Below are 42,052 nucleotides of genomic sequence, written 5' to 3'. Positions count from 1 at the left end.
AAACGATTTCCATTTTATACCTCCATTAGTTGTTTGGAGGCATCTTAGCATGACGTCACTTATTTGTTAATACCCTCCCTTAAAAAGCGATGTAGTTGTTGATAATTTTATTTATCATCTAAAACAATATTCTCTTATTACAAATGAATCAAAAGTTTATGACATACCTAGCATATCTGTGCATAGAAGCACACAAGCAATAAGTTTAAAGTATCTAATCAAAACCATGAATATTAAAAGAGAAGATGAAATTCTAGGAAAAATTGGGATTGCCTTAGAAAATTATTTGGCCAAAGCAATAGATGAAGATGAGCTTTTAAAAATGAAAAGTCATTGTGAGGTGTTTTTAACACACTCTGAATTGTTACCAATTTCTTCTCAGGCAGCAGCCCGGTGTGCATTAGGAGCTTTATATTTCTATTTAGGCAACTATGCAAAAGCAAAAACTTTTCTCGAACAAAACCTTGCAATTCTCAACAAAAGTGCTGTTGAAAACTTTTCTGTTATTGCAAGAACTTTGGGGTATTTAGGCACTACATACAGAATCCTAGGTAACTATGAAAAAGCAAGGCTATCACTCGAAGAAAGTCTCTCTATCTACCAAGAGCATTTATCTGAGAACCATATTAAGGTTGCTTGGATATTGGCTCAAATTGGAATTGTTTACAGAGACCTCGGTAATTATGGAAAGGCAAAGGATTTAATTGAACAAAGCCTTGAACTATATAAACAGCATCTACCAGCAGAGCATACTAAAATTTCTTGGGCTTTGGCAACTTTGGCAACTGTCCACATAGAGCTTGGAGATTACCTTAAGGCAAAAGACATGCTGGAAAAGAGTCTTACCTCTTATCGAAATTACTGCTCTGATAATCACATTAGGATTGCATGGGTTTCTGCACATTTAGGTATTATCTATCATGAACTTGGAGACCAAATAAAAGCTAAAGATCTCCTTGAAAAAAGTCTAACTGTTTATAAGGAATACTTTTTTGATAAGCACATTGAGCTTGCGCGTGCGTTAAGACACCTCGGAGGGGTTTATAAGGCCCTTAAAGAGTATGAAAAGGCCAAGAGCGTTATTGAAAGAAGCATAGAAATTTGCAAAAAGAACTATGGATCTGAGCACTTTGATATAGCATGGGGCTTAACCAATCTCGCTGAGGTGAACCTACTTGAAGGAGATGTGGTTTTAGCAGAAGAGCACTTAAAAAATGCTTCGTTGATACTCCAATCAAAAAGCCATCCTGAGTATTATACCACCTTAGAAAGGCTTTCAGACCTACATGTAAAAAAAGCTCAAAATGATAAAACAGAGGGTAAAAACCAAAATTCTCAAAATAACATTAAAGAAGCTATAAATTTTTTACGCCAATCCCTTCAAATCCTAAAAACTCACTATTCTAAGGAATCTAGACATCTGGTAAGGTTTCAGTCTAAGTTAGAAAAGTTAGAACACGAAATTCAACGTTAGAAGAAATTTATTTCTCTGACAATTTTTCAACTACATCTAGGGCAGACTTAATAGCACCTTGAATCCAACCTGAATCTAGAGAACAGTGCTCCCCGGCAAAGAATAAATTACCTTCACGTTGCTTAGAAATATGATGATATTCTCTCATATCATTGGCACGCATACCACAAAATGCTCCCCGACTCCAACGATATGAATCCCAAAACATTGCCATGTGGGGTTCTCTTGGATGAATGTGCTGACGAATTTCTGGATGAATTTTTTCGAGTTCCTTTATGACGACTTCTGCACGTTCATCGGGTGGAAGAGCACCGAGTCTAATAGCATCTTGTCCCCAATTATAGCTCCCTAATAGGACTCCTGGGTTAGACGCCTTGAAATTTCGATCATGTTTATGAGTTATGTTTAAAGGTTCTGAGACTGTGTAGATGCTGTTGTGTGCTCTTGATCTTTTTTTTGTTGATGTCTGCACAGCATGGTCTGAAGGATAATAGGTGCAGCGAGTAATCTGATCACTCATTGAGGCTCCACCAAGAATACGCTCTTCTGCAGACCCATCCTCCCAAAATCTATGCTGAAAATGGAGGAGTACTTTTGATGAAGATGCATAACTAAGATTGCGTATAGCTTCCATTTTCATGGGACTTAAACCCTTAATATCCATCATTCTAAGAACACTAAAGGGGATAGTACAAATAACATAATCAGCCGTCTCTTCCGTTACTTTCTCATTTGTCGGAGGAGAATCCCATTTTGTTGGGTTTGTGGGTCGAGTTCTTATTAATACTTTATGTTTAGGATCAGCTAGTAATTCAAGTGAGACTACTTCTGTATTTAACCGCATATTCACCTTACTTCTTAGCAAGTCAGAAAGGGCATTTGGCAATCTGCTAAACCCACCCACAATTTCTTGTAGTCCATCGCCTGTTTCAGTAATTCCCTCACGAAGAAACATAGATACAGCTTTGTCCCACCACAACTCTAATCCAGTTGTAACCCCAACTAACTCTTTTGCACTTGGACTTTCCATACGACGTTTTAAAAACTCTCCAAGAGAGAGCCCCTCAAGTTCAAGTGCATGGTCACTCAAAAAAGTTGTTCCTAATAATCCCCCCCAATTTTCCTCACTTTCGGGGTCACCATTAGTATTCTTTCCCGCAGTTTTGACTAATTGAATGGCGCTTGATATATGCTGACGCAAAATCTCCGGCGGAGGAAATTTGGACAAAAGCTCTTGCTCATATGGTGATAAATGATATGTTTCATTTATAAAGCTTGTTGCATCTCGCATTCGGCATGCTTTTCCTCTTAAATGATAGAAACAATTTGTATTTTGATGAGCTGTAATAAAGGGCCGAAGACTGTCTATAAGACCCGCAACGCCAATATAATGCAGTGCATAATCATGACTTGCAGGAATCCGCATGGCACCCAACTCCCCATATTGCCCCGTTGATTCGAAAGCATGAGTCCAAATTCTTCCTCCCACGCGTCTTGAAGCTTCGATAATTTCTACCTTATGACCGAGTTTGTTTAACTCATAGGCAGCTGTAAGCCCTGCTATACCTCCACCAATAACTTTTATGTGTTTTATTTCTCTTTTATGAAGTTGATCCTTATGAGCAATTCTCGTGAGTTGTCTTAATACTGGGGTTTGTCTAATTAAATGCTTTGTAACAATTCCTTCCATAGCACATGTATCTGAACAATTCACAAAATGATACGAAAATAACAATCCCCAAAAGAATATACTCAGCAATCTTTTTTTCATTTATAAATCCTTATTTCATAAGATTTTTTTTAAAACCATTCTTGAAAGTGGCAAAGTAGGCTTTTCCTTACCAGATATTGAAACTGGCCAAACCGGTACTCCTTTTAACTTAGAGTTTACAGTTTTTAGTTGTACGGTAATGATTTGTTTTGCCGTGTTAGCCCCAGTGTTAAAATCAAATGTAATTGGACCATAAAATGTCATTAGATCTAGTGGGCGGATAGCTCCCAGTAAAATTTGTCCGGAAAAGTCGACTACTCCCTTATGGGTCTTACATTTTTTGAGGCCCTCTTCTACAACAATACCTGAAGCTGCAAATCCAGCAACAAGTTCTGAGGGGTCTTCGCTATATCTTTCATAGAACAATCTTTGAAAGTCTGTGGAACCAACAAAACGATCCTTGGCAAACTCGAAACAACCATCTGACCAACAAACACTTCCGAGTATATTTTCAACGGCAGAGGGAACTTGAACAAGAAAATGATGACTTGTTATTCCTACATTGAGAGCGAGCGTTCCATAAGTAAATTCTAGTTTGTTGCAGGCGTCAATAATAGCTGCTGATTCTTTTCTATGCCCAGAAACGAAAAGAAGATCGGGGTAATATTGGCAATTTTGCTGCGCTTCTTTGTTAAGGCTCTCCATTAATTCACTTAGCTCCTTTAGTTCTCTTGACTCCTGATAGGCCAAGCAATGTGTAAAAGAAATAATTGGGGGCTCCTCGAGTGTGCCTAAGTTGAAAGGAGAAAGTACTTTAACACCGTTTCTCGAAATATATTTTGCGAGTGCCTTAGCTTCTTCTTGAGAATCACACTCTTTACACGCTAAAATCATAGCTGTAATAGGTTTAGGGTGTGTATGGCGATAGATTGTTTGGAATGTGCCTGTTAAATCAGCTATGTGCTTTACTGGTGAAATTCCAAAAAGATTTTGTAGCCCAGCATTAAAAAGAGCTGGATCCCTTCCTGTAGAAGTAATCAATGGGATATCCCATTGATTCAAAGTTCTTGCGATAGGCAAATTTGCATATGAAGGGTAAGTCCCAAACATCGCCACAATACCTTGATTTGTCTGTAAACTTGAATTTCTTCTTACAAAATCTCTAATGAGCTGTTCTAGAGTCTTTTCGTCGATACTTGAGGCCGTATCTTCGTGACATATTTCTACTTGATATCTGTCTTTCCCAACGACAATCCCACCAGCATTATTGATCGTTTCTTGCCAAAATTGGATTCCTAAAAAACATTCTCTTCCTTCTGCAGCATATTGGCCTGTAAAAGGTAAACACACCCCAATTTTAATCGGATGCGCTGGGGGACTTGGAAGGTAATTTGAAAAAGCTATACCATTTGCTCCCCCTTTTGTAGGGATTCTCTTAGAACTCAGCTGCATCCCCTCCAAATCGATTTCAGATACCCAGGAGCTATCTGCATTAGTTACAAAGGCTTTCTGTTCATCCAAAAACGGTGATATCATTACTTGAAGAGGATCTACACCCGTTATAAATCGTTTCACAACCCGTTTCTCATCACTGATTTGAGGACTTATATCTATAACTAGGACCTGACTCTCTCGTGCTGCAGGAGCTAAAACTAGGTTTTTACCAGGAACGAACTTTGAATAAAATAGCTGTCCAACTCCTAAATTTCCAATTTGTTGGATTATCTCACCATAAGTATTGCTCCCGACTTTAACGTCGATAATTGAAATTTCGTTTTTTGCAGATACTAACAATCGTGTCCCCTCTGCATTAAACGATAGGCCTCTCACTGCGCCATTAAAAGTTGTTCCTTTATGTTTTGTATTTTGTGCATTTGTGGGATAATGTCTTATTAATGCGCCTGTTTCTGAGTTGATACGTGAAACACCGTTAGAACCAGAATAATACCATATTTCCCTATAATCAGTGTTCTGGTAATCAGTTCCATGTGGAGCAAATAGAAAATTGTGTGTTCCAGGCATTACTTGATATGAAACTACTTTGGAGTCTGAGTCGAGAGGTGGGGGCAACAACCCTTGTGCCACATTCTCATCTAAATTAAAAATAAGAATCATTGATTCTTGTGGGGCATTTGAAGTAGGATAGCGACCATTTACGCACTCAACATTTACAAATATGCGCTTGCCATCTGGATGCAATTTCAAACCATGGGGGCCCCAATAATTTCTCCCATTAAGAGTTGTATAGAACCGGCCAATTTCACAAAATTTTTCAAGATCTATTATAGATACACTATTGCCAGGGTATCCTATTTTGGCATCATAATCTCTAATGCCAAAGTTAGAAACATAAGCCCGTTTCATATCATCTGATACTTCTATCTCATGGGGATAAAAGTTGAGTTTTATACGTCCGATCTCTTTTCTTGTCTCTGAGTTATAAATTCCTAAGCTATTTTCACCTTCTTCAATTAAGAGAATTGAATAGGGTTTTGTTAAAGGAGCGAATGAAGGAGGAGAGCCAGAAAGGGATTTTGAATCACCTTCAAATTCAGCCGATAATGCGATATTTGAGAGACAAAGCAAAGAAATAACCATTAAACTCTTACAAAAACCCATCAAACTCTCCATATTTCCGGTAATGTTGCAATTGGTCTAATTCCTAAGCCAATCGATAAATGATAATTATACCCCTATCTTTGTAGATACAAGCCTCTTACTTAAACTTGCGACAACATGTCTAAAAGATACTAGTGACGACTATCAACCCAGTGTTTCCTAGTGCTTAAGCATGCTTTCTAAGATAGGCAAGGCTCCTTTCCACCTCTTCCTCCTGATCCATATTATGGATTCTACATTCAGCTGGATGAGTCAAAATATACGATATTTCTTGAAAGGATAACGACAGCAGGATGTCTGACAGACTGTTACAATCACATTTTTTAATTAAATTTCCATGATACAACTCCAGATGTAAAATCTGAATTTGTGCAACTTGAGAGGATCCCTTTATGAACATCAACTTTTAGATTTAAAGGCACTTCTCTCAACCTTTACTCCCACAACCACAACAAAAGAAGCAGAAAGCCAAATTCGGAAAATATGGACACGGAAAGAGTCATCAAAAGTAAAGAGAGGTGGGTAGTTGGAAATGTGCTTGTCTGTTTGGCACTTTCCTGACTACCCTTCCCTACCCCACGTTGCCATTTTGGATACTACCTAGGCAACATTCAAATGATTGTTATTTATAAAAATCCTTTAAATATTCAACTACTTTGTCTATATCATCCGTAATTTGCACCAACTTTTCATACGGCCTGGCAAGATCTTTTAAGGTTTTATACACATCTGTGCCGACGGTACGATAATTAGCAGGAACGTTCACTCGCGTATTCTGCCAATAGTTCTGTCCAAAAAATATCATAGGACTGGCGAACTTATTTCTAGGATTGGATGATTTAGCATAATAATTTTGACCCGCATCTTGAAAGATTTCTTGTATCGTCCCAGCACTTCCCGGAGCATAAACAATTCCACCTCTGGCCAATGTTAATATGCCTTCTTCTCTTACACTATTTTGAAAATATTTTGCAATGTACGAAGCAAACGGAGCGGAGGGTTCGTGTCCGTAAAACCACGTAGGAATGCCTACATCTGGGTATGCGTCATCCTTTAGTAGCCTAGGGTATTTTGCAATTACCTCATGCGCTTTACTTAACCATCGAGTTTTAGACTCTGGATTATCTTCAAATTCAGGAACTTCCCTAAGGATAGCAATAGCAGCCTCTAAATCACTCAATGGTCTTCCTCTAAACCATGTACCCAAGTGAGCCGCTTCCATAGCTCCCGGTCCACCGCCAGTAATGATGATATATCCTTCGTTCGCTAATCTGTATGCAAGTTTTGCTGTATTGGTAAAATGTTCAGTATCTCTCTTTGCTACGCTGTGTCCTCCCATAATCCCCACTATTTTACGCTCATCAAACTTGCTAAGGTATAGGTCTAATGCCGTTGTGATTGCATGGTCATGTAAACGTTGCGAAAGAGCCAGTTCAACGGGGGTAGGATAATTCTTAACAAAATTTGTGTATATATCAGAATCTTTTGTCTGTTCATAAGGAAGTGGCGTTTTATCCATTACGCCAAATGCTTCACCATACAACTCATTTCTGCTATAAAGTTGAGTTCTTGTAGGGTCAAATGGTATTGAATCAACTGGTATGGAAATATCTATTTTTCTTTTAGATACCTTTACTTCACCAAATGAAGACTTTGAAATAGATTCATCATCATTGCTCCTTTTAGCTTCGGCAGAGGATACTTCCTGGGCCATTAAAAGAAGAAATGCCGATAATAAAATGGAATTTTTTATAAAGTTCATATAGCTCTCCTGATCGTTAATTGTTTAAGAACTGGACTCTAACTTACACAATGCATATTTTGCTTTTAAATCCGGGATGTCAAGTCTATAAAATTTTATGATTATATTGAAATAGTCAATTATTCTCATACACTCCCTAATTCCTGCATTTTTGCTATCCGAGCCTGTCAACCATGGGATTGTCCGTTTGCGAAGGGTGCATTTAAAATTCATGGGTTGGTGAGGGTTTCGAGACGGCTTGTAAGGAGAAGATTTAATAGTACGGAAAAGGAGTATACGAGCTTATCTACTCTGCTTTCCTTTGAGTCACATCGAAACCTCTTTTAGTTATTTTGTGAACTATTCTGATAATCTTCTTTCCATTAGTTGATCTATCATTAAAGGTTGAAGTGAATTGAAGATCTAGCCTTACAAGATGATAGAAATAACGTTGGCCTTGGCACAAGGCCTTATAACAACCCGAATTACTTTCAAGATTGTTGAGTACGAGAAATTCACAATGATACATAAGAAGTGATGTTTGGAGAATTTCTAAATCTGTCTTTTTTGTGCAATCCAGGGTATGTGATATCAGACTTTCAAAGAAGTGGCGCTGCATTTCCTGAACTAAGGGGCAACTCATAGAAATGTGACATGAAAAAAACCTCCTGACGTTTTCATCAAACTCTTTTGTAACCGGGTGATCTATGTCATTGGGCCATATATTATCATCTTCAAGCAGCTTAAGAAATGCAGCTATGTCATCTTCCTCAAACGGTTCCTTCATTTCGGTGAGCTGTTGAAGAATCTCTTGCTCGCTATGACCTTGTAGAGGAAATTCTTGACGAGTGTATTTTTCTCTCCAGAATTTGAAACCTGCCAGAAGCCACGGATACTCTTGATGTGATAAGTTTGTAAGAGAGGCTGCATTCCTATTCTTCGTGGCTTCCTGTACTGATCTCAAAATAAATTCATAAACCACCCCAATTTTTGGAGCCTTAGCTGGCTTTGGGATAAAGCCGTCTTCAATAGAGTCTAATGTTTTGAAGTAGGAAAAATATACGGGGCCAAAAGTAAAGCAGGAAACACTGTGTCTTATAAGGTGTCTCCCCTCTAACGCTTCATATTCCATCTTGCAAGTTGGATGATAGCCTGAAGCTTCTAACCGTGGGGATAAATCCATAGCATTGGCATCAAATTCCTCAACAACAGTCTGTGGTAGTTCTCCAGTACTACAAAGGAGAGCATTAACAAACTTGTCAAAGAAGTAAGGAAGCTTTTGGGCAGTTGTCTTATTAATATTACGTCCAAATTCAAATACCAAAAAGTTATTGATGTCCTTTGGGAGAACAGGCGTTATCTTTCCAATAGTAAGATCATAAACCCATTTTCGAACGATACATTCCATCTGTCTGTCAGGATCCTGATCATTGAAAATGCTTGGAACGATGCTCATAAGATATGAATGTGATTGAGGGTCTCCTCCTAGTGCAGAGAGAAGATACCACATAGCAGCCTCTTTTAACGTATGGGGTTTTTCATCTAATTCACGTAAACAAATATCAGCGTATAATTCTTGTGCCAGAGGATGATATCCCAAGGAGGCTTTCTTCAAATACTTTGCAGCGCTAACAAAATCTCCAGATTTGTAAAGCTCAAAGCCTCTATTGGCATTGAAGATGAGTTCTTCTGCAGTCCAAATTTTAGTGAGTTCAGAGACTTTGCTTGCTGGTAGACTGTCCGGTTGAATTGTTGGCAGGGTCTTAAGATAGGAGATTGCATCACCATCCCCGGCTTCTGCACCCTTTATATACCATTCTGCTGCTTCAGCAATTGTATGATTTCCACCATCCAAGTTGCGACGACAAATATCAGCGTAGGTTAATGAAAAAGTTAATTCACCACCGTTAAGGGCCTTTTGCAGTAAGGGCACTGATTGGGAATATTGTCCTTCTTGATAGAGTTGGAGGCCCCTTAATCCAGCTTGATAAGAACCTTGCCCTTCAGTAGGCTCAGATGCCCAAGAGCAGGCGTAAAATAGTACGCAAACGCAAAATGCCCGTAAAGAGTTAAAGAAAAGTACGTTCTTTATAATAAGTCCTCCTCGGCTGCATGAGCGATATAGGGTTTAAAGGTTGGAAGCAGTTCATAGGCTTTTCCATCTCTAAATCCACTAAATTGTTCCCGCTGTTGTCTCAAAGGACCTGCTTCTTTAGATAAGGGCTGATCATAATAAGCTTCACAACCCGAAGCACGAACGAAGACTTTAGCTCCTAAATCAAGTGTGTGTGAACAGCTTGTGAGTGTATCTCCACAACACCAACACACGTCATAAAAAGTGCAAACATCCAAAAAAACCGAAACTATAGGGTCAGTTTGATCTTTTGTAAGATGATTTCTAATATCCGCTATCGATTTCTTCTTTTGATTTGCTCTAAACTTATCAATTTCTTCTTTGACGCAAGGCCAGATAGATTGTTCACTGTGAAAGTATAATTTGGCGAGAATATTATTATCTTCACCGCTAAACATGTTAATATGAGTTTTCAGGCGGGCTTCTGAGATTAATCTAGTCGGATCTAAAAGCTCCTTTTGCATTAGATCACTTAACTCTTTCCTAAAGGGATTATATTCCCTGCCTCGGATGGTTTTTTCTTCATTTCCTTGATATGTCATAGTGATGAATCTTAAGCCATAGTTTTTAAATGGCTCTAGTGTTTTACTTAACCCCCCCCCAGAAAGTTTTTTTGAGAAATTTAGGATGGGGTTTTTATTACTATTAGCAGGCCAGCCGCTAACGAAAAAAAAGGGAATATCTATCTCTACTGGAGCACCTTCAGTCAGAGTAAAGGTTAAGCGAGCCATAGCAAAATTCGTATCAGCAGGTAGGTATTGATTAGTATTGTTAGTACTTCTCATCGCTCTAATTACCTTAGAACTATCCTTATGCCAGTGAGAGGGAGGGTCCAGGTCAAAAGACTTAACCCATTTTCGGCTTCCTTCTCTGTCTTCATCTTGAGCAGTGATTTCTTCAATAGGTACAATGGCATGAGGGCCCTTTTTCATAACTTCGCAAAAGCGCGTGTAAAACATATCAACCGGTTTTGATTTTGGAACGATTGGAGTAGGAACTACACTTGTAGAAGTTGGTTTCTTTCTGGGACTAGTCCTTGTGGGAGCAACTTCCTTATCTTTTCTTTTTAGCTGACGTAACAAGGGAACATCAATTTTAGAACGTTTAGCTCTATTGCTCGCATCAAAATAATTAGAGGTATCGTCTGAATTTAGAGTGGATGCCTCACGCCGGAGCTGCGGTTGAGTTGAAGCTTCTAGGTCTTCTTCTTGAAAAGGTCTCTCTGAGGAAAGAATTTCTGAATGAAACAAAGAAAATACTAAAAAAGTAAGAAATATTCTAAATATCGTCATCAGTGTACCTTCTAGTGCGGTATGTTTGAATTTTCATAATATATCCTGTAAAGGAGCCCATGTAAACACATGGATATGCAAAGCAAAATCAACGTTTGTAATGGATAAAGACAGAGGAACAAAGCATGACTAAGGTATAAAGACCAACGCAAAGAAGAAGCAACCATTTACCCCGATCGCCTCATGAATTTATTCATAGACAGTTATACATGGACAACACTTTATAATTTTTGGGGGTCAAAGAATTTTTTATTGTTATTTAACCTGACAGCTAAGCAACACAAGGCCTATTAAATAGCATTTAATTTGACGCCTGAAAAAAATTCTGATGCAAAATAAATAACACAATCTATTTCCTTGGAATTGATGTGATGAAGGAGGTGTTTAAAACTTCTATGCTCTTGCCTTCGAATGATAGTGGCTTGAACACCAACAAGCTCAAGGTCATCTATAATTTGACTCCCCAGAACTTTATCCTCTCCCTTTTCTCCAAAAACCAAGGAACAAACGAGGGCCTTCTTACTTTTCATATTAAATATCTGTAAGAGATATTTCTTAAAGACTGACTGAACTAATAGTGCCAAATAGTGACTTTTTAGGAGAGAAAATTTATCAGACTTTTCTAAGAAATCTACAATGCCTTCTTTGGAGTTACACTCCAGTTTTCGCATTCTATTATATTTATGAGTTTCAACCGTTTTATCTTCTATTGATAAAAATTTGGCTACAGTCTTTGTCCCTTTGCCACTCAGCAAGCACGCAACGACATCTATTTCTCTTGGGGTAAACTTTACACCCTTAATATTTTTCAAATTGCGATGATTAAAAGTAAGAACCTCTAATGGTGTCTTCGCTTTAAAGCGTTTCATAGGTGGACCCACTTACCTATTCTTCTTTTCACCAATCTGAACGAATCACACCATTTAATCTAGGCGTATCTTACCCTAAATAAATCTAAGTAATTTCTCCTTAGAAAGCATGATTACAGCCTTTCTCAGGATGGGTATGCCTCGCTTTTCCCCATAACCTGTAGGTGTTAGTTCAGGATGCATGGCCAAAAAGCAGAACTCCAAAAACTAACAAAATTAAGAAGCTCAAAAGGGGTTTCTTAAGCGGACCTAGGTCAGGTGACAGCCTAATCCAGGTTCTTGAAAACAATACTTAACAATAGGAGACTATCATGTTTACACTTCATAACAATCAGATTAGAAAGTTATCATATTTTGTCCTGACACTTTATTCAGAATTGTCAGGTCCTAGTATGGCTAGAGACCCTCGCTCCCCTGCAACAGTGTTCGAGGAGTATTTTAACCCTAACGAAGAAAGGGCACAGCTATCTCAGACACGGAGTCTTCCTAGCACACTTGTAAGAGAGCTTCCCTTACAGGTCATCGACAATGTTCAGAACCGCCATCTTCCATTCATTGGGAAAAAGTCAGATGGGACGTTCTCTCTTACTCCTTTTCTAGGGGAAATCAACAAAGACCTGCTTGCCCTGAATGAATTAAGTTATTCTATGGTAAAAGGCCACGTTGCTCTCTCTGATCTCAAGATGGTTGAGTTAGAAGAGCAAGGGTGGAAGCTGATAGCCGGAATGACTGGGTTAGAAGGTATGAGCAGCTACTTTGGTGACCTTTCAGGCCTTGTTTACTACAATAAACTTAAGAGGTTGATAGCCGTAGTTTATCATGGAACATCTACCATAGATGACGGCGTCGGGGCTGGGTGGACAACCAACATAAATGTTCCAATCATTAACCCAAGAGCCATTAAAAGCAAAACTGCAGCTGGTGATAGCCTTCATGCATTGGACATGGCAGGAAGTGTCCATAAAGGATTTGCTCATAAATATGTTACTACTCAAGAAGATCTTCTTGAAATCATCACTCGCTTTTTAGCAAAAAAGGAAGTAACCCAAGAAGAAAGGGAAAATCTTCGCATTGTGTTTACAGGTCATAGTCAAGGAGCAGCTTTAGGTAATTTAGCGCTTTATGATATGGCAGTAAACCATGGCGCAGACCTCTTTGGTCTTGGATTTGATAACCATAAAGATCCAAGATTCTATGGATACTTTTTATCAGCACCACGTGTTGGAAACAAAGCTTACGTTGATACTTTACACGCTGTTGTTGGCGAGGAATGTATCATTCGTCAAAACCTGCATGGAGATCCTGTTCCTGTTGCCCTTGGAAAGAGTCCGACAAAATGGCTTTTACCATCTGTATATCCATTCTTAAAGGAGACTCTTAACTATAAGGATTCAGGGTATCTGCTTCTTGATACTTCTTCTGATGCTATGAGAAGAATCAAAGAAAAAGGGTTGGATGTCCATTATTGGATGAACCAAAAGGCTGTTATTGAAGCGTATAAAACGGATCAAGTCAAAGCTTTAAAACAAGCGATAGATCTAAAGTCACTTGTCAAAGAGGTAAGGGATGAGATTGATAAATCAACGGGATTTTGGAAAGTTCCAAAGTTCCTTTGGTCACTCAGTAAGGGAGCGTTAAAACGCATCGTACAACCCTTTATTGCTGCGCCAAAAGCGGCCTTACACCTGGGGGTAAATTATCTCACATCTCGAGTGGCTCATTTCCATTATGGTCATGACTTTGCTGATGGGAGAGGCGCCGTATTTTCCTCTGAAGTTGTTGGATCGACAGACCTTGAGCTTCAGAAGATGTTTGAAACAGGACTCAGAAAGGAAGGAAGATTATAAAATAGTAACTCTAAACCCCCTCTGGACGTATATTCAGAGGGGGTTTCCTTTTTTTAATTGTGAGGAGCAGACTTGAGTGATTGATAAGCTGATATTGATAATTAATCGAAAAAATTGCTGAGCAGTCTCGTCTTTGCATTCTTTTGGGCCTGATTTAATAAAACCAAACCAAATTCTTGAATATTTTTGGAAGAAGCCGACGAAGAAGAGTTTTGTATGTAGTTTCTTAAAAAGAGAGCTGCTTCTGGTAACGATTGAATATCTTGTGAGGCTGGAGGCAAATGAAGTCCAATTTTTGCAACCATCAGATAGGCTGTGCCATAATAGCTTAGGACAACTTGCTTCATAAGGTCTAATTGTAAACGCTGATCATCTGTGGGTTTTTTTCCAAAGTAGCGTTCTAGAAAAAAATCCTCTTGGTTTCCACTCATTGCAAAGAATGTAATTACAGTAGCAATATCAAAAAGAATGTTGCCCTGCCCTGCTGCTTAAGAGTATTTTTCACAGTAATATATGAGGGCTTCTATCTATAACTAAAGGACTTGTACTCTTCAGATAGCCTGGAGTGTATGGAGTTGGAAAACCCTACAAACGGTTTGGAGGGATTCAAGACTCTCAATTCCGTTTCTCAAGAGGAAGTATCCCTATTATTCATGCTGAGGATTGCTCTCAGTTAACGAGTTTCATTGAAATAGATGGGAGTTAGATATTCTTGAATACTGTTTGAAACCTCTGCAAAAAGATGAGGCCTTTGGCTAGGTAATGTGCTAAAATCTGCCTAACCATCCAATAAGAATTAGGAAAGAGGGATGATTCATTTAGCAGATGCTCTTGTAACTCAAAAAGCAAAAGGAACAACCCGCTTAGAGAAGATGGACTGACCCATGAATAAAATCCTTACAAAATCATCTATTTTGTTTCTTATAGTACTAACTCTAAGAATGGGATGCTCTGAAGCGAATTCTATGGAAGAGGCCGAGCTTGGTCCCGTTAGCGGTCAACCAAGTGTGAGTAGTTCAGCGCAAATAATAAAAGCCGATGCAGTTATCGATGCAAATGAAATTACGCCTTCTCAAGGTGTTGTTTCCTGGTCGGGCGGTAAAGACTCCATGCTAGCCCTACATGAGGCGCTCGCAGGTAAATTTAAAATACGGGCTCTTTTGGCAATGATGGACGAAACTGGAGAACGATCACGTTCTCATGCCATTTCGCCGGCGATTTTAGAGCTACAAGCTTCTTCACTTGCTATTCCTCTTAAGATGGCAAAGGCGGAATGGAAAAACTACGAAAGTGTTATCATTTCCGAACTAAAGCAGTTCTCTAAAGATGGAGTTACTCACGGAATTTTCGGCGATATTGATATTCAACCGAATCGCGAATGGGAAGAAAAGGTTTGTTTCGAAGCTGATTTGACGCCTCATCTTCCCTTATGGGGAAAGGCACGAACTTCTTTAACTCAATCGTTTATCAATTTGGGTTATAGAGCGATTGTTGTCTGCGTCAATGGAGATTTTCTGGATGCCAGCTTCGTAGGCCGGCAGTTTGACGCCCAATTTCTCGTCGACCTTCCTGCTCTTATCGATCCGTGCGGTGAAAATGGAGAATTTCATACATTTGTAACCGCAGGACCTCATTTCAAATACCCCTTGCCTGTAAAGGTTGAAAGGATTTATTCACATGAGGTAAAATTTCAGGGCAAAACGACGGTTTATCATTATGCTCAGCTTGGTTTGCAAACAAATTAGATCTGGTATAAAAGACCTTCGTAATAAATCAAAAACTTATAATTTCTATTAAATATCCATAGTTCTCATCTTGTCCATTTGAAAGAAAATTTCATACTTACGTATGCTTTACGGATGAAAAATCAAGTATGCCCCCTTATATAGTTTGAAAGTTGGGTATCAAACTAAATAGGAGGTTGAAAATGAAAATACGTAATATGTTTTTTTTCTTTGGGGGAATGATTTTCTTCATCTCAAATATACAGACAGCTCAATGCTGTTGTTGGTCATGGGGCGGTGATGATTACAGTGATCAACTTATAGAAGGAGAAAGAGCTGTTACAACAAGAACGATCCAAAAAAAGATATCTGATCAGCGTCCTATTTTCAAACTTGATCATACTCCTGTAAAAGTCACCTCGAGTCCGGATTATATGATAACGGATTCTCATTTAATTTTGCCTGCATCAAGAGGCATTGGGGCTATTATTGGAACCGATGATCGTAAAACAGTAGCCAAAACTACGGATGTTCAGTGGAGGCCTCACGGCCATCTCGAAATGTCTTTTCCTGATGATAATTATATAGGTAGCGGTACACTTGTTCACCCTCACCATGTTGTAACAGCTGGACATTGCGTGTTTGATAAAAATAATGGGTGGGCAAAAACGATGACATTTACGCCTGGTCAAAATGGAGCCTCTCGCCCCTTTGGAACTGCGAATGTCACTCACGTTTTTATTACCGAGGAATGGTATAAACATCAAAATCCTGAATGGGATATAGCCTTGCTTGTATTGGATAGTGATATAGGCAAGGAAACAGGTTGGTACGGGATAATGGCACCTACAGATAATTGCTTGCAAAAGCTACCCATTAATGTAACCGGATATCCTCGCGACAGAGGAGGAAATAAGATGTGTACCATGTCAGGTAATGTTGAATCTATATACACCAATCAATTCACATATACTATCGATACCAATGGTGGAGAGAGTGGTGGGAGTGCTTGGACCAAATTGAGAAGTGGCTCATATTGTTGTGGAGTGCACACTTATGGACAAGAAAATGTTATAAACACAGCGACACGAATTACGGAAGCTAAGTTAGTAAAATTAGTAGAATGGATGAATATACATTGAATTGAGGGGTGATATATCACCTTTGAAAAAGTTAGTTAAGGAGATTGAGATGATTAGAAGAACAAAAATCTTTTGGAAAAACATGTTACTTACAGTACTGAAAGCTGGGGCGCATACAGTCATTATTGCAATATTTTCTTGTGCAACCTTGCAGGCATTAGATAGTACAGAAAGAGGTAGACGTTCGAGCACAGCTGCTGCAACGAGGCAACACTCCCTTTCGCAAAATGAAACTGTTCCAAATGGGGCACCACTATCATCTCAAGCAGCAGAGGACGCTTTTTCTTGGCAAAATGCAAAACACTATGAATCCGTAGTTCAAATTTTTGATGAGCTAGCTGATCGAGAGCTAACTTCTACGATTCGCAATCTTATAGGTGCGATTAAAACTGAAAAAGCATTCTTTGATCGCGTTTTTAAGAGTGTAATCTCTATTGAAAGAAGCAGAATCTTTGAGTGGATTCATGAGCATATCATAAGTCATCAAAGTTACATAGATTACTGTTACCCCCAGCAGAATAGCGACATGGATGAAAATTGTGAGAATAGCTCTGATGACGAGAGATCTTATGATTATGGCTCAGCAGAAAGTGAAAATGACGATGACTCTCAGAGCAGCTCTTCAGGAAAGAGGAACCACGAAGTGGATCAGAATGATGATTCTACTACTTACTATGACGATAATCCAGAAAGAGAAGAAGAAGCCTACCATAAGTGGCAAATTTCCCAACTTGAAAATACTTTAGGCATCTCAGTTGAATCGATGGATGACTTTACTGAAAAAACAATCGACGTTGATGCAATTCAGATCTTTTTGAAGGAACACTGTATTGCTGGGGGAAAGTACACCTACAGCTGGCTTTTAAATGAAACAATTGAGGGAACTTTAAGAGCCTCCTCTGAATTTGCAACTCGCGTTTACAAAAACTTGAACGTTCCGGAGGAGCTTCTTAGCAATATCCTCGGCGGGCTTTGGTTTGATTATGATTGGGAGCAATATGAGTTTGATGACCCGCAGTTTCTTCAAAAAACTTATATCAGGACCCTAACAGATTTGCTTGAAGGGAAGAGGGCAACTGACGTTAGAAACGGTCTGCTAAAGAATATTCGGGATCTTTTTACTTTCAATCATCATGATTTTGCTGATCCATTGAAAAACATTCGAATGAAATATGAGCGCTATAACAAAGGGAAAAATTGGCTTGCTGCACTGATAGAGTGGTCAGTGTACACTACTTACCGTAAAGTTTTTAAAAACTCCCCAAAAAATTCAAGTATAAAGGATTCCCCTGCTTCAGTTCCTGTCTTGCCCCTATTTCAGTCCTTTAATAGGGAAAGCTATTTATTAGAGCAGCTTAAGAACGCCTATATACGCGCTCAAGCAAAGTATACAAAAGTTTATCCCCACCCAGATACTAAGAAAGTTGTCTTTGGCCCACCCCGTCCTAATCGCGCTGAATTAGATATTCAAGAATCCTTAGGGCGATTAAAAGGTGTCGGTAGATTCTTGGAGAGGTATCGTAAACGTGGGTCTGAAAATGTGTTCGTCCCTCAGCTTTTTTTTGTCGTATCTTTGAAACCAAACCAAGCGTCACCCAATGAAGGACAACGATTTTTGGAAGTTCCATTAAATTTTGAAGGGTTACCAAGGCGCCCGCTTACCCGCTCAGCATCTGACGGTGTGTTTAATGGGATAAGCGATGCGCAGTACTTTAAGACTGTAAAATCTGATGTTGTTTCTGGTCGAGTCCTTCAAGGAAGGGACAAACAGAAAGCTGAGGAAGAAATTGTAAATCTTATCAATAATGCTGGGCTTTGCAAACCCAACCTTGTCCACAGTGAGCGGGGTGTCGTGCAAGCATTAAGGAAGAAGAAGAATGTGGATAAAATTTGCGAAGATTTTGCAAATCTCTTGAAAACTTCAAGCGGACGTGGACATTATACCGTTCATGGGTTAGCCACGTTGGGGTATTCAACAAATACTGTCTGTCAGTGCTGTACTCCTACCCTAATAACACTTCAAAATTCACATGAGCCAGGTGGATTTCTTCAACTATTGACCACAAAACTCAATAGTATGGAGGGATCAGTAACGTTTGAAACAACTGGATATAATTCCGTATCAGGTGAAATGGATTGGACAAAGTTTCGTCTTAATACATTTGTTACAGCTAGCGTAGATTTTGATGAAGAATCGCGCGACTTAGCAGAAAAGGGGCAGCATTCATTTCGTGGTAATACAAATCCTCCTAAGGAAACTCACAACCCAGACAGTAAGCTTTATTTCCCAAGTGATGAAATCGATATTTCTGAATCTGTTTTATTAGATGATGGTACACCTGACCCCTATCAAAGATACTTCTATGAATTTGTTGGCAAAGACATGCATGCCCTACCTTCAAAGGATAACCCTTATATTGATAAGAATAAGCTCAAGTTTCCAGGAGCTGTTTTCTCGAGTGGAAGTGACTCTTGGGGTGCAGGGGTAATGCAGTAGCTTAGTCTTCATCTAAAGGCAAGGATTAGTATAGTATTCTTAGAACACTAATCTTATGTATCTTAATATCCTGCTGCTCTTGGGCTTGGCGTTCTTGTTGGAGTTGGGCCTGTACCTCCTTCGAATTCAGATAATCCACCCCCGAGAGCTTCTCTTGAATACGCGACAGGCGGTCGACGTACTTCTCCTCTTGCCAGAAAAAAGGGACGACCTAAAGACGGAAATGAAGAAACTCAACCGGCTAATGAACAAGTGTAATCAAGAAATGGAAAGACACTTAAGCAAGGCAGGGCAAACAGCCATGAGTTTTAGAAAAACACGAACAAGGAAATTAATACAGTTAGGTGGATTGAGCATTCCTTAAACCTCGAGGGAGGAGAGGCCAATAGTCCTGAAACCCCTTTGAAAATAGTGGAGCCCCTCTCTATAGAGAGTAGCAATGAGGTAAAAATAAATTGAGGAAAATAAGATAAATAGCACAATTCTTCATAAGAGAAGCAATGCTACCTTCTACTGCTTCTTAGGCGTTGCCTTCTGCGTTTTCACTTGCTCCTTAGAATCCTTATATTTTGCTTTAGTTTTCTGTTTGGCCTTTGGTCCAGTTGTATTTAGTTGAGGAGCTTTTGGTGTAGGCTTTTTTGGTTGGGTTGCTAACACCTCACCATTCGCTTGTACGACATTCTTACGATAAGCCTTATTCGATCTAGGCTTACTATTTGCCCCACTCCCATCTGGTTCTTTAAGGACAGGCTTTCTTTCTACCCGCTTAGACAGCCCTATAGCATCTAAGTTAGAACGAACATCACCTGGGAGAACACCCTGAGCACTTCCAGAGTTAATGACGACAACATCCACTCCTTTATCATTCTGATCAGGAGAGATTTTTTGATTAATTGTGTTGGTAACTTGTTCGATATTAAGCTGATGCCTTTCAATAAAACCCGTGCTTGCAACTGTTAGATGAGGAATGTATTTGTCTGATTGAGTATAGGGATGAAACTCATATGAAAGACCGTTGATATTCTCGTATTTCCTCACCTCTTCAATAAGAGCTAGGTTAATCCTTTTAAATAGCTCCTCCTCTTCAATCTGAGGAAAAAGAGCAATAACTCCTGGCGCGTCATCTTCAGTTTGTAAATACCTTGCATTTCTAGGGGTGAAGCTCTCAGATGAATGATAGGAAAGAGCAAGTTTCTTGAGGCGCTTCTTTAAAGGCTGGCGGTGAGGTGATTTTACATTTTTTACCATCAGTAAAGTTAAATGCCACGACTTGTTTTTTTTCATTTGAGGCAGAGACCCTGATAGACATCCTTCAACTAACTTCTTACGTTGGTCACTCGGTAGTTTATACTGAATTAAGATAACATCTTGTTCGTCCCAATCGCTTCTCACCTTTTTTTCATGACGTCTAGAATGGGAAGGTTTTTGCGATGTCTCTGTTTCCTCTGTGTCCATAGCCAGCACATGTTGAGGTATAAAGTTGAAGACTAAAACCGCTATGCCCAAAGTCAATCTTTTATAGGTAATTTTATTCATAACAACGATGCTTCATTCATTTATTTGTACAAAACCGCTAGGCAGCAATTCCCTGGGTATCTCTGATTTACACTATTTTCATATTCCTCGATAGAGGATAGTATTTTTTTAACAGTTGGGATTTTTCCAAATTATAGCTCTTAGTGCTGATTGTGATTAAGAAAAAGTGTGTCAATAGGCTTCATAAGAATTCCTTTAACATCTTTGCCTCTTTGTTTAATGTTTTGCCTCTGCTGGAGTCATACCCAAACTCCCATGACTATACCCATTACGATCTTTCCATATAATGAGGGCTATTTTTAAATACGACAAGAAGTTCATGCATTGAGGTAGCGTACAGATTGCGTTTTGTCTCATTTAAGTAATGCTCGACCATGTATGGAGAAATTCCAATTTTCTGCGCTATATCTCCTTGCGATAGTCCTTCAGTCATTAATTGCAGGCATTGTCTTTCTCGCGCAGAAATGAAAGCCCAAGTTTGATTGTTTTTAAGTAAATATTGTTTTGGTTCAATTGACTTAAGGAACTTATCGATATTACCAGCTCCAAGTAGGCTCTTCTCAGGGGCAATATTATTACCATTTTTGTAAGTTGCGAGCTTACTTTTGTCTGAATGATCTATTAAGTCGTCTGCATTGTCACAGAAATGCTTAACGAATTTCCAGAGCAAATCTTTGTGTTTGAAATAAAGGTCGTAAACTTGCGTATTATTAGGTTTGGTGCAAAAACTCCAGTGTTCTATATAATTTTTGGTACGTTTATAAAAAGTAAATCCGTGAAATATATCATGGTCTTTCAAATCAAGCAGCAAAGGATCTCGGGTCTCATTGGGCCAAATGAATGTGGTTATCTCCGAATCAACCATCGGAAACATTTTTGTAAATACGTCGCCTGAATCGTGAATGTTTTGAATATAATATCTCGACCAATCATCCTGATTACAAAGGTGTAAATACGTGGAATCATCAAACATTTTCATATAACCAAATGTCGAAATCCCTAAATATTTCAAAGGATCACACAATTGATTAATACGGCCCACATTTGATATGTGGTAGTCTAAAGCCGACTTATTATTATTTAAAACAATTTTTTGATGCATTTCATATTCTAATCCTTATTTTTATTGAAATAGGTTTTTAACCCATTCCAAAACCATATCATTAAGCTCCCCAGGTAAGTTTTGGAATTATCACCTAGTGTCTCGGAATGATTCGCGGATTATTCTCCTTGTCTACAGCCTTGAATTTAAAAACGCCTGTTGCTAACTTGATATTTCCCTTTTGGATTTTACAATAAACGTAGGCCTCAACATTGACCGTTAACCCATTATCACAAAGTCGGATCACTTCTGCAAAACAACTAACGTCCTCTCCTTCATGAAGGGGTCTAAAAAAGAGGAGTTCAGTAATGGCAGAAGTAGCCACAGGACCGTTTGCTTTGATGAGGGCAACATTCATCCCTGCCAAATGCATTTGCGACACTAACCACCCGTCTACAATGTCCTTCATTCCACTAGCATTGGCAGGTAGGGCGCGCGTTCTGGTAGCCAATTGTCGATTTGGGGGTAAAAATGTTTCCAACATCTTAGTAGGTCCTCTTTACTAATTAATTCATGCGATATGTCCGCATATCGTTCTACACCGCAAAAGCTCTACGCACAAAAACGCAAGGTTTGCTCAAACCGACAGCAAATTGCATAAATTACAATTATGATCACTTTTGCAATCAATAATCGCCTCAATACATGCTTGAGAAGCAATTTTGTTTCAATTTTTGAAGTAACTCGTTTTTTATTCTGAGAGAGGAGAGATTTTCTTCCTCGATTATTTTTACGAGCTCGAGTAGAATTTAACACAACTTAAAATGAGAAACAAGGGGTTTCGGAGGCTTTTACTAAACTTTAGCGAGAATTCAAATGAACTTTTGCAGTATCGAGACGCAATGCTCACTCAAATTTTGGGACACCAAAAACTTCATAGCCAATTAATCAAGTGCAAATCAACACTATAAAAGCTTTATTTAGTTACATAAGTATTCCAAATGTAAGGTAACCTGCCCAAAAAGTAGTCCTGCCCTCGCGTGCTGCTCGAAATCTCTTCGCGTGGTGATAGTTTAGTGATAATTTTAAGTGCAAAGAAAAATGCAGCTCCTTGTAATCCCCAAAATCCCTGGTGCTGAAGAGAGGAATCGAACCTCCGACCTACTGATTACGAATCACAGTGTTTAACCTTTTTGAACCTTTCTAAAACGATAAGAACCTTTGCAAACCCTAGGAAAACGGCTATCTTTATTTTGTTAAAGTTTTATGGATTTATATCAAAATAGCTGTCTAAAGTATACCCGGCGTATACCCGGGTATAGCGACAAGGCCCACTGATTATATTCAGTAACCCACTGAACGAAAAGAGGAGGAGTGATGAAAATACAGGATAAAAGCTTTAATTTCACAAAGAAAAGTCTGGATGCCCTTCCCTTACCAAAGACGGGAAAACGGCTTTATGTTTATGATAAAAAGATAAGAGGCCTTGAACTCATGGTAACCGAGCAAGGATCCAAGTCGTTTAAGGTATACCGGAAATTGAATGATAAGCCCGTTCGTATCACTTTAGGCAAGTATCCCGAGATGACCGTTGAAGAAGCTCGCAATGAAGCCCAAAAGATCATTTCCGAAATGATTAAAGGAAAGAATCCAAATGATGAAAAGAAAAAGCTGCGCGCAGAGACAACCTTTGGTGAGCTGTTTACCTTGTATATGGAACGATATAGCAAACACCACAAGAAGACCTGGAAATATGACGAGAAGGATGTGCCGAGATTTTTGGGGCATTGGTTTCGAAAAAAAATATCAGGCATTACCAAACAGGAGATTCAATCCACCCATGAAAAGATCGGAAAGGAAAATGGTCTTTACCAAGCAAATCGTCTGTTAGCAAGAATCCACATTATTTACAATAAAGCCATTGAGTGGGGTTGGGAGGGGATTAATCCAGCGCAAGGGATTAAGAAATTCAAAGAAAAATCTCGAGATCGATTTCTTCATCCCGATGAACTACCTCGTTTCTTTGAGAGCCTCGATAAAGAGTCAAACGATACCATCCGAGATTATATCTACGTCTCCCTATTTTACAGGCGTGAGGCGATCCAATGTGTTAGCAATGCGGTGGGAAGATATTCATTTTTGAACGGAAAGAATGGTTGGTGCTAGAAACAAAAAATGGTGAACATTTAAGAGTCCATCTGATCGACACAGTGATTGGTATTTTAAATACACGTCTTAAAAAGCACCGTAAGGGAGAATGGGTCTTTGAAGGGACAGGAGAGACAGGCCATTTAATGGAACCCAAAGCCGGATGGAAGCGGATTTTAGAAAGAGCTGGAATTAAAGACCTAAGGTTGCATGACCTCCGACGCACTTTGGGCAGCTGGCAAGCGGCTACAGGGTCGAATAGCTTCATGATCGGCCGAAGCTTAGGCCATAAGACAACGCAATCAACGGCCGTCTATGCGCGGTTAAATCTTGATCCTGTCAGAGACTCTATGGAGAAAGCAACGCAAGCGATGTTACAAAGTATGAGAAAGATTGAGGACGATTTTTAGCCAGAAGGCCTATAATTAGTGAGAATTATGAGGGAAACTCTCATTGAGAAACGATTGTTTCTATCTATTGCAATTAATATCATAATTTGATATATTATGAGTATGATGGAAAAACATATAACACTTCGCACCTATATAGATGACCTGCAAAAGGCGGGAAAGCTCTTTGTTAGCAAACAGAAAGCTCTCGCCGATATAGGGGGCACTCCCAAAAATATCGATCTTGCCTTTTCCCGGCTCGTATCTGAACACAGATTATATCGTTTAAGGAAGGGGTTTTATGGAATTACCCCCCTAGAATACCAAGATAGGGGTTGTCCTCCTCCAGATTGGTTCATAGACCAAATGATGACTTATGGTTCAGAAAAGTATTATGTCGGCCTTTTGTCTGCCGCAGCTTTACACGGAGCTGCCCATCAACAACCAATGCAGTTTCAAGTGGTCACAAGCGACTTAAAGATTAGAAATTGGAATAATCTACGGACAAGAGTTGTATTCTATAAAAAGAAACATTTTCCAGCTATTGGCGCCTCGAAGGTCAAAACAGTAACGGGTTATATGTGGGTCTCTGATCCTGAGTTAACCGCATTCGATTTGGTGAGATACCCCTCGGCGTCCGGTCATTTTAATAACATAGCGACGGTTTTAAGTGAACTCGGTGAAAAAATTGATTCTAAAAAGCTGCTCACCATTGCCAAGAATACGTTTTCCGAGCGGGGAGAATTGGTGTACTGGCAGCGTCTTTGTTACGTTCTGGACAGTTGTGGATTTTCAGCGGCTACAAAAGAATTAGCCACCTTGATTAAGGAATTAAATCCCCCTTACAAATACCTTGTGAGCTCAGCTCCCAAAGTAAAATTAGAAAAGTCGACCAAATGGAACCTATACATTAATCAAAATATGGAGTTTGATCTTTGATACCGCAACTCTTTATCAATGAATGGAGAAGTCGGGCACCCTGGCCCCTAGAAGCCCAAATTGAGCAGGATTTGGTCATCTCACGAGCTTTGATTGAAATCTTTTCATCCGAGTATTTAGCTTCAAAACTCGGCTTTAGAGGCGGAACAGCGCTCAATAAGCTCTATATCTCTCCGTCTGCTAGATACAGTGAAGATATTGATCTGGTGCAAATTGACCAAGAGCCGATTGGGAATGTGCTGACTGAACTGCATGGAGTCCTTGATCCATGGCTCGGGAAACCAAAATATAAGCAAGGAAGTGGGAGGGTAACATTAACCTATCGATTTGAATCAGAAGTGCCACCCATTACCCCCCTCAAACTGAAAGTTGAAATTAACACACGGGAACATTGGTGCTGTCTGGGATTAGACAAGAAGACGTTTAACGTGAAGAATGACTGGTTCTCTGGGACGACAGGGATAACAGTCTACCAACTGGAAGAACTTATGGGGACCAAATTACGCGCCTTATACCAAAGGAGTAAAGGAAGGGATCTGTTCGATCTCGTTGCTATCAAGAAATCATTTCCTGACATTGATTGGACGAAAGTTGTCGAATGTTTGACTTTTACATGAAAGGTGAAGATAGCAAGGTTTCCAGAGCGGAATTTGAAGAAAATATGTATCACAAATTTACCGATTTAAGATTCACATCCGATATTCAAACCCTCCTTTCTCCGATCTATGAAAATGACTATCACCCTGAACAAGGACGGGTTTTATTCGAAAACGAAATATCTCCCTTGCTACAGGGAGAGGCCTGGAAAGGGGTGGAGAAGAGTTGAGGATGATAATTCACCTGAGCAAGCATAATGATTTACCCTATTTTTAGAGCTTCTTGGACTGGAGATACTCAAAACCCGATGCGACAGACGCGACAATGCGACAAACCTAAAAGCGTGTCTTGTAAGGCGCCGTAATCCTAACTTTTAATAATTAGATTTGTCGCATTTCCATTTGCGACACATTGCGACAAGGGGATGTGAAATGACACAGAATTCTCCATACCCTTTAGCCATTTTTTTGTTCCTTTTAGAGCAGCAGTTTTACTCAATTTTTAAGATGGGTTGCATGCAACAAAAGCGCGGTTGCAAATGCAACATGTAAGCGCGCATTTCTCAGGTCTTCGAAATGAATGATTGAAAAAGTAAATATTCATACTTTTTAATATTCATAAATTTGAAAAATCAGAACGGGGTTTTTAGGGGACAATTTTGGGTCCCCTACAGTTTCTTATAAGGTCAAATTACAGACTCGTTCAAAAGCACATTATGTTTGAACTTTTCAAGCTTACCTTAAACGTCTCATTCCTTGATATCCCAGTAATAGAACAGCAACACAGAGCGGCATCAATCCAAGAGAAAAGAAAAATGATCCATATCGCTCTAAGGCATTCGCCGAAGACTCGAGAGGAGTACCAACCGAGAATTGGGCAATAAAGCCCGCGAAATAGTGCCCATATGCAATCGCCATCAGCCAATAACTCATCATGACACTGCGGAACCTGGGGGGAGAATATTTAGAGATGTTGGAAAGGACGATGGGCACAACCAAGAGTTCCCCGATGGTTTGAATGGATACGGCCAAAACAACCCATATAGGTGATACAAGAGAAATTTCTTGATAGGAACTGTAGGACAGGAGGAGAAAGCTGACACCGACAAACACGAACCCAAGCCCTATTTTGAAGAAACCATCTAACGGTTTTGTTTTCTCAAAGTATGTCTTGAATAGGAAGAGAAGGATAGGGCTGAGAATGAGGACAAACAAGGGGCTTAAAGAAAGGAACGCAGAAGAAGGAATGAGCCTTCCGAAAACCGTACGATCAACGCCCGTATCAAAAAAGAGCAACAATGAACTTCCTGATTGTTCAAACAGAGAACAAAAGAAAGCAAACAACAGGATTGAGCCCATGATGTGCCGCACATCTTTTCTCTCTAGAGCATTGCATTGATAATAGATGCGACCGAGATAGATAACGCTCGAAACAGCGATGATACCCATCAATCCATGGAATGAGTCTCTATATTTGAACAAACCATAAAACAAAACTATAGTAACCCCTAGAGGGATTCCCAGAAGCAGCGATTTTAGAAAGGTCAGATTGACCCTCGAGGATTCTTGATCTCCAAAATGAACTTTTTGATTAAACAGGTAGGTAGCCCCAAGAAAGCCTCCCGCAATCAGGAGAATCCCATAATTCCAACCATACTGCATACTTACAAGCCCGCACACGAGCGGCGCGAGAAGACTCCCTACATTCATGGCCATGTAGAAATGAGAATATGCCCTGTCTTTTTGAGGATCCTTTGGGTTTTCGAAAAACAGACCAACTGAAGTTGATAAGTTCGGTTTAAAGAAGCCAGACCCCAAACTCATAAAAGCCAAACCGAGATAACAGAATTCGGGGGATGAAAAAGTAAAGCTCAACAATCCCGTGAAAGTGAGAAGACCGCCCATGAGTACTGTGTTTTTAATGCCAAGGACACGATCGGCTATTGTGCCTCCAATAAGAGATGTTGCATAACAAAGAGTCATAAAGGTTGCAAAAAGAGCAATGGCTTGAGGTTTGTCGAGATTGAGCTGCTGGATGGCATATAAAACGAAGATTGATTTAATGCCATAAAACCCAAAGTTACATAAAGCTTGCGTTATATAGAGATAGGTCATTCCAGATGCTGGTTTATTTAAAGATCTTGCTTGCAAATTTATTCTCCTGATACCCAATAGAGGGGAAACATACCCCTAATTTACAGAATTACCCTACAAGCTCAAAGGCTTTATTGAATTGAATTTTTCATGACTGCGACATAAAAACATAGAAACTGAAGGTTCCCTCATGGTAAAAGTCATTAACTTTGCGATTTTAAAATAAAATAATGAGACAAGAATAATGACATATATTCCCCACGAAAGGTTGACGATTGATTGGGCTGAACAGAACGATAGTTTTGTCCTTTCCCTCCCTTGGGTCTCCATGGAAATTGATGTGACACCCGAAGATAAAGAGTGGATCAAGGATGCCACCAGCCTCCTGCACTCTGATCCTTGCAACAGGAACGTTCAAAAATTTATCCAAGACCTCAAAGATTATCCTGTATTCTATATAAAACCTAGGTCCTTAGAAGAATTTGCAGGAAAAGATCTTCAAATATGTACAGACTTAAATGTTGATTCATCAACGCCCCATAAACTTATAGAGACTTTTGGATGTCCAATAGATGACTCTCTCAAAGAAGACATCCCTTTGAATTGGAATTGGGACCGCGAAAAGATATTAGACAAGGCCCGCATCAAGGGCACTGACCTTTATGACCCGATAAGTTTTGTCACCTACCTCATCTGCTATCGTCTGGAGTGGGAAAGCACGACTTGGTCAGGCCAAGATGGATTTGGCAAGTTCCTTGAGAAACTCCTCAAGCGCGATGAAGAAAAGTTTTTCCATATGATTGGGTGGATATCAAAACAATCCTGGTATGTGACAAAAGAGTCAGGGCGTTCCATGGAGCCCGCATTGATCCACTTCTCAAAAGCAAGTGAGCTAATCGAGCATTTTATGGCTGATGAAGCCGGACATTATAAATTTATGGAGCAGGTATTTAGCGACATCGGATTGGATAAAGATAATTTTCCTGTAGCTGATGGAACCAAGTGGCTTCTAGCTTCTCATAAACGGGTGGCCGAAATTTGTCCGTTAGCATTTTCAGCCATGGTAAATTTGTTTGAGGCAGCCTATTACGAGGGGCAAGACCCGATTTCCAGGGTTATTAAACTATCTTCAAAGCCGGATGCTGCTCGGGGATATGACTTACACTACAAAATCAACCAGGAACATCGACACTGCGATATGCCGGTACACTTTGCCGCATGTCTTGCTCCCCAGAGCCGAAAACATGCTCTTCTAACCCTCGCATTGTTCGAATTTACCCTTCATATCCTCGATGAAATGGAAAATAAACTTGCAAAATCATTTGCTGAGGCGTAAATATTCCAATGCTTGAGGGTCATTTTACTAAAATTTACCAGATAGTGAAATGGCTCTAGAGATTGGACCAAGAAAATAATTAAGAACAACAATAGATTAGGAAAGATACTAAAGGAGGCTCACATGAAAATAAAAAAAGTAAGGTTCCAACCTACACGTACATATCATTATGGCTGATTTTGTTTGGTAGACTTAGAGGTTTCTTCAAGGCCTTCATAATGAATTAGAAGCCTTAAATTCAGGTATCATTAAAAAGAAGTGTTTTTTGTAAATAGTTTTTGATATCAATAATATCATTATCTCCCTTAAGGTGTTTAGGATAAATAAAGTATTCTTTGACCATATTATCAGTTACATTCGGGAGTATATTTTTGAGCCTGGCGTCTTTTAAAATTGCCATTTCATCATAACTAGCAATAATTCCAATACCTCTTATTGCAGCACTTACCATACATTCAATTGAATTTGAAAAAAATGAAGCTTCATGCAGCTTACCTTCGGGCAGGCCAAGTTTTAAAATCCAGTTAACATCTGCATAAGGATAGTTTTCTGCATTAGAGCTAATAGCTATTAAACGGTGATCCTTCAAGTCCTCAACTTTTCTTGGCTCTTTATACTGCGCTAAGTATTTTTCACTGGCATAAAGCTTCTTTTGCAAAGTAAGCAAAGGTTCTTGGATCACACCTTGAAGATGGGGATCATAGGGACAAATCGCAATATCAACATCATTCAAAATGACGTCAAGAACATCATCTCTTGCAATGATCTCAAAAACAACATTTGGGTTCTTGATACTATATTCTAGAATCAGATCATTTATTACATAAGTAGCGACTGCATAAGATGTTGCTATTTTAATCTTTCTTTTTCTCGTAATTTTTGTAAGAGCATGAGTATTATGCGTAAATCCTCTTAAACCTAAAAAAGTACTTTCTACTACGCTGAGAAGCTCTTCGCCTTTACGGGTTAGCTTTACACCTCCTCTATTGCGCGTAAACAAAGGATACCTTAAATGCTTTTCAAGCTTCGAAATTTGCCGACTCATCGCTGGCTGAGATAGCTTCAAGAAGTGAGCGGCTCCTGAAATATTTCCAACTTTGGCAACATAATAAAACGCTTTAAGATTTCCCCAATCAAAATCCCGAAAATAATCTGATGTTTCTAAGTCTACTGCCATTTGATTATCCCTTTATTCATTTGTAACTTTTTCTATCTGATATTTGCATACTATGTATTTGTTGATTTATTACTAACATTGCAATGATCATTATTTAAACTACATAATTAATATTTATAAATGATTAATTTCCAATTTGAAAGTAAAAAATGAGCTATTACCCATGCAAAACCTACATGTCGGCATCAGAGCTACAACTACTTAACATAAATAACGGGCAAGTCTTGCTTGAGGATGGGCGATTACAAATAGATTTTTGACTCAACCTTATATTGCTGAAAGGATCAAGGTATAGCGAATTAATCATATATAGGTTTTGGGCTCTCTCAATACAAAAAATCTAAGATCATTTGTGCAGATTATCCATTAACTTAATATAATGCTTGATGAACAATATGAAATGTTCCTTTACTACCCTCTTGGATATAGCCCATCTGCACCAAATCGGACAGGAGCAGATCAAGGTCTTTGGAGCTTCTGAATTTCGAATATCGCAAGATAAACCGACGTTTTAAGGGTTGGTCAGAACGGCTGGTTTGTTTGCGCATCCAAGCCAGCAATTCTTCCGCTTTGGATAATGTGGGGACCGCTTCAAAGGTCGTATCCAAAACCATCCCATAAATGCGTCGGGCGTGAGATTCTAAATAATCACACCATGCCGCTGCCTTTTGAACTGAGGATAGACTGATGTCTCTTTCCCTTTTCCCATCAGCATTGTCGACCACATGAAAGATAAGGGCCAAGGACGGCATGAGGCTTCTGTATTTTGATAAATGTTGCAGAATAATTGGATGGTCGTTGCTGTCGAGTTTTTCTTGAAGTCTTTTGAGCCACTCATGAAATGGGGCTTGCGCTTCTGTTGAGAGCCGGAAAAAGGGAATGGTATATTGACCTTCATAGAGGGGCTCAGGTGCTTGGGCACCATAATCCCCAAAAACCATGGCATCTATCGTTTTACAAATCTCAAATACACGGTTTTTGGCAATATGGTCTGGATACTCATCAACCAGCGACCAAGATTTTTTGTCGGGATAAACGAGCAGCTGAAAGCGTTGAAGCAACCCATCATTATCGAGTTTTTTGATTGCTTTATGAAGATACGTCGAGATTTTATCCGGTTGCGTTGTTCCTAAAATCGAGACACAAATATTCTCTGCATGAACCATACCCCTTCCGATGCGATCAATCGTGTAGGATTTATCTCCCTTCCAGGCTTCAAGATAAAAGCAACGATCGGATTCATGGCCTTTCTTCTCCCAACTTTCCAAGAAACCCATGAGTTCATCGCGAAACACAAGGACACCTCGGGAATTTTGTGAAAGAATTTCCTGCATTTTCTCAACTGTCGTATCGCTGACCTTGTAGCGCTTATAAGCGGGTTCAGTAGGGCTGTTTTTGAGGTGGGCGGCTAATTCATCTGTCACAAAGGCAAGGTCATCTTGTTTGTTTAATGCTCCTTCTTTTTGGTCCACAATATCTTTTATTTTACGCTCTAAACACCCTTTACCCTCTATAAACGCGGTCTTCTCGGCTTCATATTTGATTTTCTTGTCATTGTAATCTTCGGTTGCTTTTGACTCTAAATACCCAAGGGGAAACAGCACTTCCCCACAGACGGGCGTTTTTAAAGTTCCCGGATCGCCTAAAATTCCACCCCAAAGGTTTGGGACAACCATCCAGTCATCCTTCTCGTGGGGTTTAATGCTACACCTCGCACCAATCAAGCTCGATAACATCAAAATGGTCGGAATAGCCACAAAATCAATGGAGCATTGCCGACGATAAGCAACATCTTTTATCCAGGGCTGAAGGGACTCAGGCATCATGTCCAAGGTAAAGGGCAGGACAGGCAAGAGGGTGCTAGTAATTGGCAGAGGGTCATTTTCAATAATAATCTGAGCACGTTCCAATTGATTTTTAACTTCCCCTAATCCCTCCAGCACATGAAGATCATTAAAGTCCGTAAGTTTGCTTTCCCTACTTTTGAATTGAGCAAAGACAACGGAACACCCATGTTTAAGGGCAGCCTGCTCCGCTTTTTCTCGACCTTTATTGTGATCTCTCCAGACATCATCATTACCCGCAATGATGATTGGATTTTTGGGGTGAGCTCTCCTGATCTCCTCAACAACTGGATCAATATTCCCTGCATCAAAAGCAATGACTGTTGTTTGATGGGTTGCCATATAGACACTCGCACCTGTTGCATACCCTTCTGTGACGTAAATCAGCTTGCCCTCTTCAAAAACACCAATATGATGGAAACATCCCTTTTTACGTCCACCTTTCAAAAAGCGTTTTGTCCCACCGGGAGCAATCCATTGGAGGCTCCATAATTTGCCAGCCTTATCCTTTAAGGGAATAACTAGAGAATCTTGATACGAGCGCACGCCAAAGGCTTCAACTTGCTTTTGCCGCAAATAAGGAGAGTGAGCAACCTCAGACGACCCATTCCATTTACTCAAGGCCGATAAACTGCTTCCATGGTGTCTTTGCTGAATTTCTTCAGCAAATTTCTTTTTCGCTGTTTCTATCTGTAGCTTGAGATTCTCCTTATCGGGGTAAGATAAATTGCCTCTTTCTACGCACCACTTTTCATGAATGTCCATGCTCCAATCCCCAAAAGCCCCTGCTAGTCCATGAAAAACGTACCAGCAATCCTTGTCTCCTCGCTCTCCAGATGCAAAGCGATGGATCTCGCCATTGTCTATGATAGCCCCCCGAAAATGAATGTTCCAACGAGCCATGGCGTCGACGAACTCTTCAGCGCATTCTCCCTCACTTCTGGGATAGCTTTCACGTAAACCCCTCATATGATGTCAGAAGACGTATCACTCACCTTCTTCCCCTCAAGAGTTGATTGGTTGATCGTGCATCGCTCAATGAATTCGAGAAGATCTGGGAATTTATATTTAACAAGCCTTCCGACCTTCACGATGGGTATCTTGTGGCGTTGAGTCGATTGCCAGATGGCAAGCGTGATCTCCTTCACCCCCAAAAATTCAGCAGCTTCTTTACGGCTTAAAAGTCGATGTTCATTCCATTCTTTCATACTCATATTCCTCTCTCAATATTTACAAACATGAACAAGGTCAAATATAATTATAGATAAAGAATTGCTTGAATAAACTTGGATTATAAAATTACTGAGGTGACATCTACGTAGTTCTGTTTCGGTTATTAGATAGAAGGAGGAAGATTGAATGTAGTCATACCTCCGCAAAAATTTTGCGGAGGTTATAGGTAATTCATAATTTCAAGCCACCTTTTGGAGTGTAGCAATTAGCTTCTGCAGCTTATCTTCGTAAAGGTCAATCGATATATGAATGTCGTTACTGCTTATCCACTCCGGAAGAGACAAGAGGGACTCTTCAGAAAACATAAATTTCTCTTTAACGTTGGGGGTTTTGAGCGTCAGCAGCTTAGCCCTGAACCAGTGGGAGAGGCTTAGGAACTTCCCAATGTGTTCAGGCTGAGTTAAGGAGAAAGAAGGATCGTTCCCTTCCAGATGTTTGTATGCAGCCACAAAATGACAGTCAGATTTATAGGCATTAAACTGGACACCATAAGCCTTTTCCCCGCAGAGGGGAGGCTCATTTGCTGCTATATTGGATTTGGACTTTAGAGGCGTATTCCCCACAATCAACTCGAACGCTTCATTAAGGCTCGCGCGAGATTCCCCAAATGGGGAGACCTCATAGGTTCGGGCAAGGCGGAGAAGTCCCCACACCAAATGCTCAACGATCTTAAAGTTCTTATTCCTATCTTCCTCTTTGAATTGTTCATCTATTTTGAGGGTTTTTATGGGTGAAAATTGCAAAACCATCCGAAAGTATACCCGGGGTATACCCGGAAGAATTTTGAGAATCTTGGAATCCCTTGTAATCCGCAGAATCCCTGGTGCTGAAGAGAGGAATCGAACCTCCGACCTACTGATTACGAATCAGTTGCTCTACCAACTGAGCTACTTCAGCAACAATTAGAAACTAGTCAGATTTCAAGCGCCCGTCAACATTGATTTCCCTGCCCATTTTAGGAATATCTGCCTCATTCATTTTTGCCCAAAGTCGCTTCCAAAAGGCCAATGAAGGATTTCTGGCTCCGGGAAGAAGCGCATCGCCCCAAGCGTCATACAACATCTCGGAACGCTCATAAAGGCGTCTCATGCGATGATTGGCTTGCCGCTTCTCCCACGCATTCCTAAGTTCTCTCAGGGGCAACGTCAGTGTTGCCCAAATAGTCAAACCTGACTTGTGTTGAGCATTATTCCGATTCCTGACTTTTGCTTCAATCTCTTTGATTTCTGACTCAATTAACAATACTTCGATTTTGGCTGCCTGAAAATCACAGTCATCTTCCCTCAAAGCTTGACGATTTTCAAAAATCTTAACCAATTTGCTCAACTGGCCGGAAGATACTGCTTTAGCGATGTCTCCTTGCGCCTTAGCGCGGGCTTTTAGGTTATGATATTGCGTGATCATTGGCGAACAAACGTCTGCCATCCATTGGCACAAATTCGGCAAGGCCTTAATCTTAAAGCCCCCTTGAACGCCTGCTAATATCCTTAATATGGCAAGATTTTTGACCTCCCTTTGGGGCTTTCCCATATCCCGCAAATCAGACAAACTCAGGCCTTTCCAGCGACTGATCAAAAAAGCAGCCAGATGCCGATCAACGGGAAGAGTGGGGTGATTCGGCTGTGTGGCCACTTCTTCCAACGCAATCAACGCTTCGGCTGGGGTCAAAACAGCCGCATGGATAAGGCAAGGACTTAAACAGGAAAGTTCTGGATTAAACTCATAAAGACAGCGTTCAATGCCATACCCCATCGCTTCCGATTCTTTGTACTTATTGAGGGTGGGATCGACTTTAAAAGAATTCTCCCAGTCCTCATCTGTTCCTCGAGTTGCCAGCAGAGCAGATGCCGAAGTAAATGAGCCTATCGGCGTTATCGATTGTCTATCTGACATGAGCTTTCTCCCATTATCTTTAAGTCTAAATGCATCTCTCTAGTGTTGATGGTGAAAGGAAATTTCTTAATGAAGGGTTAATGAATATGAGAAATTATCAAAGCCCTATTACAAAAGGTCATGCAGCTCTCTATAAATCGACGTTCATACATTAAGTGACAAAAAAGACTATTGAACTGAGACTTAAAATCCCTATACTGCCTTTAAGGAAAATAATATTTTAATTATGAGAAGTCTTAAGCCTTATGCTGAAAATGCGCCTTATCTCCACATTCTTTTTCGCTCTCCTTTTAAGTCCAATCTTTTCCCCGTTACCCATTTATGCACGTTGGGCAACGATCAAAGATGCACCCGCAGAAGTTGAATTTTATAATAGTGACATCGTGGTTGATAAGGACGGAAAGTCAGAAGAAATTGTTGAAAAGCAAATCAAAATCCTTAATGAGTCTGGGAGGAATGCTTTTAGTGCTGAACGCATTCAATTTAATGAAAACATAGAGAAGATAGACATCATCGAGGCAAAAACAATCATCGATGGAAAAGAATACATTGTCCCGAAAGACATGATAGAAACCAAACCCCTTGCCAGTGAGATCAGTGGATTTGACCAACTCTTTCAAATTCTTATTTCATACCCCCATGTTGGTAGCGGCTCAAAGGTATATTTGAAATATAAAATCAAAACATTCAAGCAGCCTCTTCCAAATTACTTTGCTTTAAAATACTATGTTGGCCAAGGCGCTTACTGGAAAAATATTAACATCAAGATCAAAGCAGAATTACCGTTTCACCACTTGATAAACGACCCTCGTTCTCGACTCGAGATTAAAACGTGCAAGGAAGGAAAGTTCTATACTTTGAGTTTATCCGCAAAAAAACCAATCTATGACGACCTTGCGAATGAACCACAATCCAACCAAATCCCTGAATCCTTAAGAACATGGATCAGCATTTCAACCTTTGATTCTAATGAGGCGTTTTCAAAAGCATCTGCCAAAGACTACGAGCGCGTTATTAATCAAGAGTTACCTCCGTTGCAAGCGTCCATTAAAAAAAATGCCGCCACCTTTTCCAATCCGGTAGATATTATTAATTCAGTGACATCCCAATTGTCTGAAAAGATTCGCTACATGGGGGATTGGCGAACCATTGAAGGTAAATTTTCTCCGCGCTCATTGAAAGCCGTTGCTGACAGTGGTGTCGGCGATTGCAAAGATTTTTCAGCCTCAACCGCAGCTATACTGAATTCCCTTGGTTTTAAGGCACATGCTGCCCTTGTGATGCGCGGCTTGGCTTACTTGCCTCCTGAAAAGACCCTCCCCAGCTACTATAATTCGAATCATGCTATTGTGAAGGCAACATCAAAGGATGGTCAAATATTTTGGATTGACCCTACAAATTTTACCAGTATGGCCGACGGTATTTATCCAGATATATCTGATAGACCAGTACTCGTCTTAGATTCTCAAAATCCTTCTTATGAAAATATCCCGAGCATTAATGCGAACCACGCAAAAATGATTATTAAGGAACGCCTAGAGATAAAAGATAATGACCTTTTGAAAACACAAGGTGAGATGTCCCTTACCGGTGAACGTGCCCAACCCTTTACAGGAGCTGCTTTAAGTCATTCTCTCCAGCTCATTGAGGAAGCCGTTATTCAAACTTTAAGCGGAGAAACATCCCCTTTAAACCCGAAAGTGGTTCTTCCCCCCTTAAACTCTCGTATTGTTAAAGATCTTTTGGTTATCTATGCCTATGAGCAAGAAAATCATCTTCTTCTTACAAATAAAGGACCAGCAATTTTGTTGCATTTTTCCTGGACTGACAATCTTGTTGATACATCTCCCACCCAAGAAGGAACCACGTTCATTGGGTTGCCGATGACGCAACACAAAAAGATCTCCTTTCCCAATATGGATGCCGAACAAGCCAAGACCTTAACATATCAAGTTAAGACGCCTTGGGTAGAGGCCAAACGCGACTGCAGGGCTGGGGAACAAGGCTTTGAAATGATTGAAGATAGTAAGGTCTTGAAAAGCTTCATTTCGGCACAAGAAGTCCGGTCAAAACAATTTCAAGATCTAAGAAACGACTTGAAAAAATATGCGAGCAAGCTTGCGCTTGTCGTCTCAAGCTTGCCAAAGGAGCCATTGAAAAAAAGTAATAATGACCCTCTCGCCAAGGATCAATAAGGTATGTTAGGTTCAGCTTAAAGAATTCAAGGATTATGAGGAAGTTTATGAAAATTGTTGCATCAAATGAAACAAACAACTTTGAATGTCGTGTGGCCATTACGCCTGAAGTCTCCAAAAAGTTAGTTGATTGGGGACATGAGGTCTTCATCGAGAACGGCTCCGGTACGGCTGCTGGAATGATAGATTCAGCTTATGAAGCCGCTGGTGCAACCATAGCCAAAGACACCAAATCTCTTTATAAAGATGCAGACATCGTCCTTCGTGTCAGTCCCCCTACCCTGGCTGAGATCTCAGCTTTACCAAAAGAGTGCATTTTAGTTGGCATGCTGAAGCCCCATGGGAACGAGTCCCTTTCCAAAGAAATCGCCAAGCGAAACATCACCGCTTTTGCTTTAGAGCTTATACCCCGGATCTCCCGTGCCCAAAGTATGGATGTTTTATCCTCACAAAGTAACTTGGCCGGTTATAAGGCTGTTGTTGATGCGGCTTCCGAATTTGGACGCGCCATGCCCATGATGATGACAGCTGCCGGCATGATCCCCCCTGCTCGTGCCTTGATTTTAGGGGCAGGTGTGGCCGGGCTCCAAGCCATCGCAACGGCCCGCCGCTTGGGTGCCATTGTTTCAGCGTTTGACGTACGACCTGCGGTCAAAGAACAAGTCGAAAGTTTAGGCGCCACTTTTCTTGAAGTGGAATCCTTCGAAAGTGGCGAAGGCACCGGTGGATATGCCAAAGAAATGAGTGCTGATTATAAAAAGCGTCAGCAAGAAAAACTCGAAGAAGTCATGCGTCAACAAGATATTGTCATCACCACAGCCCAAATTCCTGGAAAGCCAGCCCCTATCTTAATTACCGAAAAGATGGTCAAGGAAATGAAAGCTGGATCGGTGATTGTGGATTTAGCGATTGAGTCTGGTGGAAATTGTGAAGCTGCAGTCTTAGGAAAGGTTGTGGTAAAACATGGCGTAAAGATTTTGGGATATCCCAATTTTCCCAGCCGCATCCCCAATGATGCAAGCCAGGTCTATGCACGCAATGTTTTTAATTTCTTGAAATTACTCCTCAACAAAGAAGGTAAGAAACTAGCCATTGATTGGAATGATGAAATTATAACGGGGGCCGTCTTCAGGCCTCGAGAGGAACGGGCTGAGCCCGCTCCCAAGCGCGTCCGCAAATTAGCGAAGGAGGCTTAAACTATGGATATGCAAAGCATTTTAGAAAAAGCAGGTAAACTGCAAGAGGCTGCTCAAAGCATGCTCGATGAAGCGAGTGCTTTACGTGCGGCAGCAAAAGGGGTCTTGGAAAAGGCACCACACGGTGCAGACGTAGATCCCTTCATTATGGGACTCACCGTTTTCCTTTTAGCTTGTTTTGTTGGGTATTACGTGGTTTGGAAAGTGACACCAGCCTTGCATTCTCCCCTAATGTCCGTGACCAATGCTATTTCCAGCGTCATTATCGTTGGCGCCCTCCTCGCAGCAGGTCCCAGCATCGGTGGTATTTCAACAACCTTTGGATTTTTGGCTGTTGTGCTCGCTTCCATCAACATCTTTGGGGGATTTATCGTAACCCAAAGAATGTTGGCAATGTTCTCTAAAAATAAATAAGGAGCCAATCCCGTGTCTTCAAGTATGTCCTCTTTCTTATACCTCATCTCTGCTGTCTCATTCATTATGGCCTTGAGGGGGTTGTCTTCAGCGGCAACATCTCGGCAAGGAAACATCTATGGAATGTTTGGTATGGCTATTGCCATTCTCACAACTCTGTTGACGCCAAATATATCCCGCTATGGGATTATTTTATTAGGGATTTTCTGTGGAGGCGGCATTGGCGCGATCATTGCCCGAAGAATTCGCATGACAGCTTTGCCTCAGCTTGTCGCCGGGTTTCATAGTCTTGTAGGATTAGCAGCCGTTCTTGTGGCAGGATCTGCTTTGAATGCTCCTGAGGCTTTTGGCATTGGTGTAAGCGGTACGATCAAAGGGTCCAGCCTAATTGAAATGGGCCTAGGAGCATCTATTGCAGCCATTACTTTCACAGGTTCCCTCATTGCATTCGGAAAATTGCAAGCCCTGATCAGTGGTAAACCTCTCTCCTTTAGTGGTCAACATATCCTTAATGCCTCACTCGGAGCTTCCATTGTCTTTTTGCTCTTGATTTTCATGCTCACGGGATCTCATTTAATTTTCTGGGTGTTGACACTGGTGTCATTGGCCTTGGGCTTCCTCCTCATTCTCCCCATTGGCGGCGCCGATATGCCTGTGGTCATATCCATGCTCAACTCCTACTCAGGCTGGGCAGCGGCTGGTATCGGGTTTACCTTAAATAACAACTTACTCATCATTACCGGTGCTCTTGTTGGTGCGTCAGGTGCCATCTTGAGCTATATCATGTGCAAAGGCATGAACCGCTCAATCTTCAATGTGATTTTAGGGGGCTTTGGCACAGATCCAGCAACAGCTGCTGCCAATGCAAGCGATTCTGCGGATCGTCCAGTAAAAGTCAGCAGTGCTGAGGATGCCGCCTTCATTTTATCCAATGCTCAATCAGTCATTATTGTTCCAGGATATGGTATGGCCGTTGCTCAAGCTCAACATGCTTTACGCGAAATGTGTGACCAATTAAAGAAGAAGGGCGTAAAAGTTCGTTACGCCATACACCCTGTCGCTGGCCGTATGCCAGGCCACATGAACGTTCTCTTAGCCGAAGCCAATGTCCCATACGAAGAAGTTCATGAGCTCGACGAAATCAATAATGATTTTTCAACCACCGACGTTGCATTTGTGATTGGGGCTAATGACATTACAAACCCGGCCGCAAAAACAGATCCTTCATCTCCCATCTTTGGCATGCCCATCCTAGATGTTGAAAAAGCCAAAACGGTGCTCTTCATCAAGCGCTCCTTAGCCTCTGGATATGCAGGCGTCGACAATGATCTGTTTTATCGAGACAACACCTTTATGGTGCTTGGAGACGCGAAGAAGGTTTGTGAAGATGTTGTTAAAAATTTTTAGTAAGGATAAAAATTGCGGATGAACCCAAAACCGATTCTCATTGATCTACCGGAAACCATCGAAACATCCCGTCTCATATTAAAAATGCCTAGAGCTGGATATGGCTCTGAAGTGCATGAGGCGATCATCGATGGGTATGAGGACTATATAAAATGGCTTAACTGGCCTACCGCACTGCCGACTCTTGAGTCTGTTGAAGAAGACTGCCGCAAGCAACACGCAGAGTTCATTACGCGAGAGTTTATTCGCTATGTCATATTCGAAAAAGAGACGATGCGCGTTGTGGGCCGAAGCGCCTACCCTTCGTTCCAAACCGTATGGCCCATCCCCCAATTCGGAATCAGCTACTTTATTCGAAAGAGTTCTCGAAACAAAGGATATGCCACCGAAACAGCCCACGCTTTAACTGTTTTGGCCTTTCAAATATTAGGTGCTAAAAAGGTAGAAATTTACTGTGACGGCGAAAACATTGAGAGTCAAAAAGTTCCTCAAAAGCTAGGATATATCTTAGAGTGTACCAAAAAAGGTGGTTGGCCACGGCCTGATAATCAGCTTGCGGATCTGTTAACTTTCTCTATCTTTTCTGAAGCGTCATTGCCAAAATGGGATGTAACCTATTGATTCCTATGATACTAAAGTTCCTACACCTGCTAAAAATGCCCACGTCTTATCGCATCATGGTTTTGTTTCTTATTTTCATCTGCTCGGCTCACGCTGAGACCGATCACATTCGCTCTATTTTGCCTAAGCTCGAAACCCTTGTTGAAAAAGCCATGCATCAAAAGAAAATTCCTGGCATGGCTGTGGCCGTTGTTTATAATGGTAAAATCATTTATATAAAAACCTTTGGCGTTCGCACCGTTGGAAAGACAGAGCCCATCAACAAGAAAACACTATTCCAGCTTGGTTCTGTGTCAAAACCGCTTTCTTCCACCCTCATTGCCATATTGAATCGCGAGCAAAACATCAGTCTCGACCACCCCATCGACGTGATTCCTGGAGCAACGCTGCGGCACGTCCTGAGCCACACAACAGGCATATCTTCAGCTGGTTTTAACACCCTAATAGAACGAGGGGAATTGCCCTCAGATGTAAAGAAGAAAATACATGAGATTGAAGACCAAGAAGCCCCTGGTGAAAAGTTCTCCTATCATAATGCGGTGTATAACTTGGCCATCGAGATTATTGAGAAAGAGTTACAAGCATCTTTCGAGTCCGTCCTTCAGGATAAACTCTTGAAGCCCCTCAATATGCCGCATACCTCTTCTTCCTGGGATACTTTCATTGCCAATGAGAATCGCGCATCCGCTCATGTCTTACAAAAATCAAAAGTCAAAGGAAGAAAAAAGAACAAGAATGCGAAAAGCCTTGTCCGACAAGCCCCCTATCGCAAAGAATATACTAATTTTCCTGCAGCCGGTGGTTTTAGCAGCTCCATCCAAGACATGGCCGTCTTTTTAGCTGCTGTCATGGGCGCAAGGCCAGATGTAGTCTCAACCCAAGACCTCGAGCAATTTATCACGCCCATCATTCACACACCCGATCAATGGCAACGCAGTCAAA

General features: G+C 40.6%; 31 protein-coding genes, 1 tRNA gene and 1 pseudogene. 16 read left to right on the top strand and 17 right to left on the bottom strand.

Annotated elements, in window-relative coordinates; all coding sequences use genetic code 11:
• Window positions 1-226 precede the first annotated feature (226 nt).
• On the top strand, window positions 227-1,474 hold the full coding sequence (locus tag K2Y18_01150) for a tetratricopeptide repeat protein (protein ID MBX9804339.1): 1,248 nt from the start codon (window positions 227-229) through the stop codon (window positions 1,472-1,474).
• A 7-nt stretch (window positions 1,475-1,481) separates the two neighbouring features.
• Here the strand turns inward: K2Y18_01150 and K2Y18_01145 are convergent, their stop codons facing one another.
• The 6 genes from K2Y18_01145 to K2Y18_01120 form a co-directional block, all read right to left on the bottom strand.
• Window positions 1,482-3,245, bottom strand: coding sequence for an NAD(P)/FAD-dependent oxidoreductase (locus K2Y18_01145; GenBank protein MBX9804338.1), 1,764 nt, complete (start codon window positions 3,243-3,245; stop codon window positions 1,482-1,484).
• A gap of 15 nt (window positions 3,246-3,260) precedes the next feature.
• Window positions 3,261-5,804 carry an ABC transporter substrate-binding protein gene (locus tag K2Y18_01140; protein MBX9804337.1) on the bottom strand — a complete coding sequence of 848 codons (2,544 nt, stop codon included), beginning with the start codon at window positions 5,802-5,804 and terminating at the stop codon, window positions 3,261-3,263.
• 622 nt (window positions 5,805-6,426) lie between these two features.
• Window positions 6,427-7,566, bottom strand: a complete 1,140-nt coding sequence (locus K2Y18_01135) for a hypothetical protein (GenBank protein MBX9804336.1) — start codon at window positions 7,564-7,566, stop codon at window positions 6,427-6,429.
• Window positions 7,567-7,852: 286 nt separating this feature from the next.
• Window positions 7,853-9,478 (bottom strand): hypothetical protein, encoded by a 1,626-nt coding sequence (locus K2Y18_01130; GenBank protein MBX9804335.1) that lies wholly within the window; start codon window positions 9,476-9,478, stop codon window positions 7,853-7,855.
• Window positions 9,479-9,633: 155 nt separating this feature from the next.
• Complete coding sequence (locus K2Y18_01125; GenBank protein ID MBX9804334.1) at window positions 9,634-10,971, bottom strand: hypothetical protein; 1,338 nt, start codon at window positions 10,969-10,971, stop codon at window positions 9,634-9,636.
• A gap of 290 nt (window positions 10,972-11,261) precedes the next feature.
• Window positions 11,262-11,840 (bottom strand): LuxR family transcriptional regulator, encoded by a 579-nt coding sequence (locus K2Y18_01120; protein ID MBX9804333.1) that lies wholly within the window; start codon window positions 11,838-11,840, stop codon window positions 11,262-11,264.
• A gap of 311 nt (window positions 11,841-12,151) precedes the next feature.
• On the opposite strand from K2Y18_01120, the gene K2Y18_01115 reads away from it, so the two are divergent.
• On the top strand, window positions 12,152-13,687 hold the full coding sequence (locus tag K2Y18_01115; GenBank protein MBX9804332.1) for a lipase family protein: 1,536 nt from the start codon (window positions 12,152-12,154) through the stop codon (window positions 13,685-13,687).
• Window positions 13,688-13,788: 101 nt separating this feature from the next.
• Here K2Y18_01115 and K2Y18_01110 read toward each other — a convergent pair whose 3' ends face one another.
• Complete coding sequence (locus tag K2Y18_01110; protein MBX9804331.1) at window positions 13,789-14,118, bottom strand: hypothetical protein; 330 nt, start codon at window positions 14,116-14,118, stop codon at window positions 13,789-13,791.
• A 534-nt stretch (window positions 14,119-14,652) separates the two neighbouring features.
• On the opposite strand from K2Y18_01110, the gene K2Y18_01105 reads away from it, so the two are divergent.
• The 4 genes from K2Y18_01105 (at window position 14,653) to K2Y18_01090 (ending at window position 19,414) form a co-directional block, all read left to right on the top strand.
• Window positions 14,653-15,432 (top strand): diphthine--ammonia ligase, encoded by a 780-nt coding sequence (locus K2Y18_01105; protein ID MBX9804330.1) that lies wholly within the window; start codon window positions 14,653-14,655, stop codon window positions 15,430-15,432.
• Window positions 15,433-15,614: 182 nt separating this feature from the next.
• Window positions 15,615-16,553 carry a trypsin-like serine protease gene (locus K2Y18_01100; GenBank protein MBX9804329.1) on the top strand — a complete coding sequence of 313 codons (939 nt, stop codon included), beginning with the start codon at window positions 15,615-15,617 and terminating at the stop codon, window positions 16,551-16,553.
• A gap of 49 nt (window positions 16,554-16,602) precedes the next feature.
• Window positions 16,603-19,050 carry a hypothetical protein gene (locus K2Y18_01095; protein MBX9804328.1) on the top strand — a complete coding sequence of 816 codons (2,448 nt, stop codon included), beginning with the start codon at window positions 16,603-16,605 and terminating at the stop codon, window positions 19,048-19,050.
• Between the two features lie 154 nt (window positions 19,051-19,204).
• Window positions 19,205-19,414, top strand: a complete 210-nt coding sequence (locus K2Y18_01090) for a hypothetical protein (GenBank protein MBX9804327.1) — start codon at window positions 19,205-19,207, stop codon at window positions 19,412-19,414.
• A 146-nt stretch (window positions 19,415-19,560) separates the two neighbouring features.
• On the opposite strand, the gene K2Y18_01085 is transcribed toward K2Y18_01090, so the two are convergent.
• The 3 genes from K2Y18_01085 to K2Y18_01075 form a co-directional block, all read right to left on the bottom strand.
• A complete protein-coding gene (locus K2Y18_01085; protein MBX9804326.1) occupies window positions 19,561-20,586 on the bottom strand; it encodes a hypothetical protein in 1,026 nt (341 codons plus the stop codon).
• Window positions 20,587-20,854: 268 nt separating this feature from the next.
• Window positions 20,855-21,688, bottom strand: coding sequence for a LuxR C-terminal-related transcriptional regulator (locus tag K2Y18_01080; GenBank protein ID MBX9804325.1), 834 nt, complete (start codon window positions 21,686-21,688; stop codon window positions 20,855-20,857).
• Window positions 21,689-21,782: 94 nt separating this feature from the next.
• Window positions 21,783-22,172 (bottom strand): acyl-CoA thioesterase, encoded by a 390-nt coding sequence (locus K2Y18_01075; GenBank protein ID MBX9804324.1) that lies wholly within the window; start codon window positions 22,170-22,172, stop codon window positions 21,783-21,785.
• A gap of 833 nt (window positions 22,173-23,005) precedes the next feature.
• On the opposite strand from K2Y18_01075, the pseudogene K2Y18_01070 reads away from it, so the two are divergent.
• The 3 genes and pseudogenes from K2Y18_01070 (at window position 23,006) to K2Y18_01060 (ending at window position 25,721) form a co-directional block, all read left to right on the top strand.
• Window positions 23,006-24,186, top strand: a pseudogene (locus K2Y18_01070) (tyrosine-type recombinase/integrase).
• A gap of 102 nt (window positions 24,187-24,288) precedes the next feature.
• Window positions 24,289-25,104 (top strand): type IV toxin-antitoxin system AbiEi family antitoxin, encoded by an 816-nt coding sequence (locus tag K2Y18_01065; GenBank protein MBX9804323.1) that lies wholly within the window; start codon window positions 24,289-24,291, stop codon window positions 25,102-25,104.
• Window positions 25,101-25,721: a nucleotidyl transferase AbiEii/AbiGii toxin family protein gene (locus K2Y18_01060; protein MBX9804322.1), complete on the top strand. Its 621-nt coding sequence runs from the start codon at window positions 25,101-25,103 to the stop codon at window positions 25,719-25,721. The genes K2Y18_01065 and K2Y18_01060 overlap by 4 nt, the downstream gene beginning before the upstream one ends.
• A gap of 714 nt (window positions 25,722-26,435) precedes the next feature.
• On the opposite strand, the gene K2Y18_01055 is transcribed toward K2Y18_01060, so the two are convergent.
• Complete coding sequence (locus K2Y18_01055; GenBank protein ID MBX9804321.1) at window positions 26,436-27,851, bottom strand: peptide MFS transporter; 1,416 nt, start codon at window positions 27,849-27,851, stop codon at window positions 26,436-26,438.
• Window positions 27,852-28,038: 187 nt separating this feature from the next.
• On the opposite strand from K2Y18_01055, the gene K2Y18_01050 reads away from it, so the two are divergent.
• Window positions 28,039-29,130 (top strand): hypothetical protein, encoded by a 1,092-nt coding sequence (locus K2Y18_01050; GenBank protein MBX9804320.1) that lies wholly within the window; start codon window positions 28,039-28,041, stop codon window positions 29,128-29,130.
• A 238-nt stretch (window positions 29,131-29,368) separates the two neighbouring features.
• Here the strand turns inward: K2Y18_01050 and K2Y18_01045 are convergent, their stop codons facing one another.
• The 6 genes from K2Y18_01045 to K2Y18_01020 form a co-directional block, all read right to left on the bottom strand.
• Window positions 29,369-30,307, bottom strand: coding sequence for a LysR family transcriptional regulator (locus K2Y18_01045; protein ID MBX9804319.1), 939 nt, complete (start codon window positions 30,305-30,307; stop codon window positions 29,369-29,371).
• Between the two features lie 371 nt (window positions 30,308-30,678).
• Window positions 30,679-33,054 carry a DUF3987 domain-containing protein gene (locus K2Y18_01040; protein MBX9804318.1) on the bottom strand — a complete coding sequence of 792 codons (2,376 nt, stop codon included), beginning with the start codon at window positions 33,052-33,054 and terminating at the stop codon, window positions 30,679-30,681.
• A 62-nt stretch (window positions 33,055-33,116) separates the two neighbouring features.
• Complete coding sequence (locus K2Y18_01035; GenBank protein ID MBX9804317.1) at window positions 33,117-33,359, bottom strand: helix-turn-helix domain-containing protein; 243 nt, start codon at window positions 33,357-33,359, stop codon at window positions 33,117-33,119.
• A 204-nt stretch (window positions 33,360-33,563) separates the two neighbouring features.
• Window positions 33,564-34,133, bottom strand: a complete 570-nt coding sequence (locus K2Y18_01030; GenBank protein MBX9804316.1) for a hypothetical protein — start codon at window positions 34,131-34,133, stop codon at window positions 33,564-33,566.
• A 72-nt stretch (window positions 34,134-34,205) separates the two neighbouring features.
• A tRNA-Thr gene (locus tag K2Y18_01025) sits at window positions 34,206-34,281 on the bottom strand.
• A 12-nt stretch (window positions 34,282-34,293) separates the two neighbouring features.
• The gene (locus K2Y18_01020; GenBank protein ID MBX9804315.1) at window positions 34,294-35,277 is read right to left on the bottom strand and encodes a hypothetical protein; all 984 of its coding nucleotides are present in this window, start codon (window positions 35,275-35,277) and stop codon (window positions 34,294-34,296) included.
• 245 nt (window positions 35,278-35,522) lie between these two features.
• Between K2Y18_01020 and K2Y18_01015 the strand changes: the two genes are divergently transcribed.
• From K2Y18_01015 to K2Y18_00990, 6 genes are all read left to right on the top strand, one after another.
• Window positions 35,523-37,472, top strand: coding sequence for a DUF3857 domain-containing protein (locus K2Y18_01015; GenBank protein MBX9804314.1), 1,950 nt, complete (start codon window positions 35,523-35,525; stop codon window positions 37,470-37,472).
• Between the two features lie 47 nt (window positions 37,473-37,519).
• Window positions 37,520-38,668, top strand: coding sequence for a Re/Si-specific NAD(P)(+) transhydrogenase subunit alpha (locus K2Y18_01010; protein MBX9804313.1), 1,149 nt, complete (start codon window positions 37,520-37,522; stop codon window positions 38,666-38,668).
• A 3-nt stretch (window positions 38,669-38,671) separates the two neighbouring features.
• Entirely contained in the window at window positions 38,672-39,082 is a 411-nt protein-coding gene (locus K2Y18_01005) for an NAD(P) transhydrogenase subunit alpha (GenBank protein MBX9804312.1), read from the top strand.
• Between the two features lie 24 nt (window positions 39,083-39,106).
• On the top strand, window positions 39,107-40,489 hold the full coding sequence (locus K2Y18_01000; GenBank protein MBX9804311.1) for an NAD(P)(+) transhydrogenase (Re/Si-specific) subunit beta: 1,383 nt from the start codon (window positions 39,107-39,109) through the stop codon (window positions 40,487-40,489).
• An 18-nt stretch (window positions 40,490-40,507) separates the two neighbouring features.
• Entirely contained in the window at window positions 40,508-41,110 is a 603-nt protein-coding gene (locus tag K2Y18_00995) for a GNAT family N-acetyltransferase (protein MBX9804310.1), read from the top strand.
• 35 nt (window positions 41,111-41,145) lie between these two features.
• Window positions 41,146-42,052: beta-lactamase family protein (locus K2Y18_00990; GenBank protein ID MBX9804309.1), on the top strand; the 907-nt coding region annotated here is incomplete at its 3' end.

It is taken from the genome of Alphaproteobacteria bacterium, from assembly GCA_019746225.1.
GTDB lineage: Bacteria > Pseudomonadota > Alphaproteobacteria > Paracaedibacterales > VGCI01 > VGCI01.
This window is presented reverse-complemented; position numbering and strand designations above follow the sequence as displayed.

Excerpts from the sequence above, each read along its gene's own strand:
- K2Y18_01015 (MBX9804314.1), top strand. The coding sequence starts at position 35,523 with ATGCTGAAAATGCGCCTTATCTCCACATTCTTTTTCGCTCTCCTTTTA.
- K2Y18_01115 (MBX9804332.1), top strand. The coding sequence starts at position 12,152 with ATGTTTACACTTCATAACAATCAGATTAGAAAGTTATCATATTTTGTC.
- K2Y18_01145 (MBX9804338.1), bottom strand. The coding sequence starts at position 3,245 with ATGAAAAAAAGATTGCTGAGTATATTCTTTTGGGGATTGTTATTTTCG.
- K2Y18_00995 (MBX9804310.1), top strand. The coding sequence starts at position 40,508 with ATGAACCCAAAACCGATTCTCATTGATCTACCGGAAACCATCGAAACA.
- K2Y18_01005 (MBX9804312.1), top strand. The coding sequence starts at position 38,672 with ATGGATATGCAAAGCATTTTAGAAAAAGCAGGTAAACTGCAAGAGGCT.
- K2Y18_01050 (MBX9804320.1), top strand. The coding sequence starts at position 28,039 with ATGACATATATTCCCCACGAAAGGTTGACGATTGATTGGGCTGAACAG.
- K2Y18_01140 (MBX9804337.1), bottom strand. The coding sequence starts at position 5,804 with ATGGGTTTTTGTAAGAGTTTAATGGTTATTTCTTTGCTTTGTCTCTCA.
- K2Y18_01125 (MBX9804334.1), bottom strand. The coding sequence starts at position 10,971 with ATGACGATATTTAGAATATTTCTTACTTTTTTAGTATTTTCTTTGTTT.
- K2Y18_01045 (MBX9804319.1), bottom strand. The coding sequence starts at position 30,307 with ATGGCAGTAGACTTAGAAACATCAGATTATTTTCGGGATTTTGATTGG.
- K2Y18_01135 (MBX9804336.1), bottom strand. The coding sequence starts at position 7,566 with ATGAACTTTATAAAAAATTCCATTTTATTATCGGCATTTCTTCTTTTA.
- K2Y18_01105 (MBX9804330.1), top strand. The coding sequence starts at position 14,653 with ATGGAAGAGGCCGAGCTTGGTCCCGTTAGCGGTCAACCAAGTGTGAGT.
- K2Y18_01040 (MBX9804318.1), bottom strand. The coding sequence starts at position 33,054 with ATGGCTCGTTGGAACATTCATTTTCGGGGGGCTATCATAGACAATGGC.
- K2Y18_01085 (MBX9804326.1), bottom strand. The coding sequence starts at position 20,586 with ATGAATAAAATTACCTATAAAAGATTGACTTTGGGCATAGCGGTTTTA.
- K2Y18_01100 (MBX9804329.1), top strand. The coding sequence starts at position 15,615 with ATGAAAATACGTAATATGTTTTTTTTCTTTGGGGGAATGATTTTCTTC.
- K2Y18_01120 (MBX9804333.1), bottom strand. The coding sequence starts at position 11,840 with ATGAAACGCTTTAAAGCGAAGACACCATTAGAGGTTCTTACTTTTAAT.
- K2Y18_01020 (MBX9804315.1), bottom strand. The coding sequence starts at position 35,277 with ATGTCAGATAGACAATCGATAACGCCGATAGGCTCATTTACTTCGGCA.
- K2Y18_01065 (MBX9804323.1), top strand. The coding sequence starts at position 24,289 with ATGATGGAAAAACATATAACACTTCGCACCTATATAGATGACCTGCAA.
- K2Y18_01095 (MBX9804328.1), top strand. The coding sequence starts at position 16,603 with ATGATTAGAAGAACAAAAATCTTTTGGAAAAACATGTTACTTACAGTA.
- K2Y18_01150 (MBX9804339.1), top strand. The coding sequence starts at position 227 with ATGAATATTAAAAGAGAAGATGAAATTCTAGGAAAAATTGGGATTGCC.
- K2Y18_01000 (MBX9804311.1), top strand. The coding sequence starts at position 39,107 with ATGTCCTCTTTCTTATACCTCATCTCTGCTGTCTCATTCATTATGGCC.
- K2Y18_01075 (MBX9804324.1), bottom strand. The coding sequence starts at position 22,172 with ATGTTGGAAACATTTTTACCCCCAAATCGACAATTGGCTACCAGAACG.
- K2Y18_01110 (MBX9804331.1), bottom strand. The coding sequence starts at position 14,118 with ATGAGTGGAAACCAAGAGGATTTTTTTCTAGAACGCTACTTTGGAAAA.
- K2Y18_01080 (MBX9804325.1), bottom strand. The coding sequence starts at position 21,688 with ATGCATCAAAAAATTGTTTTAAATAATAATAAGTCGGCTTTAGACTAC.
- K2Y18_01030 (MBX9804316.1), bottom strand. The coding sequence starts at position 34,133 with ATGGTTTTGCAATTTTCACCCATAAAAACCCTCAAAATAGATGAACAA.
- K2Y18_01010 (MBX9804313.1), top strand. The coding sequence starts at position 37,520 with ATGAAAATTGTTGCATCAAATGAAACAAACAACTTTGAATGTCGTGTG.
- K2Y18_01035 (MBX9804317.1), bottom strand. The coding sequence starts at position 33,359 with ATGAAAGAATGGAATGAACATCGACTTTTAAGCCGTAAAGAAGCTGCT.